Origin of the sequence: uncultured Bacteroides sp., assembly GCF_905207245.1 — a bacterium.
Taxonomy (GTDB): Bacteria; Bacteroidota; Bacteroidia; order Bacteroidales; family Bacteroidaceae; genus Bacteroides.
In genome coordinates this window covers 1-57,671 of sequence record NZ_CAJLKP010000003.1, presented here as the reverse complement: position 1 = coordinate 57,671, position 57,671 = coordinate 1, and the positions used below count along the sequence as shown (strand labels likewise).

Below are 57,671 nucleotides of genomic sequence, written 5' to 3'. Positions count from 1 at the left end.
CGGCAGCAATGCCTTGTAGGCGTTCTGCGGTTAATTTCAAACGGTCGTATTTCGGGTCTTTAGGGTCCATCCTTTCCAGGTCCTTCTTGTTTTCTGCAAGGATAAAGTCCGATTTAGCCAAGGCAGCATCTGCTACAGCCTGCAAAATCCGGTTGATTTCCTGGTCGCTCAGCGATAATAACTCTCGGCTGGCTTCCTGTACAGTGGCAAATACTTTGTTTAAGTTCATCTTTATTGTATTTTTTAGTGTTGATTACACTGCAAATGTACTAATTATATTGAGAATGCATGCTTTACTCTTTGAAAAAGGATTTGCAAGTGAGAAGGATGAGGGTGGGGAATTGCAGATGATACATTGCCAACTTCTTGCCACTTCGTTGGCAAACTTTTGCCACCGCCTTGGCAAGACATTGCCACACCATTGGCAAACTTTTGCCAAAGCTTTGGCAAGATGTTGGCAAAGTAATAATTACGGGAGCCGGCTTCTTATTCCGAAAACAAGTAAATGAGCATAAGTGATTCATACTTTCTTTCACAAGAGTATTATTTTCGCCAATCCTCCCCATTAATTTTATTTTAAGTAGATATTAAGGCTTTTTCGTTGACTTTATTAATGGGTCCCGCTTTTCTTTGCATTCGGAAAACATAAACTTAATAATCATGAAAAATCGTTTGATAGGTCTATTCTTTGTATGCGCTTGTTGCGTAATGGCCAAGGCTGATGATTTGAAGCTATGGTACAGCCAGCCGGCTAAGGTATGGACCGAAGCGTTACCTTTAGGAAATTCTCGTTTGGGCGCCATGCTCTATGGCGGAGTCGTTAATGAACAAATACAGTTGAATGAAGAGACTGTCTGGGGCGGTGGACCGCATCGGAATGACAGTCCGAAGGCACTCGGCGTGTTGCCCCAGGTCAGGGAACTGCTTTTCACCGGGCGTGAGAAGGAAGCTGAAAAGATGATTGCCGATAACTTCTTTACCGGACAGCATGGCATGCCCTTCCAGACTATCGGCAGCCTGATGCTGGAATTTGACGGACATGCCGATTACTCCGATTATCGCAGAGAACTGGATTTGGAAAAGGCGATAGCATCCGTACGATACAAAATAGGTGAAGTTAATTATACCCGCACCGTGTTTACTTCGCTGGTGGACAATGTCCTGATAGTGCGTATTGAAGCCGATAAGCCGGGCGCAGTCAGTTTCACCACCCGATACAGTACCCCGTATAAGGAATACGAGGTAAAGAAAAGCGGTAAGAGCCTGCTTTTGTCCGGTCACGGCTCTGCACACGAAGGCATTCCCGGAGCCATCCGTTTTGAAACCCGCACCCAGATAAAGGCTGAAAAGGGCAAGGTGAGTGTAACCAATGACTGCATCGAAGTGAAAGGAGCGGATGCCGCCGTGATTTATGTGACGGCTGCCACCAACTTCGTCAATTATAAAGACGTGAGTGCCAATGAAACCCGGCGTGCAACGGAGTTCCTTGCGAAAGCCATGAAACGCCCGTATGCCCAAGCACTATCCGCCCATGAGGAGGCCTATCAAAAGCTTTTCGGTCGCGTATCACTCAACGTGGGATCTTCCGCAGAAGAAGAAACATCCTATCGCATCAAGCATTTCAATGAAGGCAAAGACCTCGGTCTGGTAGCGTTAATGTTCCAGTTCGGCCGCTACCTGCTCATCTCTTCTTCACAGCCCGGCGGACAACCGGCAGGCTTGCAAGGCATCTGGAACCATGAACTCTTCGCTCCATGGGATGGAAAATATACCATCAATATCAATACCGAGATGAACTATTGGCCGGCAGAAGTGACCAACCTTACGGAGATGCACGAGCCTCTTTTCCGGATGGTGAAAGAACTCTCCGAATCGGCACAAGGCACAGCCCGCACTCTGTATGACTGCCGTGGCTGGACAGTGCATCATAATACGGACCTGTGGCGCATGGCCGGTCCTGTAGATGGTGCTTCGTATGTATGGCCGTTGGGCGGCGCTTGGTTGAGCCAGCACTTGTGGCAACACTATCTTTATACAGGCGACCAGGCATTCTTGCAAACCGCTTATCCGGCTCTGAAAGGAGCTGCCGACTTCTTCCTCGACTTCCTGGTGGAACATCCTGAATATGGCTGGATGGTTTGTGCACCCTCCATGTCGCCCGAACAAGGTCCTCCGGGAACAGGCACGATGCTCACTGCCGGATGCACCATGGACACACAGATTGTGCTGGATGCACTGACTTCCGTCCTGTCGGCTACGAAACTGCTCTATCCCGGTCATACATCCTATTGCGACAGTCTGCAAAGCATGATTAAACGTCTGCCTCCTATGCAGATAGGCAAGCACAATCAGTTGCAGGAATGGTTGGCCGATGTGGATGACCCGCACAACGACCACCGTCATGTCTCCCACTTGTATGGTCTTTATCCCAGTAATCAGATTTCTCCCTATGCACATCCGCAGCTTTTCCAGGCAGCTAAACGTTCGCTCCTGTATCGCGGTGACATGGCTACCGGGTGGTCCATCGGCTGGAAGATAAACCTGTGGGCACGTCTGCTCGATGGCGACCATGCCTATAAGATAATCAAGAATATGCTGAATCTGGTGGAAGATGGAAATCCCAATGGACGCACTTACCCGAATATGTTCGATGCACATCCGCCCTTTCAGATTGATGGTAACTTCGGTTTTACGGCCGGTGTGGCCGAGATGTTGCTTCAAAGTCATGATGAAGCATTGCACTTGTTGCCCGCCCTGCCCGGCGATTGGAGCAAAGGCAGCGTGAAAGGTCTGGTGGCACGCGGAGCTTTTGAGGTGGATATGGACTGGGATGGCGGTGAGCTGACTACGGCTACCTCCCGTAACTTCCCGCATCGGTGGTAACCTGCGCATCCGTTCGTACGTGCCACTGGAAGGTGCAGGGCTGAAAGAGGCCAAGGGTAGCAATCCCAACCCGTTGATGAAACGCGGAGATATTAAAGAGCCTCTGGTGGCTGCCGGACTGAGGGCACAGTATCCTCTTCTGTATAAGATTTATGAGTATGATATTCAAACTCAACCGGGAGAAAAGTACACTTTGCAAAGAGCGCTTTAGTGATTGGTATCAAGATAATATAGATATAAAATAGGTTATGGTAAGAAGACTAAATTGGTTTATTGTATACTTGTTGTTTTCAGTAGGTATTATGGCACAGACTGCCGGTAAGCAGTATAACTCGTACAAAGGATTGGTGATGGCCGGTTATCAGGGGTGGTTCAACGCCCCTGATGATGGCGCCGGCCGGGGATGGTATCATTATACGGGGCATGATGGCTTTCGCCCCGGTTCGTGTACGATTGACTTTTGGCCGGAAGTGTCGGAGTATAAGCAACTGTATAAGACGGAATTCAAATTTGCTGACGGCACGCCGGCTTATACCTTTTCTTCGCACGATGCTTCTACGGTGGATACCCATTTCAGATGGATGAAAGAGTATGGACTGGATGGTGTGTTTATGCAACGTTTTGTAGGGGAAATCAGCAATACAAGCGGACTGAACCACTTCAATAAGGTGCTGAACTCGGCTATGGAGGCTGCTAATAAGTATGAGCGGGCTATCTGTGTGATGTACGACCTGAGCGGTATGCGTCCCGGTGGTGAAGATGTGTTGTTGAAGGATATTGCTGATATAGCCAAGCGCCATTCCTTGAAAGACCACGCCAAGAATCCTTCCTATCTGTATCACAATGGAAAACCGTTGGTTACTGTTTGGGGCGTGGGATTTAATGACCGTCGTCGTTATGGCCTGAATGAAGCCGAGAAGATTATTAATGGTCTGAAAGCACAGGGGTTCAGTGTAATGCTGGGTGTGCCTACACATTGGCGCGAATTGAGTGGCGATACGGAGTCGGACCCTCGTCTGCATGAGCTGATTAGGAAATGTGATGTAGTGATGCCATGGTTCGTGGGACGTTATAATGAAGAAACATATCCCCGCTATCAGAAGCTGGTCAGAGAAGATGTGAAGTGGGCCAGGAAGAATAAAGTGGACTATGCTCCTTTGTGCTTTCCGGGGTTCTCGTGGCGTAATATGAAAGGACACGAAAATAGTGTACAGATACAGCGTAATAAAGGTTCGTTCCTTTGGAAACAACTGTCGGGTGCTATAAAGGAAGGTGCTGAAATGCTTTATGTGGCCATGTTCGATGAAATAGATGAAGGTACGGCAATCTTTAAATGTGCCAAGAAGGTTCCTGTAGGTGCCAGCACGTTTGTTCCTATTGAAGATGGGATTGAAAGCGACCATTACCTGTGGCTGGTAGGGCAGGCAGGCAAGATGCTGCGCAAAGAGAAGCCGTTGGAAATGAAGCAACCGAAACGGAAATGATTTAGCTACAAGCTACGGGCTACGAGCTACAAGTTCCTTTCGGCGTGATAGCCGGGCGAATAATTATTTGCCCATAGCGCAACTTGTAGCTTGTAGCCCGTAGCTCGTAGCTTATAGTGTAGCTCGTAGTTACTCGATAATCTCCATTAAAGAGTATTTATATTCTGTTCCTAATGAAGCTGCATATTCTTTGCAGAAAGTATCGTAAACAGTTTTGGCAAGTCCCTTTTTCCCTTGCTGGCAGAGGATGCGGCATTTCACACAAAGCGCTTCTTCATTGATATAATCATGCTGGAAGAGGGTATCCGCAATCTTCAACTTCAGTGTATCCGAAAGGTCTTCCTGCTTCAATAATCTGGAAAGCAAATCAATAGTATCATTGGAAAAATCATTCTTGAATGCATCAATCCAATCATTCTCTACATTAGGAAGCATCATACCACGCAATAATAATTCAAGCAGTTTCTCCAGGTCTTGTCCGTTATTTCCCCTGTACAAATGGAGGGCTTCCAGATAGTCGCAGATAGTGCCTTCTTCAAACTGTATACTCCAGAATCCATTCTGATTCAGTATCTTGATATCACCCACTTTATCCAGTAAACCACGCAACTTACTCATGTATACATTACGGTTGTTTTTAGCAGACTCTTCTGCTTTATCGTACCATAACAACTGGATGAGTTTGTGCCCGATGATTCCCTTTGGATCTTTGCCTGTATAGAGAATAAGCAGTATCAGTAAGGCTTTAAGGGTGGGAGTGAATAAGGCTGTACAGTCGTTCCCTTCTTTATCAACAATATGGAAGCCGCCAAAGAAACAGATACATTTCTTTGAGAAATCATAGTTGTGGAATGTCGGGTCGGGTGCACTGATCGGCATATCTATTTTTATCTCAGGCAACTCTTTTGTCAATAGGGTATTCACTCCTTCTGTCTGGGAGGTGTCTGTTGCCGGGCTTTTCTCTTCCTTGGCAGAAGATTTTACCCGGTTTATTCCTTCTTTTCGTTTCTTGTAATAAAGAGCTCCTACACCGCTAATGACTAATAATCCGCTTACGATGTACAACCATAGATAGGTGTGCTTACCCTGAGCTGTTTTGCCTTCAACTACATCCGGCTGTTTGAAAGACAGAATGGGGATTGGGGGGAAATTCAATTCATATATATCCAAATCAGCTTTTCCGCTTACTTCAGCTTGATGGATGGCCACATATAGTTTCTTTTGTTTAGGCGAATAATATAGGTTGCTATATAGGTATTGCGATTCTAATTTCAATCCCATAGGTAACGACATCAGTTCAAAATGTGGCGTTTGGGTATCGATTCTCATCAGAGTGCCACCTTGCTGTGTGCTGAAAAGGTAGAAGCAATCTTTTTCCGCATCATAAACCATGTTTTCACAGGGTTGGAAATCTCCATCTGCCGGAGTTTGCGGAGCCTCCCACAGCTTATTGACCTGCTGGGTGAGCAGGTTGACCGAATATAAGTCGTAATAGTTGCGGGGAGATAATTCCTGTCGTCCGGATGGGCAACCGCGACCGCCAAAGATGTAGAGCGTACTGTCGACAATAGCGGAACTGCAAGAATACCGGGGATGGATACTTGACAGACTGAGTTGACGTTGCGGTGTATCTTCATAAGGATAACTGATGACTAATTTATTGTTATAGTGATAATGTCCGTATCCGCCAAAACTGATTAAGGAGGAATTGGAAGGATTATATACAAGCGTATTGTTCCAGTAATCATGCTCTAATACGGGCGCTTGCGTTCCCTGCCAGCTTTGTGTTACGGGGTCGAAGGCCGAGAAAAGGTTCTCATTCAGATTATAGGATAGTAGCTGCTGGTGTTGCGGTATGTATATCAACTGGTTTGGATAGTTGGCAACAAACTCTCCACCTTTAACCCGGATGGTGTCCGTCACTCTTTCATCAGTATGAAAGACATATAGTTTCCTTTTATCCGTAGCCACATAGAAAGTGCCGACAAGAGGGTCGAATGCTACGGAAGGAGAAGAGGCAAAATGCTGTGAGTATATCTTCTTCCAGGTGATATATTGGTCGATAATCCAGCGGGTATTTTTACCGGTGGCCGGCATGTGGGACACTTCATCATAACAAATATCTCCGTTGTGGCGTGCCATCTTCCAATGGCGTATTTCTTTGCTTCCACGTTTTATACTGATATCTTTTATATTAACGGAAGCGACATCGGCCAGAGAGAAATTCTCAAATGGACAATAACCAAAGGCTATGCGTATACCTTGTACGCCTTTCAGGTCGGCATATTGCACATTGATTTCCGTACTATCATATGATACGGTAATATCACCTTCTTTGAAGTCAAGGGTAACATTGGCAGAAGTCCACATTTCACGTCTCACTTCCTTTTGAATGGGGTGTACGGCATCTCCGGTGACCAGAATCGGAAAACGTCTGTCGTTATCACTAACACTGTACATCAGGTCGATGTTTTTATTATTATCAGTGATGATACGGAATACAGTTCCGAATACATTATCAGGTCTGACCCGGAGATTGAAACTCAGGGTTATCTTTTCTCCTTTGGCTGCTATGTACTTTCCATCTTCTAATGCCATGCTGGTGAATTCGGAATTTTGAAGTGGATAAGACTGGATATGCAAACCATATTCAGGAAGCTGAGACATTGAATGCATACATATAAGCAGGAGGAAGATTATAGATAGTGTCTTTTTCATTTTGTATGTCCTTAATGAAGTATTAGCTTGGACAAAAGTAATGCTTTTTAGCGAAAAGCAATTACTAATTCATGCAATTCTTCTGGCAGGGCTCCTCTTTTTCAAGAAAAGATATCCATTAAGTGGATTTTAATGTTTCATTAATTATGGTGTTATCATTTTATTAAGCGGTTGCGGTTTATTTTGCATCATCAAATTAAAATCTGATAACATGAATTTAAAGAGACACTTGTTTTTATTTGCAGGCATATTCTCCTGCGCTTTTCTAATGGCTCAGCAGCCAAGTGATATTTTATCCGTTTCGGCATCGGCTAATATGGAAAAAGCTTCGTTAGCTTTTGATAAGGATCCGAAGACGATGTGGGAGGTTAGTGGTCAGGACTTGAAGACTGACCAATGGTTAATGTTCACCATCCAGACTCCCGGTGACGTATGTGAACTTAATCTTCAGATGCAAGGTGTGGCGAAAGATGACTTGAAACAACTGATGAATGTATTTGTCACCTACGATCCGATGAACCTCGGAGTACCTGTTGACTATCAGGTACAGGGTAATGCAAAAGAAATGAAAGTGAAGTTTTCACCCAAATATGGTGCACACGTCAGACTGGCTTTCAAAGGAAGTGACCGTGTGAAACCTTTTACCGTGAAAGAGGTTTCGGTTCTCTTGGCTGATAAAGAGTTGAAAGACCGGAAGGGGGAAAAGACTGCACTCCGCTATATGGACCCAACGCTTCCGGTGGAAGAACGTGTGGAAAGTCTGTTGTCTGTGATGACTCCGGAAGATAAAATGGAATTGATTCGTGAAGGGTGGGGCATTCCCGGCATTCCTCATTTATACGTACCGCCCATTACCAAAGTAGAGGCTGTGCATGGCTTCTCTTATGGTAGTGGAGCAACCATTTTCCCGCAAGCATTGGCGATGGGAGCAACCTGGAATAAGAAGTTGACAGAGGAAGTGGCAATGGTTGTTGGTGATGAAACTCTTGCAGCGGGTACTATGCAGGCATGGTCTCCGGTGCTGGATGTAGCACAAGATGCCCGTTGGGGACGTTGCGAAGAAACATTTGGCGAAGACCCGGTTCTGGTATCACAGATTGGTGGAGCATGGATCAAAGGGTATCAGTCTAAAGGCTTGTTCACTACTCCGAAACATTTCGGCGGTCACGGTGCTCCGTTGGGTGGCCGCGATTCTCATGATATAGGATTGTCCGAACGGGAAATGCGTGAGGTACATCTGGTTCCGTTCCGTCATGTTATTCGTAATTATGATTGCCAGTCGTTGATGATGGCTTACTCAGATTTTCTGGGAGTACCGGTTGCGAAAAGTAAAGAGTTGTTGCATAATATCTTGCGCGAAGAATGGGGTTTTGACGGTTTTATTGTTAGTGACTGCGGTGCTATCGGTAACTTAACGGCGCGCAAACACTATACGGCAAAAGATAAGATTGAAGCAGCTAACCAGGCATTGGCAGCAGGCATTGCTACAAACTGCGGCGATACTTATAATGATAAAGAAGTGATACAGGCAGCAAAGGACGGACGCCTCAATATGGAAAATCTGGATAACGTTTGCCGTACCATGCTGCGTATGATGTTCCGTAATGAACTGTTTGAAAAAACTCCCAATAAACCTTTGGATTGGAATAAAATATATCCGGGATGGAACTCGGACAGCCATAAAGAGATGGCGCGTCAGGCAGCCCGGGAGTCTATCGTAATGTTGGAGAATAAGGAAAATATATTGCCTTTGGATAAAGGTATCCGCTCGATTGCTGTATTAGGTCCCGGAGCAGACGATTTGCAACCGGGTGACTATACTCCGAAATTGCTGCCCGGTCAGTTGAAATCAGTATTGACAGGTGTCAAACAGGCTGTGGGCAAGCAGACGAAAGTAATTTATGAGCAAGGTTGCGACTTTACAAATTTGAGTGAGACGAATATCCCTAAAGCGGTCAAAGCAGCTTCTCAAGCAGATGTGGTAGTTATGGTTCTGGGAGATTGCTCGACCAGTGAAGCTACGACGGATGTTTACAAAACATCCGGTGAAAACCATGACTATGCAACCTTGATTCTGCCGGGCAAACAACAAGAACTGCTGGAAGCGGTTTGCGCAACTGGGAAACCGGTCATATTGGTTCTTCAGGCCGGTCGTCCTTATAATCTGACAAAGGCTTCGGAATTGTGTAAAGCTATTCTTGTCAACTGGTTGCCGGGACAAGAGGGAGGTCCTGCTACGGCAGATGTGTTGTTCGGTGATTATAATCCTGCCGGTCGTTTGCCGATGACTTTCCCACAGCATGTAGGCCAGTTACCTCTTTATTATAACTTCAAAACTTCCGGTCGCCGTTATGAATACTCTGATCTGGAATATTATCCTCTCTACTATTTTGGATATGGTTTGAGTTATACCTCTTTTGAATATTCAGGCCTGAAGGTGCAGGAGAAAGACAATGGCAATATTGCCGTGCAGGTAACTGTGAAAAACGTAGGTCAGCGTGCAGGTGATGAGGTTGTCCAATTGTATGTCACTGATATGTATGCCAGTGTAAAGACACGTATTACGGAATTGAAGGACTTCACTCGTATCAATCTGAAGCCGGGTGAATCGAAGACGGTTTCTTTTGAATTGACGCCTTATGAATTATCATTGCTCAATGATCGCATGGATAGAGTGGTAGAGAAGGGGGCATTCAAGATATTAGTCGGCGGTGTTAGTCCTCAATATGTGGCTAAAGACCGCATTAAGGATAGTGTAGGCTATACAGATGCCGGAAAGGGTGTGTCCGGTATGTTTGAATATACCCATGAATTTGCTGCAGATTTCGGTTTGACTCTATTTAAAGTAGAAGAAAACCTGGTGAAGAATCAGAAGACAGTTTGGGTGTCTGTTAAGAACGATGGTACTTTAATGGATACCGGTAAGATTGATATGTATGTTGGTGGCAAGAAGACAGGAGATAATGTCCATTATGAACTGGCTCCGGGAGAAGAGAAATTGATACCTTTCCATGTGGATAAAGACAGTGATGCGCCTGTTGTATTTACCACTAAATATAAAGTGCTATCTCTTTAACCATTGTCACTGATATTATGAAAAAACTTTTAGCATTCTTATGTATTTGTATGCAGCTTGTCCCATTATGGGGGCAGGCTGTATCGCGTATCTCTAATGGAGTGAAAGTTGAGGCCGGAACAGTCAGTGTGGAACTGGAATGCTTTTCGTCTTCTATCATACGCGTGAAGAAATATCCTTCGGGGAAAATACCGGAGAAGCAGTCTCTTTCGGTTGTCAAGCGACCGGAAAATGTGAAATACAAATTGCAGGAGAAGGATAACCGGATGACACTAACTACTTCCGAATTGTCTGTTTCTCTGGATATTGCAAAGAATCAGATATGTTTTGCGGATAAGAACGGAAAAGTCTTGTTGGCGGAAAAACCTTCTTCTGTTGGTTTTACTCCATTCGATGATGCAGGAATGCCTACATATAAGGTTCGCCAGAGTTTCCGTCTGGATGCTGATGAGTCTATTTACGGGCTGGGACAGCACCAGCAGGGACGGATGAATCAGCGGAATCAGACAATGGTTATGCGGCAGGTCAATATGGAGATTTATATTCCGTTGATTCACTCCGTCAAAGGATACGCTTTGTTTTGGGATAACTATTCTGCCACTACCTTTACGGACAATGAGCAGGGAATGACTTTTGAGTCGGAAGTCGGTGATTTGTGTGATTATTACTTTGTATATGGCGGAGGTGCTGATGGAGTAGTGGCAGGATTGCGCGACCTCACCGGGCAGGCTCCCATGTTTCCGCTTTGGTCATTCGGTTTCAATCAGTCCAGAGAACGTTATGTCAGCCAAGATGAGTTAGTCGGGGTAGTGAAGAAGTACCGTGAGCTGCAAATTCCTCTGGATGGCATTGTGCAGGATTGGCGCTATTGGGGAGAAGACCATGCAGACTGGAATGCGATAGAGTTTCGCAACCCTCTGTTTCCCAATCCTAAAAAGATGCTGGATGAGGTGCATAGGCTGAATGCCCATGCAATGATTTCTGTTTGGCCTTCCTTTGGTCCGGCTACTAATCCGTATAAAGATTTCGAACGGCAGAACAAGCTGATGGCACATGAGACTTTTCCGCAGAACTCCGGCGTCAGGGTATATGACGCTTACGATCCTGTGGCAAGAGATATTTACTGGAAGCACTTGAACGAGCAGATGTTCAGCATCGGCATGGACAGTTGGTGGCTGGATGCTACTGAACCGGAGCATAATCCGATTAAAGAAGAGGATTACGATTATCAAACTTATCTGGGCTCTTTCCGCAAGGTGCGTAATGCTTTCCCATTAGTCAGTGTAGGTGGTGTCTACGATCATCAACGGGCAGTGACTTCTGATAAACGAGTTTTTATCCTGACGCGTTCCGCTTTTGCCGGACAGCAACGTTACGGCGCGCAGTCGTGGTCGGGGGATGTCGTTGCTGCCTGGGATGTGCTACATAACCAGATTTCTGCTGCTTTGAACTTCTCACTTTCGGGCATACCTTACTGGAACTCGGATATCGGCGGATTCTATACAGCCAATCATTTCCCTGGTGGTGTGGAGAATCCGGCTTATCAGGAATTGTATATACGCTGGATGCAATTTTCCGTTTTTACCGGTATGATGCGTTCACACGGTACGAATACTCCACGTGAGATTTTTCAGTTTGGGAATCGGGGTAATTGGGCTTTCGATGCACAAGAGAAGATGATTAATCTCCGCTATCGTTTACTACCTTACATTTATTCTGCATCATGGGATGTTACTTCCAATGGCGGAAGCCTGATGCGTGCCTTGTTTTCTGATTTTCCGACAGACCAAAAGGTGTTGGACTTAGGTGATGAATATATGTTTGGTAAGTCTATTTTGGTAGCTCCGGTTACAAGTACAAGCCGAAGCCGTTCTTTATATTTGCCTGAGGGAATCCGTTGGATTGATTTCTGGACAGGTGAAATGCAGGATGGCGGACGTGAGATTACCCGCAATGCTCCTATTGATATAATTCCGTTGTATGTGAAAGCCGGTTCCATCATTCCTGTAGGACCTTCTGTGCAGTATGCAACCGAGAAACCATGGGATAATCTGCAAATCCGTATCTATCCTGGTGCTGACGGGGAGTTTATCTTATATGAGGATGAAGGTGATAATTATAATTATGAAAAAGGAAAGTACACCACTATCCGCATGGCATGGAATGACAGAAAGAAACAGTTTACCATCTATCCTTGTGAAGGAGGTTATGATGGGATGCTGAAAGAACGTAATTTCCGCATTACCCTTGTGAACGGACAGGATGGGCTTGGTCTGGATAATGAATCGCATACTGTAAACATTGCATACAAAGGAAAGAAACTAAATGTGAAACTACCATGAAAAACATAGCCAAATTAATGAGCATAGCTTTGGTTTCAGGACTGATCGTAAGTTGTGCATCAACAGAACAGAAAACAGTTCATAATGAAAGGATTGTTACCAATCCTATAGATTTGAATTATCGTTTCCAACCGAACGAGGAGTCACGGCGTGAAGCAGCCGACCCGGTACTGGAATATTTCAAGGGATATTATTACATGTTTGCTTCCAAATCTGGTGGTTACTGGCGTTCCGAAGATCTGGCTAAATGGGAGTATATTCCCTGTACTACTATTCCGACCTTGGAAGATTATGCTCCTACCATTCTTGTTTATGATGATACGCTTTACTTTACTGCATCCAGCGGAAATACCCGGATTTTCAAGAATGCCCATCCCGAGACGGATACTTGGGAAGAAGTAGATACGAAGTTGACTTACCGTCAGCATGATCCGGCTTTCTTTAAAGACGATGATGGAAAGGTCTATCTATATTGGGGATGCTCTGATGTAGATCCGATTGTGGGTGTGGAAGTAGATCCGAAGAATGGTTTCTGTGCTATCGGAGAACCTAAACCTCTGATTGAACATAATGGTGATAAATATGGTTGGGAAGTTCCTGGAAAGAATAATGAAGAACCACGTCAAGGCTGGAATGAAGGTCCTTGTGTACTGAAACATAATGGGCGTTATTATTTGCAATATGCTGCTCCCGGTACCCAATATCGTATTTATGGTGATGGTAATTATGTAGGTGATAATCCGTTAGGCCCCTTTGAATACGTAGAAGACAATCCTTTTTCTTTCAAACCCGGTGGCTTTATCGGTGGTGCAGGACATGGTCATACATTCAAAGATAAGTATGGCAATTATTGGCATATAGCCTCTATGACAATTTCCGTGCGTCATTGGTTTGAACGCCGTTTAGGTATATTCCCGGTCGTTGTTTCCGATAAATACGGTATGTATGCGCTTACCACTTTTGCCGATTACCCATTCTGCGTTCCCGGCAGGAAAGTGGACTTTGAAAAAGAAGATATCAACATGGGTTGGAACTTACTTTCGTATAAGAAAAAGGTATTTGCATCTTCCTTTCTTGAAGGCTATGAACCGGAACTGGCAAATGATGAACAAGTTGAAACCTGGTGGTCTGCCCAAACTGGTAATAAAGGCGAATGGTTGCAAATGGATCTTGGCAAACTGATGGAGATAAATGCTATCCAAGTCAATTTTGCCGATCACAATTTCAATGTTCATGCTCCTCATGGACCGGTGGTTTACCAATATTATATTGAAGGTTCAACCGATGGAAAAAACTGGATTCGTCTGGTAGATGAAGAAAAGAATGAGGAAGATGCTCCTCATAAACTGCATACTTTGAATACTCCTACAAAAATGCAATACCTGAGAATTTACAATGCGAAAGATATGGAAGGCTGTTTCTCTTTATTCGGTTTACGCGTTTTCGGTCAGGGTGGTGGCAAAGTTCCTGCTGTAGTAACAGGCTTCCAGGCTTCACGTGATGAAAATGATAAACGTATCTACCGTTTTAGTTGGGAACCACAGGATAATGTGACTGGCTATATTTTACGTTGGGGAACGCGGAAAGAGAAACTTACCCACTCCATGGTAGTTTATGACAACCAATATGAAGCTCGTTATTTTAATAGAGATTCGGAATATTATTTTTCTGTCACTGCTTTCAATGAAAATGGTGTCGGGAAATAACCTGTAGGATAAGAATTAATTAATCGTGGCTTGCAGCTTTATGACCTGTTTGGGTTATAAAACTGCAAGCCTTATTTTTATGAGGTGCTTTCCTGCAGCTACGTACTAGTTTCTTATCTACCCATAAGTAGTTGCCTGGCTACTACGTAGTGAATGAATAACTACTTATGGGTAGTTAAACACCACTTGGATATCGTTTAAACTTCACCCGAAACTTTCCTTATTTCTTCAATTAATCTATTTATATATTCTTTTTTAAGGTGCATCTGTTAAAATGCGCCTAAGACTCTATTTTGCGGCAAAAAAAGTGCTCCGATTAATGTCTTTTTAAGGATAATATTAACGCCAACCCCATACTTTTGCCCTCATAGAATTTTAAAACTCTAATTTAATAAATATGAAAAATGCACAAGTATATGTAAAGTCTCCTCCCCTCTGAATTGTCTTCTTTAGGCAAGCTGAAAGGATAAAGTTTTTTAAGTGACTGAAATTATATATTTACCAACTTTTAATTTAATTATTATGAACAAACGATTTTTTAATGCGCTCCTGTTTGGAGCGGTGGTTCTTTCAACAGGAACCTTTACTTCATGTAATAATGATGATGTTGATGATTTGAAGTCAAGAGTATCAGTAATCGAAGTGGCAATTGACGACATCAAAACACAATTGGGTAAAGCGTTGATGACCGGTGCAAGTATTACGAAGGTAGATGAAAGTAATGGCACGTATACATTAACGTTGAGTGACGGGCAGAAAATTGTGATAAAGCCGGGAGGAGGAAGCATTTCTATAGTAGTTACTGATACGGAGGCTATCATTACAATAGAAGGTGAAAAGTATGTTCTTCCATTGGGATCTTTAGTAAACTCACTGATTTATAGTCCGGAGACGATAGATGGTGTTGTAGAGATAGGTAATGCTGGTGTTACTGTGAACTTCTTGGCAAGACCGGCTCTCAAAAGTTTGGATGGTGCCCAATTTACAATTGCTGAGTCTCATGTACTTACTCGTGCTACTGATGGTGAACAGTTTAAAGTGAGTGGAGATGCTACATTGGAAGGCGATTTTATTAAAGTTCCTATTAAAGCGCTTGGTGAAGCAGAAGCTGGAAAAACTTATGCTGTTTCTCTCCAAATGAATCTCAAGGGAACGATTATTGGTTCCAATTATTTCAATGTGAAAGTATCTGATGACTTCTCCTCCGTAGCTGAAGACTTGGGTGGCGTTACGATTAAGGCCGATTATGCTCCGAAAGACCTCGCTGACGGTTTCAAAGAGATGACTATCAATGGCCTTGATTTGCTGAAAGAATTCAATTTCAAAGATTTGTTCTCTGAACTTCCTGAAGGGGTTGAGTTTGCTGTTGCAGCAGCAAGTAAACAACCGGGGGGCAAGGCACAGGAAAAAAATGAAATGCTGAAGTCTAGTTTGAAAGCTGACGGTACGTGGAAATTTAGTGAAAGACCAGGAACGAGCTTCAATGAGAATGCAGATCGTTCAGGGTTCTTGATAAATGTGCTTGCACATGACATTGTGAAGGCTAAAATTTATGTAGTAGTAACAGATCCGTTGGCTGCTGTTGCAGATGACGTGTTTAAAGGCTCTTTGAAAGGCTTAGGTGAGCCACACGTAGAATATGGTGAGATGCCTGCAGAAGGTACGAACGAAGGTGCGCCTGTAGTTGTTGCTCCTGGAGTAAACAGTCTTAATTTATATGATGTGATAGCCAATGATAAATTATCTTTGAAACATGGTGAGGGTGGTGCCAAGATTGTAGAGGCTCTTCAGGGGTATGTCGCTGAGGTTGATGGTGATAATCTTGTTTATTCTGATGGTTCGTCTTTGGTTGTGGATGATTTAGGTAAGCAACTCCAAGGTAATATTGTCTATTATAACCGCCAGATTTCTATCGCTTCCTCTCAACGTCGTAGTTGGGTTATGAGTGATGATGAAAAGAAAGCGTTTGCCGGTGCTGAGTGCAATGGTGAAATTCTGAATGGATTTGATGGGCTTAATGGTTCTACTATGGTGGCTAATGGTCTTAAAATCACAAATGAGGGTAACTTAGAAACAACAGAGGCTTATGGCGGCTGGGCTCTTCGTGTAGGCTTTGGTGTTCGTTTTGAATATGCTTATGGCTCTAGAGACATTAGTGACGGCTGTTTGTGCTTCCTTTGGATCAATCGTCGTGATTGTGCTGAGGGTGTAGTGGATAACCCTACTAAGATAGAAGAGTAATTTAAAAATAATAATAAGAAAGTCTCTTGAGACAAATAGAGACTTTCTTATAGACCTTTTCTAAATAGATAGAGAATAACATGGAAAATATAAATCTGAATAATAATGATAGAAGTGCATTCTTTTCATGGAAATCGATGATGTTTGCGCTTTTATGTCTCCTGACGGCATTGCCTATGTCAGCACAGAACCGCATTGTTCGCGGTACTGTAGTTGACCAAACAGGCGAAACTGTCATAGGAGCCAATGTTCGGGTGAATGGTACCACTCGTGGTGTCATCACCGATATTAACGGTGAGTTTGAAATAGCTGCCGATGCAAAAGAGAAGCTGACAATTTCTTTTATCGGCTATATCGATGCTGTAGTTGCAGCCGACAAAACTAGCCTGAAAATTACATTGAAGGAAGATAGTCAAGCTTTGGAAGAAGTAGTTGTTGTTGGTTATGGTACACAGAAGAAAGCTACATTGACAGGTGCTGTTTCTGCCATCAATAATAAAGAAATAGCTGTTACCAAGAATGAAAATGTGGTGAACATGCTTTCTGGTAAAATTCCCGGTGTGCGTATTTCACAGAAGAGTTCACAACCTGGTGAATTTGACAATGCTATTGATATTCGTGGTATGGGTGAACCGTTGATTGTAGTTGATGGTATCCCTCGCGATAAGGCGTATTTCTCACGTATGGATGCCAATGAAATAGATAATGTATCTGTATTGAAAGATGCTTCTGCTGCTATCTATGGTGTGCGTGCTGCCAACGGTGTAATTTTGGTTACTACTAAGCATGGTGAAGCTTCTAATGGCAAGTTCGACATTACATTCTCTGCTAATTACGGTTGGCAGCAGTTCCTCTATGTGCCGCAAACAGCAAGTGCAGCAGACCATATGTTACTTATTAATGAGAAATATTATAATGCTTTTGGTGACAACACTTATCCGAATCGAACTCCTGCTAAATACACTTGGCAAGATATGATGGAGTACAGTACCGGAAGGAAAAAAAGTACGAACTGGACAAAAGAGTTGTTCGATGACAATGTTCCGCAGCAACAATATAATGTTAGCGTGAATGGTGGTTCCGAGAAAGTGAATTATTTCTTTAACCTCGCTTATTTGAAACAGGAAGGTTCTTATAAGAGCGGTTCCTTGAATTATGATCGTTGGAATTTCCGTAGCAATATCGACGCCAAGATTACTAACCGTTTAAAAGCTACTATACAAACCAGTGGTTATATGGATGAAAAGAATCAGCCGTTTACCGATATTTGGTCTGTGTATAAGAAGGCTTGGACTTACCGACCGACTTCGGAGGCTTATGTAGACGGTGACCATAATTACCCTGCTTGGGATAGCGAAATGGGTGAACCTGAAAATCCTGTAGCTGCCACCAATAGTGACCTTACCGGTTATCGCCGTGAGAAACGTGTCAACTTTAATGGTGCTTTGGCATTGACTTATGACATTCCGGGAGTAAAGGGCTTGAGCGCAAAGGCTTTTTATAGCTATGACTATTACACCACCAATAATACCAGCTATAAGCGTGCTTATAAATTGTATAATAAGAGGGAAGATGGTACAATGGAAAGTTTCGATCGTAATGCAGACAGTAATCTGAGACGCAATACCGATCCGAGCTATGGAACAGTGATGCAACTTTCTTTGAACTACGCCAATAAGTTTGGAGATCACAATGTTGGTGCTATGGTGTTGTTTGAAGAACAGTACAACAATTGGGATAACTTTTATGCACAACGCGTCATGCAGTTGGATGGTGAATATCTGATTTATGGTGAAGAGAAGGATCAGATAGGCTCGATGGGAGGTGCCGGTGACAAAACCCGCCAGTCTGTTGTAGGTAAAGTAAACTACGATTATAAAGGACGTTATATGGTGGATTTTGCTTTCCGTTACGATGGTTCTTCCAGTTTCCCGAAAGGGGCGCGTTGGGGATTCTTCCCATCCGTATCTGCTGGTTGGCGCATAAGTGAAGAAGCATTTATGAAAGAATTGGTTCCTTTTCTTACCAATTTGAAACTTCGGGGATCTTACGGTAAGATGGGTGATGATGGAGGTGCGAACACGTATCCTCAGAATGTAGTAGCGTATAATATCGAAAAAGATAAAATCGGCTGGTTCTATAATGGTGCACTAATGGCTGGTGTTGCTGCAACTTCTATTCCTAATCCTGATTTGACCTGGTATACTGCTGAAACCTATAACCTTGGTTTGGATTTCGACCTTTGGAACCAAAAGTTGAGCGGTACATTTGAAGTGTTCAAGCGTAAGCGTAGTGGCTTACTTGATACTTCTTCAACTATCATTCCGGGTACGGTAGGTGCTTCTCTGCCGAAAGAGAATCTGAATAGCGACCAAACCTTTGGTTGGGAGATCAGCTTGAATCACCGCAATAGAGTAGCTGGGGTGAATTATTGGGTTGGCGGACAAATTTCTGCTACCAAGAATCGTTGGGATTATCGTCAGGACAGTCAGGCCAGCAACTCTATGGATGCTTGGCGTCGTAGGGACGTATCAGGACGTAACAAAGATATCTGGTTCTCTTATGAGGAAGGTGGACGATTCAGTAGCTATGAGCAAATTCGTTATCACAATGTTACCGGTGGCGGATATGGTCAGGGAACATTGCCGGGTGACTATTACTATCAAGACTGGAATGGTGATGGTATAATTAATGGTGAAGATAATCATCCGATGGCAACTTATAACCTGCCGGTGTTCAATTATGGTTTTGTAATGGGTGCCGAATGGAAAGGTATTGATCTTTCTCTGAACTGGCAGGGCGCAGCAGGCGTATACAATTCTTATACTGAAGTGTTTACAGAAGTAGGACCATTCAATGGCGGTGCCGTGTTGGATATTTATCTTGATCGTTGGCATACGGCTAATCCGAGTGACGATCCTTTCAATCCGAATACCCAATGGATCTCAGGATTATATCCGGCCACCGGTCACAGTTTCAGTAATGCAGGAACAGGTATTAAGAATACCTCTTATTTGCGTCTGAAAACTTTGGAAATAGGTTACACACTGCCAAAAACATGGTTGGCTAAGGCGGGCATTAAAGATCTTCGTGTTTATTTCAATGCTTACAATCTCTTAACTTTTACTGGTTTGGATAATATAGATCCGGAACGTCCCGGAGCAAGAGGTGGTGTAAATGATGATCCTAACAAAGATAGTGTCTTGTTCTACAATTACCCTGTGAACCGTTCGTTTAATATTGGTGCAACTATTAAATTCTAAAGATAATAGAATATGAAAACATTAAAATATATATTTGTAGCAGCTGCATTAGGACTTACGGCGACTTCCTGCTATGACCTGGATCTGGAGCCAAAAGGACTTATCTACGAAAATGTACTGTTTCAATCGGACAATGGTATCAAGAAATATCTTGCTCTGATGTATCAGGACCTTCCTATTGAAGATTTTAATTATTGCCAGAATGGTGATGATAAGGGATATGCTACAGTAAATGCCAGTGGTTGGCATAGTGGTAATAGGTGGCAGGCCCAGAAGGGTAGCCCGGCATCTTGTGCTGCTGAGGCAACAGGCCGCGGAACTTCTTATGGCGATGGTTGGGGATACTGGCCTTATGATCGCATTCGCGACATCAACAATATGTTGGAGCAATTGCCTAATTATCGCGATAATTATAAAGAAAACGATTATAATGCCTATTTGGGCGAGGCTCGTTTCTTGCGTGCATTCTACTATTTCGGAATCGTGAAACGCTATGGTGGTATACCTATCGTAGACAAGGTGCTCGATCCAAAAGCTCCACTGGAAGAATTACAGCAACCACGTAATACGGAATATGATTGCTGGAAGTTCATTTATGAAGATTTGAAGTTTGCTATGGAGAATGCAACTGCTTCTAAAGACGAAGTAGGACGTGCGAATCGTTATGCTGCTGCGGCATTGATGTCTCGCGCCATGTTGTATGCTGGTTCCATTGCCAAATATACTCAATACACTGCTGTTACCGGTCCGGCTGTTTCTGCTGGTCTGATGGGTATGCCCGAGGACAAAGCACAGGAATTTTTCCAATATGCTTATGATGCATGTGAGTTTTTACAAAAAGCCGGATTCAAACTCCATACTGGGGCAGATAAAGAAAAAGCTTATACGGAAGTGTTCCTGAATCCGAATACGGAAGAGGATATCATGGTTAAGCAATATGGACCTAATACCAGTACTCCGACCAATACCAGCTTATTCCACTGCTGGGATTGTATGGTGTTGCCGAAGGGCGAAGGGCTTTCAGGTGACGTAGGTGTTGCGCTTCAGCCTGCATGGGAACTAATGGGACTTTATGAGATGCCTGCCATCACCAATGAAGAAACCGGTGAACCGATACGTTTTGACAAAGTGACTGACCTCTGGGATACGGATAAAATGGAACCGAGATGCCGTGCCAATTTCTACTTTACCGGTATGACTGAATCCATGTCCGGTACAGTACTTGACTTCCAGGGTGGTGTATATAAAAGCTATCCGGGCACTGCTGCTGATGGTACTGCAGAGACGCAGGGAAGCGTTAACGACTATACCAACCAGTTCCGTATAAGAGCTTCTCAACCGGGTGAATACAAGGAGGTTAATGGTGTTAAGATGAAAATTAACGGTATACACGGTTTGGCAGAAGGTACAGGTGATGAAGGTTATTCGCGTATGGGTGCTTGCATTCGTAAATATGTACAGGCTGACGGAAGCAATGCCCGCGTATTCTTCACTAACTATCAACCTTGGAAAGTATTCCGTTATGGTGAAATCTTGTTGAACTGGGCAGAAGCTGCTTATGAATTAGGCTTGATTACCGGTAACGAAGATTTGAAAGCAGAAGCTTTCGAACATATCAATGAGATACGTGACCGTGCAGGTGCCAGCCGGCATGAGATGGTTGCTAATCCGGCAGATGTAGGTTCCGAGATTTATGGTTTTGTGATTGATGAAAACCTGCAATATATTCGTGATGAGCGTGCCCGTGAACTCTGTTTCGAAAATCATCGCTTGTTTGATATTCGTCGCTGGAGAATAGCTGATATCATGTTCCAGGATGGTGTATATACTCATACATTACTTCCGTATCTGGTTCTTGATGAAAACAAATGGATATTCTTGAACGAAGTGGAACGTGAAGGTCGTAGAGTGACATTTGACAAGCGTCATTATTATGAGCAGATTCCGGGCGGTGAAATCAATAAGAACCCGTTGCTGATTCGTAATGATGGTTATTAAATGGAATAATTCTTATAAAAAATATTGATATGAAAAAGTTAATATACAGTTTATTGTGTGGAACTGCAACATTGCTGATGGCATCTTGCATGGAAGTGGATAACTTTGATGCTCCCGATTGCCACTTTTATGGAAAGATTATAGATTCCACTACTGGAGAAGGCATCGTTTCCGACCGGGGAGATTGCCACATTCGTATATGGGAAGTGAGCTATAAAGTCAATCCCGGAAGTCAGGACCTTGCTATAAAGGAAGACGGTACGTTCAACAATACCAAGCTCTTTGCCGGTACGTATGATATGGTTCCTGAAGGTTCTTGGTGGCCGGCAGATACTATTCGTATGGGTATCGGTAGCAAGACTACTCAGAATTTTGAGGTGACACCTTATTTGAAACTCTTTGACTTCAAGACGAAACTCGAAGGAACTACACTTACCATGTCCTGCCGTTTGGATGCACCGGTTACTGAAGGACTTCCGCAGATTATGGATGTTTGTCCGTTTCTCAGTTTGAACCACTTCTGCGGTGCTTCCAATCATATTGGTTATTACGATAAGCCCGGCAAGATTAATGTCATGAAGACTTGGGACAAGATTCCTAAAGAGGAAGACGGTAAGAGTATAGCGTATGAAGTATCGTTGCAGGTAAAGCCCGGATACATTTACTTCGTCCGTATGGGTGCCAAGGTGAAGGATAAATTCGAAAAGTACAATTATACGGAAATTGTAAAGATAGAAGTTCCCAACGAATAGTTGGATTATAGGTAATAAGATTGTAATAATGGGCCGGAATGAAGACGTATGTTTGTTCTTCCGGCCTTTATTTTAACTATTAAAAATAGAAAAATGAGATTGAATAAAATATATTATTTGCTATTATGTACCTTTCTGGTATGTGCAACTTCTTGTGGCGGCAGCGATGATGACATCATTCCTCCTGCCATTGAACCCGAAAAGCCTGACAATCCGGAACCGACTGAAATATACAATGAACCCGACTTCACACCTCACAAGGATGGTGAGCCTTTCGATACTTACCGCGGATTGGTAATGACCGGCTATCAAGGTTGGTTTGGTGCACCGGGTGACGGATGTTCGCATAGCCAGCATTCAAATACCGCGTGGTACCATTACCGTGAAAACGATATGTTTGAACCGGGCGTATTGCGAAATTCTATCGACTTCTGGCCTGATATGCGTGAATATGAGAAACAGTATACACCTGGCAAATTCATTCTTCCTAATGGTGAGAAGGCTACGGTTTATAGTGCCTATGATAAATCCAGTGTCCTGCTTCATTTCAAGTGGATGAAGGATTATGGTATTGATGGTGCATTTATGCAGCGTTTCGTGGGCGAAGTAATTGATAACCCAGATGGTAAGGATCATTTTGATAAAGTCCTTGAATCGGCTATGGAAGGTTCAAATACTCATCAGCGTGCTATTTGTGTAATGTATGATTTAGGTGGTTTCATGTCCAATAACAAAAGAGGGACAGATGCTGTCTTGGCAGATGCACAAGCCATCATGGATAAATATATGTTGAAAGACCGTACTAAGCAGAAGTTTTATCTTTATCAGAATGCTAAACCAATGATTGTACTTTGGGGCGTAGGTTTCAATGACAACCGTCCTTATTCCCTTACGGATATAGAAAATTTGATGAATGGCTTGAAGGAGAAAGGTTTCAGCATTATGCTTGGTGTTCCCACTTATTGGCGTGAAAGACGTAATGATGCACTGCCGGATGCCAAGTTGCACGACTTGATAAAGGCTGCTGATGTCATTATGCCATGGTTTGTAGGGCGTTATGGCGATGATAATTATTCCAATTTCCATAGTCTGATAGAAAATGACATAAAATGGTGTAAGGATAATAAGGTAGAATATGCTCCGCTTTGTTTTCCCGGCTCTTGCGACCGCAATATGCATCCCAATAATGGTATAAATCCACGTCTGGGTGGCAAGTTCCTTTGGAATCAGATGTATCATTGCATTAAATCGGGTGCACAGTTGCTCTACATTGCTATGTTCGATGAGATAGACGAAGGTACGGCCATTTATAAATGCTTGAATCAGAGTGATGTTCCGAGTAACGAATCTGCCGTAGACTATTATGTCGTATATCAAAACGGAGGATACCGGATTAGCAGTAAAATGGTTGAGGGATTGACAGGTAATGACTGGTGTCAGCGTGCCAAGGATCTGAATATTACTTTTATGGGTATTGAAGACGGATTACCCACTGACCATTATTTATGGCTTGTAGGGCAGGGCAAGAAGATGCTTCGGGGAGAGATACCTTTAAAATCCACATGGCCTTCCAGATGACATAGCTAATTATATATCCGGATCGTACCCGAGACGTACTTGCTCCGTACCTTCTCCAGTGTTTCTCCACTCAGAGGTACTTCTGAGCGAAGAATGTACGGAGCAAGTACGTCTCGGGTACGATTCGGATAGGGTTCGGATATGCTTTTCATTACCCGTAAAAAACTTTGATTAATGAACCTTTCCCATGCAAAAAGCAGAAGATGAAAAAAATACTATGTTGCATTTTGTCACCGTTTTGCTCCGTACAGATAAAGAAGTACATAAAAAGAGCTTTGGAATAAATAATAACAACTGAAATATAAAATACCTATTAAAATGATTACTACCATGAAAAAATGCTTTTTACTATTACTCGTTTTCTTCTTGTTCGGGACTCTGAATGCAGCACCCAAACATTCTAAGAAAACTAAATATCCATCTTACAAAGGTTTGGTTATGGCTGGGTATCAAGGTTGGTTTCACCAACCGAGGAAAGGGGTAATGTACCCGGATGAGAACAGTGTCCGCATAGATATGTGGCCGGATGTGAGTGAGTATGAGAAAACATATCCGACGGGACAGAAATTGGCAGATGGCTCTACTGCCCGCTTTTTCTGTTCTACGGATGAGAGCACGGTAGATCTGCATTTCAAGTGGATGAAGGAGTATGGGTTGGATGGTGTATTCATGCAACGTTTCTTCGGGGCTGCCCGTCCGGAAGCACGCAGGCGGAGTACAGTGCTGGAGCATGCCATGAAGGCGGCTTCAAAATATGGACGTGCTATTGGAGTTATGTATGATTTGTCCGGCCTGGCAGCTAAAGGTGAAGATTGCTCCATGTTGATTGACGACTGGAAATATCTGGTTGATTCGCTGCGTGTAACTAATCAGACAGGTGAACAGACTTATGTCTTTTATAATGGCAAACCGTTGGTTACTATCTGGGGTGTCGGTTTTCCTGATCGTCCGTATGATATTCGTAATATCGGTTTGGAACGTTTTATCGATTTCCTCAAAAATGATCCGGAATACGGTGGTTGTAGCGTTATGTTGGGAGTACCTACTTTCTGGAGAGACCTGAATGCCGATTGCGTACATGATCCTTACTTGCACGAGCTTATCAGACAGGCGGATATTGTTCTGCCATGGATGGTGCAGCGCTTTACTCCGTTGCTCCACAATGATATGGATCGTTATCGGGATGTTATTCTTGGTGATATAGCTTGGTGTAAAGAGAATAATATCGGTTATGTGCCTTGTGTGACTCCTGGATTCAGTTGGCACAATCTAAGTCGCCATGCATTCAAGGATGATGTGAAACCTTCCGGTTCTATTCCCCGTCAGGGCGGACGCTTCTATTGGCAACAGATTTCTACGGCAATCAATGCAGGGGCTACGATGCTGTATGTAGCTATGTTCGATGAAGTGAATGAAGGTACTGCCATTTTCAAGTGTACAGATAATCCTCCGGTGGGAAAAGAAGTCAAGTTTGTGGGTATGGATGGGATGCCGTCCGATCATTACCTGTGGCTGACGGGTGAGGCGGCAAAGATGCTTCGTTGTGAGAAACCACTGAGCTTTGAGATGCCTCGGAGGGATACGAAATAGAAAATCGAAAAAACTGCGAATTATTAAGTTGAAATTAAGAGCTTTGTTAATCAGTCAACTCTAACTTTGCTCATATTAAATATTAAAACTATAAAAAAGCGTATGAAAAATTATTTGATTACCTTGGCTGCTTTGTCGTTGACATTGATGAGTTGCAACAACCAGAAGCAAGCTAAAACGGTTACTTTAGGTCCGAATCCTTTCATTACTCACATGTATACAGCTGATCCTTCCGCCCATGTATGGGAAGACGGACGTCTGTATGTTTATGCTTCCCATGATGTCGACCCTCCGCGTGGGTGCGATTTGATGGACCGCTATCATGTATTCTCTACGGATGACATGGTGAACTGGACGGATCATGGTGAAATATTAAACTCTTCGCAAGTGTCTTGGGGGCGTAAAGATGGTGGCTTCATGTGGGCACCCGATTGTGCATATAGGAATGGCACTTATTATTTTTACTTTCCGCATCCGAGTGGTGATGACTGGAACAATACCTGGAGAGTGGGCATAGCTACCAGTAAACATCCTGCCAAAGACTTCACTGTACAGGACAAGTATATTGACATGATAGGAATGGAAGACGATTGCTTTGCCATGATAGATCCCTGCGTCTTTGTGGATGATGATGATCAGGCTTACTTCTACTATGGCGGTGGAGGCCGTTGTGTGGGTGCCAAAATGAAGGATAATATGATGGAACTGGCAGAACCGCTGCGTGCTATGGAGGGTCTGAAAGATTTTCATGAGGCTGCCTGGGTACATAAAAAAGACGGTGTGTACTATTTGTCCTATGCTGATAACCATGCGGAGAATGGCAAGGGGGCTAACCGTTTAAATTATGCAACCAGTAATTCACCGTTAGGACCATGGACATATCAGGGTGTTTATCTGGAACCGACAGGTTGCGATACAAGTCATGGCTCTATAGCTGAATATAATGGTGAATGGTATGCTTTTTATCATAACTGTTCTATTTCAGGAAGGGGAAATCTTCGCTCTATTTGTGTAGACAAGCTATACTATAATCCGGATGGAACTATAAAAGTAGTAGAACAAACAAAATAAAATCGTATGCGTCTATTTATTCATCTGTTGAAGTTGGGTTTCTTTATTGCTGCACTTGCTCTTACAGCTTGCAGCGATAAAGATACGCCGGGAGAAATACCTCCAGAAGTTCCCCCTGAAGTGTCAGAGGTAGATCCTCCGGTTCCTGATGGGTCGTATGAGTACGATTATGATATGGACTATGATTCGGAAGAATATCTGAAAGCTTATAAAGGAACGACCTATAAAGGTCCGCATCGGGTACCCGGCACCTTAGAAGCGGAAGATTTTGATGAAGGAGCACAGAATGTGGCCTATTATGAGAGCGACTCTAAACTGGCTGATGTGGGGTACAGAGGTTCCCACGCCGTTGATGTTCGTGCGGAAAGTAAGGCTTCCGGAGGTTATTATATCGGTGATGTACAGCCAGGTGAATGGATGTGTTATACGATTGAGGTAGATGAGGATGGCGCCTATGCCATTGAAACATTCTGCGTGAAAGGGGACGGATCGGAGGGAAGTTTCTACTTTGAGGTAGATGGTAGGGGTGCAAGCCGTAGTATAGATATGCCTCTTGGGGGATGGACGGATTTTAGCCATAAAGTGAAAGCTAATGGAATCCAACTGACTAAAGGGAAACATGTACTGAAGTATTGCGCCAATACACCGGGAAACATCGATAAGTTCGTTTTAACGCGTACAGGTGAGTTGGAAGATATTTCTAATTCTTTCACTTACCCTGTTACGAAAGCAATGAGTAATCCCCTGTTTGTAGAGTGGGAGTCACCGATGTACAATAGTTGGATAAAGGGACCTCTTTACACAGCTGATGCTTCTGCACATGTATGGAACATTGATGGGAAAGAAGTACTTTATGTGTATGCTTCGCATGATATGGAGCCTGCACTCGGATGCGACCGCATGGATCGCTATCATGTTTTTTCTACGGAAGATATGGTGAATTGGACCGATCATGGGGAGATAATGAATGCAGCCACAGTGCGGAAACATAATGGTTGGGGGTGTGATGGCTTCATGTGGGCTCCCGATTGTGCTTATAATCCGGAGAATCAAACTTATTATTTCTACTTCCCGCACCCGGCCAATGCTGCTGATTGGAATAGTACCTGGCGGGTGGGAGTAGCTACCAGTAAGTATCCGAATAAGGAATTCCGTGTAAGAGGTTATATCGAGGGTATGCCTCCGGAAATTGACCCTTGCGTATTTATAGATGAGGATGGTCAACCTTACATTTATAATGGAGGTGGAGGTAAATGCTATGGTGGTAAGTTACGGAAAGATGACTGGACGAAACTGGATGGAGAGGTTAAACCGATGACCGGCTTGAATGATTTCCATGAAGCGACCTGGATACATAAATACAATGGTAAGTACTATCTATCGTATGCGGATAATAGCCCGGGTGCCAATCGTTTGAGGTATGCAACAAGCGATTCTCCGTTAGGCCCATGGAAGTATGAGGGGATTTATCTGGAACCGACCACTTGTGACACCAGTCATGGTTCTATTGTAAAGTATAAAGGTCAATGGTATGCCTTCTATCACACTTCTGATTTTTCAGGACAGGGAAATCTACGTTCGGTTTGTGTAGATAAGTTGTTCTATAATTCGGATGGAACCATACAGGTCGTAAAGCAGACCCGTGGACAGAAATAATCATTAAAAAGAGACTTATTTTACCACTTTATTCAAATTTAATTAGCGATTAAGTCTTTTTTAATTGAAAGGGAAAGTGCTGAGCCTTACATTTGCCTTCGAGAATAAATATAAACTAAAACTGTTATATTATGAAAATTACACATTGCCTGGCTTCTGTAGCTTTAGTTTCCATGTTGGGCGCTTGTAGTGGAGTACAAAACCAAGTAGCCGCCGTGAAAGGTCCGGTGGACTATGTGAATCCTTACATGGGAAATATCAGTCACTTGCTGGTGCCCACTTTCCCGACTATTCACCTGCCGAATAGTATGCTTCGTGTCTATCCCGAACGGGCGGATTATACAACAGATCAGTTGAACGGCCTTCCTTTGATTGTGACCAGTCATCGTGGTAGTTCTGCTTTCAATCTGAGTCCGTATCAGGGAGATAAACTTCGTCCGGTTATAGCTTATAGCTATGATGATGAGAAGTTGAAACCTTATTATTATGAGGTGGTTCTCGATGACGAGGAAATCAAAGTGAAGTATGCACCTTCTCATCAGTCGGCTCTTTATCAGATAGATTATAGTCAGCAGGATAAGCCTGTATACATGATGATCAATTCGCGTAACGGTGCTATCAAGGCAGGTGACGGTTTTGTGAGCGGTTACCAGCAACTGGAGAATAATACGCGGGTTTACCTGTATATAGAATCGGACGTTGCCCCTATAGAAACAGGTATTCTGGCTGATGGTAAAATAGATGCAGACAAGAAAGAAGCAGAAGGGCGTAATGCCTGTGCTGTAATGCACTTTGCAGACGGAACAAAAACAGTCAACTTGCGCTATGGAATTTCATTTATAAGCGAAGAACAAGCCAAGAAAAACCTGCAACGTGAATTGCCTGATTATAATCTGCAGGCTTTGGCAGAAAAGGGACGTCAGGTCTGGGATAAAGCATTGAGCGATATTCAGGTAGAGGGTGGTAGTGAGACGGATAAACAGGTTCTTTATACATCGCTTTACCGTGTATTCGAACGTCCGGTTTGTATCAGCGAAGACGGTCGTTATTTCAGTGCCTTTGATGGAAAGATACACGAAGATAATGGTGAGCCGTTCTACACAGACGATTGGATTTGGGATACTTACCGTGCTGCCCATCCTTTGCGCCTTTTGATTGATGAAGGAACAGAAAAGAATGTGATTGACTCTTATCTGCGTATGGCTGAACAAATGGGTAATATGTGGATGCCTACTTTCCCTGAAATTACAGGTGACTCCCGCCGTATGAATTCCAATCATGCCGTAGCAACTGTAGCTGATGCGGCTGCTAAAGGCTTGCAATTCGATTTGGCTAAAGCCTATGAAGCTTGCCGTAAAGGTATTGAAGAAAAAACACTGGCTCCATGGTCGGGTGCTGCTGCCGGTTGGATTGATGATTTCTATAAGAAGAACGGATATATCCCTGCACTTCAGGAAGGAGAAAAAGAAACAGACCCGAATGTACATCATTTCGAAAAGCGTCAGCCAATTGCAGTTACGTTGGGAACTTCCTATGACCAGTGGTGTCTGTCACGCATAGCCGATATGTTAGGAAAAAAAGAAGAGGCTGCTCATTATCTGCAATGTGCTCATAATTACCGTAATGTGTATAATGCTGAAACTGCTTTCTTCCATCCGAAGGATAAGAATGGTAAGTGGATCGAACCATTCGATTATCGTTTCTCCGGAGGTATGGGTGCTCGTGAATATTATGGTGAGAATAATGGTTGGGTTTATCGTTGGGATGTTCCTCACAATGTAGCCGATCTGATTGATTTGATGGGTGGTAACCAGCAGTTTATAGCAAACCTGGATCAAACTTTCCGTGAACCGTTGGGACGTGGCAAATATGCTTTCTATGCACAGATACCGGATCATACCGGAAATGTGGGACAATTCTCAATGGCTAATGAACCCTCTCTGCATATTCCTTATCTGTATAATTATGCGGGTCAGCCTTGGAAGACACAGAAACGTATTCGTCAGTTACTGAAGACTTGGTTCCGTAATGACTTGATGGGATTACCGGGTGATGAAGACGGTGGCGGTATGTCAGCATTTGTAGTTTTCTCTTCTTTAGGTTTCTATCCGGTAACTCCGGGTTCTCCGTCTTATAATATCGGCAGCCCTTTGTTTACTAAGGCTAAGGTAATGTTGAGCAATGGAAAGGTATTTGAGATAGAGGCACAAGGTGCATCGGATGAAAATAAATACGTTCAGTCTGCAACATTGAACGGAAAAGAATGGAATAAACCCTGGTTTAGTCATGACGACATAAAAGAAGGTGGAAAATTGGTATTGGTGATGGGTAGCAGACCCAATAAGGTATGGGGTAGCGCAGGTGATGCAGTACCTCCATCCGCAGAAAAACAATAAGGCATAAGTCAATAGGAAAAACATGAAAACACTTAAAAAGATTGTATTTACAGGATTATTAGCTCTAATTGCCTGTGCCATTCCGGCACAGGCTCAAGAGCTATATAAAGATGAGAAGGCACCGATGCATGAGCGCATCATGGATTTATTATCACGCTTGACGGTTGAAGAAAAAATCAGCCTGTTGCGTGCCACCTCTCCGGGAATTCCCCGTTTGGATATTCCTAAATATTACCACGGTAACGAAGCGCTTCACGGAGTGGTTCGTCCGGGACGCTTTACCGTTTTCCCGCAGGCTATCGGACTGGCGGCAACCTGGAACCCGGAATTGCAATTGCAGGTAGCTACGGTTATTTCTGATGAGGCCCGTGCCCGTTGGAATGAGCTGGAGCAAGGACGGGAACAAAAAAATCAGTTTAGTGACTTGTTGACCTTCTGGTCTCCTACAGTGAATATGGCGCGTGACCCACGCTGGGGACGTACTCCGGAAACTTACGGAGAAGACCCATATTTAAGTGGTGTCATGGGTACTGCTTTTGTGAAAGGCCTGCAAGGCGATGATGACTGTTATCTGAAGATTGTGTCGACTCCCAAGCATTTCGCAGCCAATAATGAAGAACATAATCGTTTTGTATGTAATCCGCAGATTTCAGAGAAACAGTTACGTGAATATTACCTTCCGGCTTTTGAAGCGTGCGTGAAGGATGGTAAATCAGCTTCCATCATGTCAGCGTATAATGCGCTGAATGATGTGCCTTGTACCTTGAATGCTTGGTTATTGACGAAAGTACTTCGTGAGGACTGGGGATTCAAAGGATATGTGGTTTCCGATTGCGGTGGACCTTCCTTGTTGGTGAATGCACATAAATATGTGAAGACTAAAGAGGCTGCGGCTACCCTTTCCATAAAAGCAGGCTTAGACTTGGAATGTGGTGATGATGTATTTGATGAGCCTTTGTTGAGTGCCTACCGTCAATACATGGTTACGAATGCTGATATAGATTCGGCTGCCTATCGTGTGTTACGGGCACGTATGCAGTTGGGGTTGTTCGATAGTGGAGAAAAGAATCCTTATACGAAAATATCTCCGGCTGTGATAGGGTCGGCAAAGCATCAGGAAGTAGCTTTGAATGCAGCACGTGAATGTATTGTATTGCTTAAGAATCAGAAAAGGATGTTGCCGCTTAATGCCAAAAAGGTGAAATCAATAGCTGTGGTAGGCATCAATGCTGGTAATTGTGAGTTTGGAGATTATAGTGGTTCGCCAGTGATTGCTCCAATCTCAGTGTTGCAGGGTATCAAAGATAGAGTAGGCGATGGTGTGAAAGTGGTATATGCTCCTTGGAAATCAGCTGTAGACGGTATGGAACTCATACAGGGAGTCAATTTCCCGGAAGGATTGAAAGCCGAATATTTTGATAATACAAAATTACAGGGGACTCCGAAAGTGCGCAAAGAAGAATGGATTAACTTTGAGCCTGCCAACCAGGCACCCGATCCTTTCTTACCTAAATCTCCTTTGTCAGTTCGCTGGACAGGAAAATTACGTCCTACGGTTACCGGACAATACACATTCAGTTTTACATCAGATGATGGTTGTCGCTTGAGCATTGATGGAAAAATGCTGATTGATGCATGGCGAGGACATGCTGTCCGTACAGATACAGCTACTATTTATCTGGAAGCCGGAAAGGATTACCAGTTGAAGGCGGAATATTATGATAACCGCGACTATGCTATTGCTAAACTGCAATGGCGTGTCCCACAGGTAGGAAAGATGACACGTCTGGATTTGTACGGTGAAGCCGGAAAGGCAGTACGTGAGTGTGAGACAGTGGTTGCCGTATTGGGCATTAATAAGTCAATAGAACGTGAGGGGCAAGACAGATATGATATCCAACTTCCGGCGGACCAACAGGAGTTCTTGCAGGAAATCTACAAGGTAAATCCGAATATCGTAGTTGTATTGGTAGCAGGTAGCTCATTGGCTATCAACTGGATGGATGAACATATTCCGGCTATCGTGAATGCTTGGTATCCCGGTGAAAGCGGAGGTAAAGCTGTAGCGGAAGTTTTGTTTGGTGATTATAATCCGGGTGGCCGTCTGCCGTTGACCTATTACAGAAGTCTGGATGAACTCCCTCCGTTTGATGATTATGATATTACTAAGGGACGTACTTATAAATACTTCAAAGGGGATGTCCTGTATCCTTTCGGTTATGGTTTAAGTTATACCACATTCAAGTATTCCAACTTGCAAGTGGCAGATGGTGGAGAGGAGATAAATGTTTCTTTCCAACTGAAGAATGCAGGTAAATATACAGGTGATGAGGTTGCTCAAGTATACGTGAAGTTGCCTGAACGGGATGAAGTAATGCCTGTCAAAGAACTGAAAGGTTTTGAGCGTGTCGCATTGAAGAGTGGTGAAAACAAGAAAGTGACTTTGAAATTACGTAAAGATCTGTTACGTTATTGGGATGAAGCGAAAAGCAAGTTTGTCTATCCTTCCGGTGATTATACGATCATGGTAGGTGCTTCTTCTGCTGATATTCGTTTACAGAAGGTGGTTTCGGTATTACAGAAAGATAATTATCCAATGTCTCACCCGGAAAAATAAATAAGTATGGAACGGAATGCCAAATTTCAGTGGATATTTTGTCTCTTATTGGGTTGTGCTACTTCATTAGTAGCGCAGAATGTGGCAAATTGGGGATTGACTCATCCTCAGCCGAAAGAGACGTTACCGAAGTCGAAAGCGCAAATCATGATGCCCACCCCGAAAATGCAGACACCGGTGGAAGCGGTGGTAGAGAAGGTTGGGGAGAATGATTTCCTGTTGAACCGGGGCTGGAAACTGACGGATGGCAAAAATGGATGGTATAATGCAACCGTTCCGGGTACTGTATTGACTACTTTAGTGGATCAGGGGGTGTATCCCGATCCTTATTATGGACTGAATAATCTGGCAATTCCCGACACTCTGTGCAGGATGGATTGGTGGTATCGTTTGGAATTCAATTCACCTGTTCCAGAAGGCCGGGAAGCCTGGCTGGTTTTCAAAGGTATCAATTATCAAGCCGAGATATGGCTGAACGATGTATGCCTGGGTACAATGAAAGGTGCTTTTATCCGGGGTGAATTTAACGCAACGGATCATTTGGTGGATGGCAAGAATACGTTGGTTGTTCGTATTCTTCCACCGCCTAACCCGGGAATTCCTCACGAACAATCTCCATCCGCCGGAAACGGTATGAATGGCGGACAATTGTGTCTGGACGGGCCTACCTTTATTTCTTCAGAGGGATGGGACTGGGTGCCGGGCATCCGTGACCGGAATATAGGAATCTGGCAGGATGTACATTTACGTTTCACGAACGGTATCCGTCTGCATGATACGCAGGTAGTTACTCATCTGGCATTGCCGGATACTACGGTCGCTGAAGTTACCGTACGTACGGAAGTGGAGAACTTGCAACCGATAGCCAGACAAGTATCCGTTGACCTGAATCTTGAAGGTAAAAAGGTGACTCAGGAAGTAAACCTTGCACCGAAAGAGCGGAAAACGGTTGTCTTTACTCCGGATGCTTACAAGGTATTGGAACTGAAGTCTCCCCGTTTGTGGTGGCCGAATAATTACGGTCGTCAGGAACTTTATACGATGGATGTGGTTGTAGCGGAAAAAGGCGTACCCTCTGATTCTAAGAAAGTGCGTTTCGGAGTCCGTGAGCTTTCTTATGAATTGGAAGTCTGTTTTCCCGATGATTCTATCCGCCGGGTGGAATATCGTCCGACGGTTATGGAGCAGGGCGAACCTATCTTTGATAATATAAACCGCAAATATATAGAAGGCGGCATGTGTATGCCTCGTCTGAAAAAGAATGTTTCTTCTGATATTCTTGTGCCGGCACCTGATAAAGCCATGCAGCATTATATGGTGATAAAAGTCAACGGCAAGCGTATCTTCTGTAAAGGAGGTAACTGGGGAATGGATGATGCCATGAAGCGCGTTTCGCGTGAACATCTTGAACCTTATTTCCGGTTGCACAAGGAAGCGAACTTTAATATGATCCGCAACTGGACGGGCGAGAGTACGGAAGCGAGCTTCTATGAATTGTGTGATGAATATGGTATGCTGGTTTTCAATGACTTCTGGCTGAGTACGCAAGGCTACAATATGTCGGTAAATGATGATAACCTATTCTTGCGGAATGCAGAAGATGTAGTGGTACGTTTCCGTAATCATCCTTCCATTGCTGTTTGGAATCCCCGGAATGAGGGCTTTGCACCTGTTTATATCGAAGAACATCTGGCGAAGATGATTGCCGAGAAAGACGGTACCCGTTATTACAGTCCGAATTCTACTCATTGCAACCTGAGACCAAGCGGACCATGGAACTATCATAAGAATCCGGTGGATTACTATCGTGATCGGGCACATGGGTTCAATACTGAACAAGGTTCAACTTCCATTCCTACGGAAGAATCCATTCTGGCTATGATGGATGTGAAAGATGCCTGGCCCATCAGTGATGTGTGGTATTACCATGATTTACATGGTGGGCAAAGAGAATTTATGGAGGCGATAGACCAGAAATATGGAAAGCCGACGGACCTGAAAGATTTTAGCCGGAAAGCACAGATTGTCAATTACGACAGTCACCGTGCCATGATGGAAGCTTGGAACAGTAAAATGTGGAATAGTACAAGTGGGCTGTTGTTGTGGATGAGTCATCCGGCTTGGCCCAGTATGGTTTGGCAGATTTATTCCTGGGATTATGAAACTTTCGGTTCTTTCTATGGATGCCGTAAAGCGTGTGAGCCGATTCATATCCAGAAGAATCTGGATGATCAGAAAGTAGTGGTTGTCAATACTTCTTTGAAAGAGATAAAGGGGGCTAAAGTAATATATGAAGCTTATTCTCTTGAAGGTAAGTCATTGTTTAAACGCACTTCCAAGTTGAATGTATTGGCTAATGGATTGACTGAGTGCTTCGTACAAGATAAACCAATTTCTGTATCCGGAGTATATATGGAACGCTTGATACTTCAGGATAAGCGTGGCAAGGTTATTTCGATCAATGATTATTGGCAAGATAACGGTGAGGGTAATTTCCAGGGATTCAATGCTTTGGAAGAAGCCTCCATAAACTGTAAACTAATCCGGCAAAAGGAGAGTCAGATACAAATAGAATTACAGAACACCGGAGCAATGCCTGCCCTCGCTCTGAAACTCAATGTCCGTGAGGCGGATACAGATAAGCGTATTTTGCCGGCTTATGCTTCCGACGGCTATTTTAACCTGTTACCGGGAGAGAAGAGAACGGTAACGGTGGAATATGTATCCCGGGAGGAAGTCGCCATTTCTGCTGAAGGGTATAATTTAAAGCGTAGCAGATTACTCACACTGAAATAAATAAGGCCATTATGTGGAACAAAAAGATACTATACTCCATATTTATCGGTATAGCATCGCTGGGAGTATGCGCTCAGCCGGCTGTACGTCAAGGATATTCCATTCATTTTCCTGAAACTTATGCGAAGTGGCAGGAAGCTCTGCTGGCAGGTAACGGTAAGATGGGAATCATGGTTTTTGGAAATCCTTTGCATGAAACGGTGGTATTCAATGATCGCTCTTTCAACTTTCCACGGCAGAACCCGCGCACGTTTGCGGAGGTTCCCCGTGATACGCTCGATTTGATAAAGAAATACTGCGCAACCGGGAAGTTTAAAGAAGCGAATGATTTGGCTGTCCGTACCTCGCATTGGCAAGACGGGGGAGAGGGTGGAAGACATCCGGGCTTTGCACTTAAAATAGATATGGATGCTTCCGGAGCGGTAAGAGATTATCGCCGTATTTGTAATTATGAAACCGGTGAAATTACTGTCCGGTGGAGTGATGAACGTGGAGCATGGAAGCGTCGGGCGTTTGTTTCAAGAGATGCCGATGTTGCAGTCTTCGAACTACAGGCACCTTCTGCTGGTAAACTGAATTGTGCCATCAGTTTGCAAATGCCCGCAGAGATGAATTTCCCGAAAGGACTGAAAACAAAATGTCTGCATACGAAAGATTATCTGAATATCCGTGTGAACTATGCCGCACCTATGGATACTATAGGCTATGAGGGAGGTATCCGCGTGAAACAGAAAGGGGGCTCTTCTTTTTTGCATAACGATACCTTATACATAAAGGATGCCTCGGAAATCCTTTTGCTGTCCCGAACTCAAAAGTATCCGGAGAATTGCGGGGCTGAATGGAGTAAAGGATTTCTGAAAAAAGGGCTTGATGCGGTTCGTGCCAATTATAATGGATTATTGAAAGCTCATAAAGCTCTCCACACCTCTATCTATAACCGGGTGCGGATTGATTTGGGCGCGACTCCTCAGGAACGCTCACTATCTAACGAAGAGCTGTTGGAGAAGCAAAAGAATACCGACCAGCCTGTACTGGCTTTGTGGGAGCGTATCTTTGATGCCGGAAGGTATCATTTCCTATCTTCCGGAAACGAACTGACTCCTCCTGATTTGTTAGGAATCTGGACCGGCGACTGTAATGCCGGATGGGGTGGTTACTATCATTTGGATGCCAATTTGAATCTGCAAGTCAGTGGTGGCAATACGGGTGCTATGCCTGAAGTGATGGAAGGCTATTTCCATCTGAATGAGATTTGGCGGAAAGATTTTGAAACCAATGCTGCCAAACTATTGGGTTGTCGGGGTATGTTGGCCTGTGGAAACACACCCGGACTTTCTTCAGGACTGATGGCCTCTATCAATGATTTCTACCCTTACCATTATGCGACAGGTGAAGAAGCCTGGTTACTTTATCCTTTCTGGGAACACTATCTGATAACGGAAGATCAAGGTTTCCTGAAAAATCGTTTGTTCCCTTTGCTGAAGTGTATGGGAGATTTCTATGAAGATTTCCTGAAGTACAAGGATGATGAAGGACACTACATTATTGCAGGATCTGTTTCACCGGAAAACCAGCCGTCCAATTTGCGGGTATCTTTGCTTAATAATTCCGCTTTTGATCTTTCCGGAGCCCGTTTCCTGCTGTCTACATTAGTTAAGGTATGCGATTTACTGGGTGAAGAACAGGGCGTAAATGGTGGTAAAGTCCGTTGGCAACGCTTATTGAATGAATTGCCTCCCTACCGGATTAATAAGGATGGAGCCATCAAAGAATGGGGCTGGCCGGGACTTGAAGAGAGTTATAATCATCGCCATTCCAGCCACTTGATGATGGTATGGCCTTATCGGGAATTCTCGGAAGATAAGACACCGGAACTTTATAAGGCTGCTCATAGGGCGCTGCAAATGCGTGATCAATACAACTACGAGAATGCCGGTCACGGCTATCTTCACGCTGCCTTGATTGCTGCCGGACTGCATGATGCCTCTTCGCTAAAGAAGAAAATGATGACGCTTACTCAGAAGGATTTCTATTATAACAGTTTGTCTACTGCACATTATCCGAACCATGGTACTTTCTGTACTGATGTTTGTCATTCCGTACCCGAGGTACTGATAGAAATGCTGGTTGGCTCCAATGAAGAAGGTATTGACTTATTACCAGCTTTGGTGGATGGTATCCGGCAAGGTAGCATTGGTGGAATAAAGACTCGTTGCGGAGTTACCATCGAACATCTTTCATGGAATCTTTCACAAAATAAGGTGTCTGTAACCTTGTATTCAGCGAAAGACCGGAAAATAAGAATGAAAGCCGGTCAGACGTATGATCGTACTATTCAGTTGAAGAAAGGGAAAACTTATAAAGCTACAATCGATTATCAATAGCAACGGTTGCTATTAATTACTAATATAAAACGCATTACTTATGAAAAAACATTTTTATTCTATTTTTGCATTATTTCTGGTAGGAGCTATGTTCTCTTGTCAGTCCCCTAAAAGCAATTCGGCTAAAGAAGAAACAGCCGGTATTGACAGTATGGCTCCCAATCCATTTATCACGCATATGTACACAGCCGATCCTTCGGCACATGTATGGGCGGATGGACGTTTGTATGTATATGCTTCTCATGATATCGATCCTCCGCGTGGTTGCGATTTGATGGACCGTTACCATGTATTCTCTACAGATGATATGGTGAATTGGACAGATCATGGTGAAATTTTGAATTCATCACAAGTTCCCTGGGGGCGCAAAGAAGGCGGATTTATGTGGGCTCCCGACTGTGCTTACAAAGATGGTACGTACTATTTCTATTTCCCGCATCCCAGTGACACGAAATGGAATAATAGTTGGAAGATCGGTGTAGCTACCAGCAAGGAACCGGCTGCTAACTTTACTGTGCAGGGATATATCGAAGGAATGGACCCGTTGATCGACCCTTGTGTATTTGTGGATGATGACGGTCAGGCTTATATCTATAACGGTGGCGGCCAGATTTGTAAAGGCGGCAAGCTGAAAGATAATATGGTGGAACTGGATGGAGAAATGAAGGAAATGGAAGGTCTGGAAGACTTCCACGAAGCTACATGGGTTCATAAATATAATGGAAAATACTATCTCTCTTATTCCGATAACCACGATGAAAACTGGAACGACGGCGTGAAAGGCGACAACCGTATGCGTTATGCTATCAGTGATAACCCGCTCGGTCCCTGGAAATCTATGGGTATCTATATGGAGCCTACGGATAGCTATACCAATCATGGCTCTATCGTAGAATATAAAGGCCAGTGGTTTGCATTTTACCACAACAGTGCTTTATCCAATCATGATTGGCTACGTTCTATTTGTGTGGATAAACTTTATTACAATGAAGATGGAACTATCCAGATGGTGAAACAAAGAAAATAAGATAGATTATGAGGTTAATAAGTCTGATTTTATTGTTCCTGTTGAGTGGAACTGTTTCAGCGCAGAAAGTCGAGTGGTATACTACCACTCAGACTTCTCCGTGGGTGAAACAGAAGGTAAAGCCGGAACGTGCAACTACCGGAGCAGAGATCGTGCTTGACCCGACTCAACGCTTACAGTTGATTACGGGTATAGGTGGCTGCTTCAATGAAATGGGGTGGGATGCGCTGAACGCTTTGTCGGCTGAAGATCGTGAAGCTGTTCTTCAAGCAATCTTTGGCAAAGATGGAGCTTGCTTCGACTATTGCCGTCTTCCGATGGGGGCCAATGACTTTGCCATGAGTTTCTACTCTTCTGCGGATGTTGCAGGAGATTTTAACCTGGTGAATTTCAATATCGACCGTGACAGGTATATTCTGATTCCTTATATTAAAGCTGCCCGCCAGATAAATCCTGACTTGCGCGTTTGGGCGTCTCCCTGGTGTCCTCCGGCTTGGATGAAGACGAATAATCATTATGCTTCTGCGGTTCGTCCGTCCGGAGAGAAAGATGTGAATGGATTACTTCCGCGCGAGGCTATAGCAGAGTTCAGTACAGGCTTCCGGATGGAGGAAGGATATCTGAAAACGTATGCCGATTACTTTGCACGTTTTATCAAAGCCTATGAAGCCGAAGGATTGCCACTGGAATGTATTCATGTCCAGAATGAGCCTTGTTCCAACCAGGTCTTTCCCAGTTGCAAATGGCGCACGGAAGATCTGACTTTTTTCTTGGGGCATTATCTGGGACCGACTTTCGAGCGGGAAAATATCAAAACTGATATTTATTTTGGAACTATCAATACATCCAATCCGGATTATGTGCGCACTGCTTTGCGGGATGAACAGGCAGCTAAGTACATTAAAGGCGTTGGCTTCCAGTGGGATGGTAAGAAGGCTATTCCGACTATCCATCGTGAATATCCTGATCTGAACTTGATGCAAACTGAGACTGAATGTGGCAACGGAGCAAACTCATGGGATTATGCTGAATATACATGGAACCTGATGAAGCACTATTTCAGTAATGGCATCAATTCTTATCACTATTGGAATATGATTCTTCCTACTCCGGGCATCAGTCCTTGGGGATGGAATCAGAATTCGATGGTGTCCATTGACAAGAAGCAACAAACCGTGAAGTATAATCCGGAATTTTATCTGATGAAGCATTTAGGGCATTTGGTGCAGACAGGTGCTTATAGACTGGAAACACCGTCAGATAAAAATATGCTGGCTTTCGTAAATCCGGATGGTACGGTCAGTGTGATTGTTGCCAATGTGACTGATACGGAAGAAATGATGAGCATTGAAATAGGGGGACAGAAAATTACGTTGACTCTGCCACCTCACTCTTTCCATACGGTAAGCTGGAAGAAATAATTTTTTGTTTGACAGAAAGTATGCGCATATATTGAATTAATTTTGAATCACTACTTATCGTTTTAATTCCATTAGTGTGGTATGAATACAAAAAAACATCTTCAAGACATTTTTCTTATGCTTGTCTGTTATTAGTCTGTCTTTTACACTGAATGCTCAAGAATTGACACCACTCCGTTTGGGTGTAGCGGGAGTGTCACACGGACATCTCCATGAAGTTGATTGTTGTAGAAATATTAGAATCTGCAATCAAAAGTGCTAAAAGCGGTAAACCCGTCAGATTTTAAGCCGAATTATGAGACTTTGGGGCTTGCATGATAGATGCTCAATCTGCAAGGTCATATGAAATATTAACTGAATAATAACATTTTAATCATGAAAAAAGTATTCCTTTTCATCCTGTTCTGTGGATGCCTGGCTCTATCGGGCACGCTCAAGGCTGCCGAAGGACAGCTAATGGCCGGAACGGCTAAAATAAACATTACTCCCAAACAAAACATCCCCCCACACGACTCTGTGTATGCACGTGCTTTGGTGATGGAGGTAGGCGATATGCGTGTAGCACAGGTGTCTGTCGACTTGGTTAATTTTTATAGCGACCGCGTGGCTAATGTCTGCAAAGAAAAATACGGCATCACGCAGTTGCTGATCTGTGCTTCGCATACTCACGAAGATCCCAACATGGCTGATGCCAGACCTCGTGAAAAGAAACCTGACCACACTCCGTTCTTTGAAGAGTGCATCGTTAAGGTAGTGGGCGAAGCAATCGGCAATATGTTCCCCGCACGTATCTCGGCCGGCACGCGTACGTTTCCGCAATTGGGTTTCAATCGTCTCATTATCCGTAAAGACGGTAAGGCTCGCGAATCGTGGATAGGCGATGAACACTACAATGTAGAAAACCCCGAACGGATACCTTTCGGTCCGGTTGACCCCGAAGTAGGCGTAATTAAGGTAGAAGATATGCAAGGCAATGCCCGTGCCATCGTTATGAGTTATGCCATGCATGCAGACCTTGGTTGTTTCAGCTATGAAATTTCGGCCGACTATCCCGGATATGCTTGTAGGAAGGTGGAAGAAGCGTTCGATAACAAAGCTATCTGCCTTTTTGTAGCCGGTGGTGGCGGTAATGTGGAAGGATTGATGATTAGCCGGCGACGCTCAGGGCCCAATGATCCTATCAAAACAGACTACAAGCCCATTCAGCGCACAGGAGAATTGCTTGGCATCGAAGTGATTAAACTGGCCAACGCACTACATGCCTCCGGTGACAACACCTCTTTCAAGATGCGTACGGACTCGTTGCAATTCTCTACTCGCGAGGATAAAAACCGTAAGGTAAATGTCCATATCGCTACATTCCTCATTAATGACTTTGCAATAGCCGTTTGCCCTGGTGAAATGTTCGTACAACTTCAATTGGAATGGAAGGCAAAAGCCAGACTGGCCGATGTGACTCCTCTCTTCTTTGGCTATACGTATGTGAAGGGACGCTCACCCGGCTATGTAGCCGATGTACGCTCGGCGGCATTGGGAGGTTTTGGTGCCGAAGGTGGCAATCGTATACAAGTAGGAGGTGGCGAAGCCATCATCAACAAGCATTTAGAGAGTTTGTATATACTCAATGACCAGCGTGCGAGCATACACCTTAGATAAAATAGACATAATAAAATAAAGAAAATGGATGAGGCTGTGTTCTAATTTTTATTGGACACAGCCTCTTTCTTCTATTCTATATATAGATAATCGTAATGTACTACCGGTTTCTTGCCATGCTTTCCCATCGCTTCTCTGGCCTGTGTGGAGTCGCAGTTTGCTTTGCCCACACCAATGGGTTTACCTCCGAAGTCAACAATCCGCACAATATCATCCTTCTCAAATTCGCCGATGACGTCGGTAATGCCTACAGGCAGAATGCTGACTGCCTTATCCGAAAAAAGCAGTTCCGTAGCACAATAATTGATGTGCAACTCGCCTTTGGCAAAACCCTCGCTGTGGGCAATCCATTTCTTGACACTTGATACAGGCTCGGCCGAAGGTATAAAGCGAGTGCAGAGAGTACTTTCAGGGTGTTGAATCAAATCGACAAGAATATTATCCCGTTTACCGTTGGCGATGATAACAGTAATCCCTTCGTCGGCTACTTTACGGGCGATATTGGTTTTGGTAAGCATTCCGCCACGGCCGAAGCTGGATTTGGAAGTCTGTATATAAGAAGAAAGATCTTTTCCCTGGCCGATTTCCCGGATGACTTCAGAAGCGGGATCGGCAGGAGAACCGTTATAAATACCGTCGATGTTACTGAGAATAATCAATGCCTGCGCATCCATCATGGATGCTATCAAGCCGGACAACTCATCATTGTCCGTAAACATCAGTTCACTTACAGAAATTGTATCGTTTTCGTTGACAATAGGTATAACCCCATTTTCCAGCATTACCGTCATACAGTTCTTTTGATTGAGATAATGTCTGCGCGTAGCAAAATTCTCTTTCATAGTCAGCACTTGTCCTACAGCAATGCCATGCTCCCGAAAGAGTTCGTAGTAACGGTTAATAAGTTTAGCTTGCCCGACGGCAGAGAAAAGCTGACGCTGATCTACACTGTCCAATTTCTTGGCAGAATGCACTTCACTACGTCCGGAAGCTACGGCCCCGGATGACACAAGTATAATTTCTACTCCTGTTTTATGCAGTTCGGCTATCTGATCGACTAAGGCAGACATACGTGTTACGTCCAGAGTACCGTCACGGCGTGTCAGGACATTGCTGCCTACTTTTACAGCTATTCTCGAAAATTGTTGTACCATGTGTTGTATATCGTTCTTATGTGGTTTTGGGTAGGAGGGTGAAAGGGTTATTCTTCATCTTTTCCTTTGTCGCGCTCACGGATTATCTCCATGGCATCTTCGTATCTTTCCTCACTGACGAGAATGGTTACATCCGGTGCTATATAAGGAGCGATGGTGCTCATAAGCCCGTCCTTGATAATAGTTGCTATACCATTGTTTTCGAGTAGACCTTTTACAAGTTCTGCTTCCCACGGTGATCCTTTGAACACTTCAACTGTGCGGCTATAGTCTGTTGATTTCATAATGGTAAGTATTAATAGGTTTAATATTACAAAGATAATGCAAATCGAATGCATAACTTCCATGTTTACATGAAAAAGTTATGCTGAGATACAGCTTATCTTCTTCAAATATAACAAGTATTTCGGAGAAAAGGTTTGTTTTTCGGTAAATATTGATGATTATAGTTCTATTCGTTGTACGGTTACCACCTCTTTTAGGAAGGTGGATGCCGATTCAATGAACTTCTCTTCTGCTTCTGTGGTGTAGTAAGTGCAGTTTCCACCTTTTGTACATTTGGCGTCCATTTCCGGATGTCGACGGAAGTAGTCTTTCAAGCTGTCGGCTACCAGTTCGCCTTGTGCCACGGTGGTAATTCCGTTCGGCATGTATTTCTTAATTTTAGGTAGAAGTAAGGGGTAATGAGTACAACCAAGAATCACAGTATCAATTTGTGCGTCTTTCGCCAGAAGTTCGTTGATATATTTACGAACAAAATAATCTGTCCCGTCTCCTTCCGCTTCGTTGTTCTCTACGAGAGATACCCATAGTGGACAGGCTTCACCTGCTACCCGAATATCCGGAAAAAGCTTATGGATTTCTAATGGGTAGGATTCTGATTTAATGGTTCCTGCTGTGGCAAGAACACCGACATGGCGGCTCTGTGTAATATTACCTATACACTCAACGGTAGGACGGATGACACCCAATACACGACGTGCCGGATCCATTTGAGGCAAATCATTTATCTGTATGCTGCGTAATGCTTTGGCAGATGCCGTATTGCAAGCCAGAATAACAAGATGACATCCCATCTCAAACAGTTTAGTGACTGCCTGTAGGGTGAATTCATATACGATTTCGAAAGACCGTGTGCCATAGGGAGTACGTGCATTATCTCCTAAATAGATATAGTCATATTGGGGCAAGGCTTCACGTATCTTACTCAGAATGGTGAGTCCGCCGTATCCGGAATCGAATACACCGATAGGGCCGGGAATAGTCGGTAAATTTTGTTTCATACTGGAAAAGCTTTGTACACATTGCAAAGATAATGCAAATCGGATGCAGAACTTTCATGCTTGCATGAAAAAGTTCTGCATCCGATTTGCATTATCTTCTTTAAAGATATAAAAAAAGATGTTTCTTTTTTATTTGATGCCCAACTGAGCTTTCACTTTAGCAGTAACATCCACGCTTGTAGCACTTATATAAGGTATAGAAGTACGAGCCAAGTCGAAGATGTAGATAGCACCTTCTGCTTTACCTACAGCCTGGATAGCTTCGTCCAGTTTCTTATAGATAGGTACCAATGCTTCTTGCTGTGCTTTCTGCATGTTCTGGTAAGCTTCCTGTTGAAACTCTTCTTGTCTTTGAGCCATATCTTGCAATTCTTTTTGGCGTCTTTCTGCAATATTCTTCGGCAGAGAGTCAGCTTGTGCCTGAAATTCCTGTACTTTCTTGTTGAACTCAGTCTGAGAACGTTGCATCTCTTCTTGGTATTGTTTAGACATAGCATCCAAGTCAGCTTGTGCCTTTGTATATTCCGGCATGAGAACGATGACTTCCTGAGAGTTCATGTGAGCAAATTTTTGTGCCATTGCTCCTAACGGAAGAGCAAACACAATTACGAGTAGTGCGATTTTTTTAAGCATAATGTTTATTGTTTATTTAAATAATTGTTCATTGTATCAATGCAAATATAGTGCTTTAGCTTATATTCATTGGGCAAATTTATGAAATTAATTTGAATATCCTAACTTTGCAAGCACTTCATTGCTGATATCTATTTGTGGAGAGGCAAAAATGATGCTTGCTGCAGAAGCGCGATCAACAACTACGGAATAACCTTTCTGTTCTGATATTTCCTTAACAGCATTATATATTTCATCTTGAATCGGTTGCATCAGACTCTCACGTTTCTTAAACAATTCTCCTTCAGGACCAAAATAGGTACGACGCAGCTCCGCTGCTTCCCTCTCTTTAGCGACAATCGCTTCCTCTTTCTTTCCTTTTTGTTCTTCGGAAAGGAAGACGGCTTCCGATTGATAGTTCTTATACAACGTCTTAGCTTCTTCGGCAACTTTCTCTACTTCACTTTGCCATTTCTTGGAAGCTTGGTTCAACTGTTCGTTAGCACGTTCGTAAGCCGGAATGTTTTTCAGGATATACTCCATGTCAATCAGGGCGAACTTTTGTGCACTGGCTGTCATGCCTACGGCAAACAGCAAGAACATTAATAAAACAGACTTTCTCATAACGTTTGGTTTTTGTGATACAATTAGAATTCTTGTCCTAAGATAAAGTGGAATTGACTGCCACCGTACTCTGTAGAACCACGTACTTTATCGAAACCATAAGCCCAGTCAATACCCATCATACCGATCATCGGCAGGAAGATACGGACACCGACACCTGCAGAACGTTTCAACTCAAACGGGTTGAAGTTCTTCACATCTTGCCAGGCATTACCGGCTTCTACAAAACCTAACGCATAAATACTGGTACTTGTTTCCAGCATCAGCGGATATCTTAACTCAAGACCGAGGCGGGTATAAGCGTAACCTTCATATCCGTAAGGAGTCAATGAGCTATTTTCATAACCACGGAGAGCAATACTTTCCGTAGCGTAACTGGAGTAACCGGTCATACCGTCACCACCAACGTCGAATGTTTCGAACGGAGATTTCTTATACTTGTTATAGTGTCCCAGCAAACCAAATTCCACGCGGCCCATCAATACCGGAGTACGTTTCACTGCTACAGGGTCCATCAACGGGATGTATACTTTGGATTTGAATTTCCATTTGTGGTATTCAATCCATTTGTGCATCTTATTCATATCATCCTGATTGCTGGTGCTGTATTTGCTATAATCTTTGCCATCGAACAATGAATATGGCGGAGTCAACTGCACTGACAATGAGAACTCGGAACCTGAACGCGGATAAATCGGGTTGTCGATTGAACTGCGAGACAGGGTCAGGTTGATGCTGAGGTTGTTACATTTACCGTTTGTAACGGGGAAGTATTGCCAGTCGCTCAGGATATAACGTTGGTAAGACAACTCTGCAGTAAACTGGAAGTAGTCATCCGGCCATTTCAAACGCTTACCGAACATGGCAGCCACACCGAACATCTTGATAGACTTGTCGGGGTCGTAATAGTTTTCGTAACTATTGTAGTTACCGTAGTTGTACATACCATAACCATACATACCGCTATACATACTGTTATAGTAGCTGTTCATATACGCCGAGTTATAGTAACGGCTACTGATGTCTGTCTGCACGGAATAGAAAGCCGACAGAGAGAATGCATTAGGACGCTTACCACCGAACCACGGATCGTAGAATGAAATACTATAGGATTGGTAATACTTGGCATTGGTTTGTCCGCTGACAGTCAGTGTTTGACCATCACCCTGCGGCAAGATACCACGATAGTTTTCACCCGGATGCAGCAGGTTGGCAAGTGAGAAGTTGGTGAACTTTAAACTCAGTTTACCGATGATACCTGTCTGTCCCCAACCGGCGGAGAATTCCACCTGGTCATTGGCTTTGGATACCAGGTCATAGCCTATATCCACTGTTCCGTCTTCTGGTCTCGGCTGGATGTCCGGCTTGATCTGTTCCGGGTCGAAGTGTCCCATCTGTTGAATTTCACGCATGGAACGCATCAGGTCTTCACGACTGAACAAGTCGCCCGGGCGGGTACGAAGCTCGCGACGTACTACGTTTTCATACAAACGGTCGTTACCATTGATGCTGATCTTATTGATGGTAGCCTGACGACCTTCGAAAATACGCATTTCCAGGTCGATGGAGTCTCCCACAATGTTTACTTCCACGGGCTCGAGACTGTAGAACAAGTAACCGTTGTTGTAGTAAAGGTTACCGATAGCGTCTTCGTCCGACATAGTGCGTTCTTCCAGCAACTTCTGGTTGTAAACATCGCCTTTCTTCATACGAAGCATGAAGTTCAACTGTTCCGAAGGATACAATGTATTACCTACCCATGTTACATTACGAAGATAATATTTGTCTCCTTCTTCAATTTTCATGAAGATGTCTACCGTACGGTCATCATAGGGCTTGATGCTGTCTTCTACAATCATGGCATCACGATAACCCAGCTCGTTATACTTGTCGAGAATCAATTGCTTGTCCGCTTCAAAGTTCTCTTCTACGAACTTCTTGGTACGGAACAGGTTGATCAGTTTATTCTTCTCGTTGGTCTTCTTCATGATGCGCTTCAACTTCTTGGTTGTTATAGCCTCATTGCCAACGATGGTGATTTCGTGCACTTTCACCTTCTCCTTCTTGTCGATGTCGATATCTACGATAACCTGGTTCTCGTTGGATACATCATCTTTTTGCGAGATGGTAACTTCTGCATTCTTGAAACCTTTATCATCAAAGTAGCGCTTAATCAAAGTCTTGGCACGGTCTATGACGTTAGGGGTCACCTGACCGCCTTTTATCATACCGACTCTGCTCTCGATATCCTCACGTTCGGACTTTTTCACGCCGTGATAGCGGATGTCGGATACACGCGGCCGCTGAGTCAGATGAATGGTCAACCATATTTTGTCGCCTTCTATCTTGTCAGCCGTGATTTGAACATTGGAGAACAAACCATGACGCCAGTAACGCCTACAAGCCTGAGTGACTTCTTCACCCGGGATAGTAATCGTTTGACCTACGGACAGACCAGATAATCCGATCAGTACATAGTCCTCATAGTTCTTAACTCCTTCTACTTTAATTTCTGCAATCTCATACTTCTTGGGGGTTCCCGAGTAGAGAATTACTGGTTTTTCCGCATCATCGGTGCCATTGGCATCTTGAGCGGCGCTTGTCAATACACAACCAAAGAGGCAGATAAACGCTGTGAGTATAGAGAAAATACGATAGTGCATTTATGTTTTGGATTAAATATGTTTGGGTTTAACTGATTTGTTCACTGATTTTTCCGAATCTGCGTTCCCGTTTCTGGTAGTCGCAAATGGCTTTGCAAAGTTCCTCTTCCCGAAAGTCGGGCCAATAGGTTTCGCAAAAATAAAGTTCCGAATACGCACATTGCCAAAGCAGGTAATTGCTCAGGCGGATTTCTCCGCCGGTACGTATCAGCAGATCGGGGTCGGGCATGAAGTTGGTCGTCAGGTGTTTTGACATTAAATCGCAATTGATTTCTTCGAGTGCCAATGCTCCTTTTTGTACCAATGCGGCTATTTGCCGGCTGGCTTCTGTTATCTCCCAACGTGAAGAGTAGCTGAGGGCAAGTACCAGGCACATGCCTGTATTCTTAGAAGTATTTTCCACGCAATTGTATAAGCGGTCTTGTACATTTGCGGGTAACTTTTCAATATCTCCAATAATCCGGAAACTGATATTGTTCTTCATGAACGTATCTTCTTCGATAGAGTCGAAAAGAAGGCTCATTAAGGCTGCCACTTCATCCGATGGACGGTTCCAGTTTTCGGTTGAGAACGTATATAGGGTCAGATATCTGATTCCCAGCCTGGCGGCTTCTTCGGCAATGACGTGCACGGTTTCAGCACCGACTTGATGTCCGTAGCTGCGTTCGTGTCCACGCTGCTTCGCCCATCGTCCGTTGCCGTCCATGATAATCGCCACATGCTGGGGTATCCGGCTCAAATCAATTTGTTCTTTATATTGCATCTTTTTTAGTTGTTACAATCCTTGCATCTTGGGAACAGGTCGTAGGTGATGAAAAAGACGGTGAATGCATAACTGTCTTTGTTCTTCCAACCTTTTCCTTTTATCTGGTACGGATCTTCCAGTTGTAAGCCTTCCCGTTGGGTAACGTCCAACTGATCGCTAAGGCTGAATCGCATCGTGAACTCGCATCCTATGTTGATGCGCGGCGTTGCTTTGTATTTCACACCCACCCCTATAGGGATGTTCATTGTGAAAATCGTCTTAGCGGGTTTTGGTGCGAACGTAAATCCTAATCCACCTAATATATAAGGTGTGAATCGGCGGTCGCCCCGGTACGTATTACCGATACCATATCCCAAAAAGTTATATTCAAACTGTGCTCCTAAATCGAAAACCGTCCGCTTGAAAGCGGCATACTCTCCATTCGGATACACATTCTTGAAATCTCTCGTGTCACCGGAAATCCTGCCGGCTGTCAGGTTGCCTTTTATTGCCATATGCGGATTTAGTAAATACCGGGCAATGAAACCTCCCGCTATCCCTGTGTCCTTAAACGGGGTACTGCTATTGGCATCTCCCATATAAAAACTTCCTCCAATGGCGCCTCCTAATTCCCATGTGTATTCTTCCTGTGCTGTAACACAGCAGAAAGGGAACGTAAGCAGACAAAACACTATCTTTATAATTCTTGTAATAGTCATACCGTTTTCTTGTTACTCCTTATTTATATAAGGAAACGGAAAATAGACTATTTTATTATTGTATTGCGAAACCCAGTTTGTTCAGACGACCACGCCAAACAGAACCGTCGCTGTTCCATACAATCCAAATATAATGATTTTCGTCAATAGCAAGAGAATAATCTCCCTTACCTTCGAATAAGCTTTTGTATTCGATTGTCTCTTTGTCATCCTCGTCTTCTCCCGGAATGACTACTTTTTCTGATGGATAACGGAATTTGGTTGCAGCTTCCTCCCAAGCTATTCCTACACGGGAAGAGCGGATAATATCGAATTTTCCGCCCATCATGTGGAACAGGCCTCCATAATACATAATTGATGGATTCTTCATAACCGGACAGAAGAAATCTGATGGCGTACTCATGTCGGCCCAAGTGAGTCCGTCCATAGTAAACCAAGGCACTGTTGCCTTAACTTCTGCTTCTGTATTACCCACTATTACTGTTTGTTTGATGCCACTTGCATTAGTGAAAACAGAGGAATATATATCTTCCAGAGGGAAGTCAGCAGGAATCGCTTCTTTTCCTTCACTCATTTTCCAATTTGCCTCTCCATCACTTTTTGCACAGAAGATATTCTTACCCTCAAAGAAACAGATACCGGTAAGTGTGTTTTTACTTCCTGTAACATCATCTGCCGGAATACCTGCAATGAATGTCACCATCTTCATTCCTTGCATATCCATATCACTCCAACTGATACCGTCGTCTGAATAGAGCGCTTCTCCGTTCTCTGTAGTTATATACAATTGGTCATTGAAGCTAACGATAGAATTCATTTTCGCATCATCAGGAAGTCCGCTAACTGTAATTGGGCTCCATTGAAGAACGCCGGGATTGGATATGGAACTGCGATAGCCGGTTGTAGAAGAAGTGTAAACGAATAAATCCTTTTTCAGAATGGCGGACTTTTTCTTGCCGGTGACAGGTGAAGCAGGGAGTGCTGCCATTTCTCTCCAAATCAGAGAGTCCGGATCTTGCTTATGAACGTTTACCTTAATTTTATATTCACGAGTAGTTACCATATCAGCTGCATGTACTTTCAGTGTGATAGGTTCTCTCAAATCGACAGAATCGCTCATGATGAATACAGTATCGGCAAGACCGGAAGTTACCCAGCCTGTAACGCTCAGTGTATCAATCAATATTCGGTCTATGATAGTGTCAGCCCAAACAGGGAGGGAATCAACGTTGTAAATTTCTCTTTTTAGTTGGTCAATCGTAAACTTATAATATATGCCTTTTCCTATAGTGTCAATACCAAAAGCGCGTATGGTAGCGTCGGAACTTAATTCATAATTATCATCTGAGTCAAGACATGAACTTATGGCTATTGACATAAGAAGAAAACTCAGGATTACGGATAAAAACTTTATTCTCATTTTCTAAAGATAGTGTTTATTTACAAGTTGCAAAAATAGGAACATTTTTTTCTATAATCAGCATTGCAGGGAAGATTTATATAAAATTATAGATAATAAGCCCGTTTTTCTCGATAAAAAAGCATCAAAATGAGGCGTTTCGGACTATTTTGTCATTGTGTAATGCCGTATACTTCTGCCGAAAGTTTGTTCACGGGCATAACTGATTTTATCCTTCATTTTAGGAGCTTTAACACCCGATGACAACTGTATTGGGCTTTCTTCAACGAATGCTTCGTCCCAGAGTCCACTATCGATGAAAGATTGCAGCAGGATACTGCCCCCTTCTACCAGGAGAGATTGTAGTTCACGCTCATACAGGGTTTGCATCATTTGCGGCAATATGTCTTGTTGAAAATCTATCGGAAGATATTCTACGTTGCGAAGGTCGGCATGAGGCTGTTCTGTGAAGACGAATGTCGGCGTGCTTCCGTCAAATAGGTGAAGGGCAGGTGATAGACGCTGTTCTCTATCCAGAACGAGGCGTACGGGGGAACGCCCGTGCCAATTACGTACGGTTAACGAGGGATTGTCCAGTTCAGCAGTGCGGGTTCCTACAAGAATGGCGGCATGCTCCGCCCGCTTTTTGTGTACCAGCATAGAGGTTAAGGGGGTGGAAAGAATAACAGCATTGCCGCTATCCCGGCGTACATCAATAAAACCGTCTGCCGACTCAGCCCATTTTAAGGTGATATATGGGCGATGTAAGCTGTGGAAGGTGATGAAACGCCTGATTAAATGTCGGCATTCATCTTCCAGCATTCCGACAATGACTTCCCGCCCGGCATCTTTCAACTTCTGTATGCCTCGTCCTGCAACTTTAGCGAAAGGGTCCTGGCAGCCGATAACGATACGGGGAATTTGTTTCTCGATAATCAGATCAGCGCAGGGTGGCGTTTTTCCATGGTGTGAACATGGTTCCAAGCTCACATAAATTGTAGAACGCTTTAATAAGGAGGTGTCTTTTACGGAACGGATGGCATTTACCTCAGCATGTGCTTCTCCACAGCGTACGTGATAGCCTTCGCCGATAATTTTTCCGTCACATACGATAACTGCTCCTACCATTGGATTGGGAGCTGCATTGCAAAGCCCGTTCTGAGCCAGTTGAATACAGCGGCGCATATATTTTTCTTCTTCCATCTGTGCTTCTTTTCTCGGATAATTCTTACTTTTGCACTCCAAAATATCCATATATGAATATTACTGCTTCTTATATTCGCCAGAGATTGCAAGAGGATTATACTTTGCAAGAATCCGGCAATCTGTCCAGGCTTATCTGTTGCGAGATATTAGGGCAGAGGGCAGTGGATTATTATTTGGGCAAAGATATAACTTTATCTGTAAAAGCGGAACAGGAATTAGAAAGCATTCTCACTCGTTTGCATCATTTTGAACCAATACAATATATTTTAGGTGAAGCCCGTTTCTTGGGAAGAACATTTTATGTGGCGCCTGGTGTGCTTATACCTCGTCCGGAAACGGAGGAATTGGTAGAGTTGATGCTGAAAGAACTTTCTCCCGTTTCTCGTATTCTGGATATCGGGACCGGTAGTGGCTGCATTGCTGTTTCTTTAGCAAAAGAATTGCCGGAATCCCAGGTCACGGCTTGGGATGTGTCCGAAGAAGCTTTGTCTATAGCTGTCTCTAATAGTGAAGCTTTGCAGGCGTCAGTCCGGTTCGAACAGCGTGATGTGCTGACTTATTCCCCTGGCGCAACAGAATGTTATGATGTGATTGTAAGTAATCCGCCTTATGTTATTGAAGCGGAAAAGCAGGAGATGGAGCAGAATGTACTGGATTGGGAGCCTTCGCTGGCATTGTTTGTGCCCGACGCGGATCCTTTACGCTTTTATCGTCGTATTGCCATGTTGGGACTTGAAATGCTTGTACCCGGCGGAAAACTTTATTTTGAAATTAACCGTGCTTTTGGAGCAGACACCGTATCTATGTTGCGTGAATCAGGATATCGTGCTGTTTGTCTTCAGAAGGACATTTCCCATAATGATAGATTTGTAATAGCCGAAAAATGACAAATATTACTGAAACGGAAGCGCTGAACAAAGTTGCTGCCTATTGTTCCACTGCGGAACACTGTCGTGCCGAAATTGCCGAGAAGCTACAACGGTGGGGATTGCCGTATGATGCTATTGACCGCATCCTCAAACGTTTGGAAGATGAAAATTATATTGATGAAGAACGCTTTTGCCGTGCTTTTGTCAATGACAAATATCGTTTTGCCAAGTGGGGGAAGGTAAAAATAGCTCAGGCGCTCCAATTGAAGAAGGTCTCCTATAATGTATGCCGGCGTTTTTTGAATGAAATAGATGAAGAAGAATATCTGTCTATTTTAGACGGTCTGTTGGTGGCGAAGCGGAAAAGCGTTCATGCTGAGAACGAATTTGAACTGAATGGAAAATTGATGCGTTTTGCTCTGAGTCGTGGTTTCGAAATGAAGGATATTCGTCATTGTATACAACTTTCTGACGAAAATGACGCTTTTGAGTGAAAAATCTCTTTAATCTTTTTTTTATTCTCGTTCTGTTTCCGTATTTTTGTGCCATATTTACTATAAATAGCTAATTTAGTTATGAGAACTTTAGAAAAACTATTCGCAGAGAAGTTGCTGAAGATAAAAGCGATTAAACTACAACCGGCAAATCCCTTTACATGGGCTTCCGGGTGGAAGTCTCCTTTTTACTGTGATAACCGCAAAACACTTTCTTATCCTTCTTTGCGTAATTTTGTAAAGATTGAAATTACCCGTTTGATATTGGAGCGTTTCGGGCAGGTGGATGCAATTGCCGGTGTAGCAACAGGCGCTATCCCTCAGGGAGCTTTGGTTGCCGATGCGCTGAATTTGCCGTTTGTGTATGTACGTTCTACCCCGAAAGACCACGGATTGGAAAACTTGATCGAAGGCGAGCTTCGTCCGGGTATGAAAGTCGTGGTTGTTGAAGATTTGATTTCCACTGGTGGAAGTAGCTTGAAAGCCGTTGAAGCTATCCGTCGCGACGGGTGCGAAGTAATCGGTATGGTAGCTGCGTATACCTATGGTTTTCCTGTTGCGGAAAAAGCATTTAAAGATGCCAAAGTTCCTTTGGTGACGCTGACTAATTATGAGGCAGTTCTGGATGTTGCACTTCGCACGGGTTACATCGAAGAAGAAGATATCGAGACGCTGAACGAATGGCGTAAGGACCCTGCACATTGGGATGCTGGAAAATAACAGCGGTTATACTATAAATAATTATATGACAAAAGGGCCATTCGGATAAATTCTGTCCGGATAGTTCTTTTTTGTCTTTTAAAGAGAATCGGAATATGACAAAATTTGAAAGTGGTGTAAAGACAATACCTGCCTCACAGGAACTTGTTTATGAAAAACTATCCGACCTGAATAATTTGGAGAAGTTTAAGGACAGTCTGCCGGAGGATAAAGTAAAGAACTTGAGTTTTGATTCGGAGAGCATGGTGATAGAAGTGGCTCCGGTAGGTAAAATAGCATTGAGTATCGTAGAAAAAGAACCGTGTAAATGCATCAAGTTTGCTACAACCACTTCACCGCTACCATTCAACTTGTGGATACAAATAGTACCTGTCTCGGAGGCTGAATGTAAGATGAAGCTGACCATCGGCATGGAACTGAATCCTTTTATGAAAGGTATGGTTCAAAAACCTTTGCAGGAAGGATTGGAAAAGATGGCCGATATGCTGTCGATAATACCGTATTAATATAAGTGATTAGTGTTTAGTGATTAAGTAAGGTCACTGCCACTACACACTAATCACTAATCGCTAATCATTAATCATTGAATAAATGGCTCAGAAACTTTGGGAGAAATCCGTTCAGGTAAATAAAGATATAGAGCGCTTCACGGTAGGACGTGATCGCGAGATGGATCTTTATCTGGCAAAGCATGATGTATTGGGTTCAATGGCTCACATCACCATGCTCGAAAGCATCGGTTTGCTGACAAAAGAAGAATTGCTTCTTTTACTTGATGAACTGAAGAGTATCTATGCAACTGCCGAAAAAGGTGAGTTTGTGATAGAAGACGGAGTAGAAGATGTGCATTCGCAGGTGGAACTGATGCTGACCCGTAAACTGGGTGATGTAGGTAAGAAGATACACAGTGGCCGTTCCCGCAACGACCAGGTGCTGCTCGACCTGAAACTCTTCACGCGCACACAGATAAAAGATATTGCTGAGGCGGTGGAACAGTTGTTTCATGTTTTGATATGTCAGAGCGAGCGTTTCAAAAATATATTGATGCCGGGCTATACTCATTTGCAGATAGCCATGCCGTCTTCTTTTGGTTTGTGGTTTGGAGCTTATGCAGAGAGTCTGGTAGATGATATGCTTTTCTTGCAGGCGGCATTTAAGATGTGTAACCGCAATCCATTAGGTTCGGCTGCCGGATATGGTTCTTCGTTTCCGCTGAATCGCACGATGACAACTCGTCTGTTAGGATTCGACTCTTTAAACTATAACGTGGTTTATGCGCAGATGGGACGTGGAAAGATGGAGCGTAACGTTGCATTTGCTTTGGCAAGCATTGCCGGTACTATCTCTAAACTGGCTTTTGATGCCTGTATGTTCAACAGTCAGAACTTTAATTTCGTAAAACTACCCGACGATTGCACAACAGGTTCCAGCATCATGCCTCATAAGAAAAATCCTGATGTATTCGAACTGACGCGTGCCAAATGTAACAAGCTGCAATCATTGCCGCAACAGATTATGATGATTGCCAATAATCTGCCATCCGGTTATTTCCGTGATTTGCAGATTATCAAAGAAGTCTTTCTGCCTGCCTTCCAGGAATTGAAGGACTGCCTGCAGATGACGACTTATATCATGAATGAAATCAAGGTGAACGAACATATTCTCGATGATGATAAGTATTTGCTTATTTTCAGTGTGGAAGAAGTGAACCGGTTGGCACGTGAAGGCATGCCTTTCCGCGATGCCTATAAGAAAGTCGGACTGGATATTGAAGCCGGAAAGTTCTCTCATAGCAAACAAGTGCACCATACGCATGAGGGTAGCATCGGTAATCTCTGTAATGATGAAATCTCTGCACTGATGCAAGAAGTGGTAGATGGTTTCAACTTTCATGGAATGGAAGTGGCTGAAAAATCCTTGCTTGGACGATAAATACAATATGTATGCGGAAATTCTGTATAGTAATAGGAATGCTTTGGTTGTGTGTCGCCAGTTGTGGTGATTCCTACGAGTCGAGCATTCCTTCCGTTACCTTTAATTTCTCATGCAGTCTTTCACAATCTCCTTATTATAAGATTACGACTCCCGGTCAGTTTCTGAAGATCGAAAAGAATGTAAATGGATTACCCGTAGGGTATGCTGGATTGATTATCGGGCAAAGTGTTTTCTCGGATGGGGATACTTATGTTGCATATGACGCAGCTTGTCCGGTAGAAGCTAATCGCAGTGTTTCGGTAGAGTTGGTGGAAGACGGACTGGGGACGGCAAAATGTCCTAAGTGTCATACTGAGTATAATTTAAGTAGTGGTGGATTTCCTACAGGAGAAGGTACAGAGTATCTGAAACATTATAAAGTCTCCATGTCCGGCACTACTTTGCAAGTGCGCAACTGATAAAATAGCAACATTTTCCATGTGAAAAATTTGGCTGTAACAGGGAAACTCCTTATCTTTGCACCCGTTCCTCAAAAAAGACCTGCGGAAATAGCTCAGTTGGTAGAGCATAACCTTGCCAAGGTTAGGGTCGCG

Annotated in this window: 37 protein-coding genes and 1 pseudogene (1 of these 38 running past the window's edge); 26 read left to right on the top strand and 12 right to left on the bottom strand. The window is 43.6% G+C overall.

The window, feature by feature from the left end:
• Positions 1 to 229, bottom strand: the start of a protein-coding gene (locus QZ135_RS01760; RefSeq protein ID WP_294605395.1) for a glutamate-5-semialdehyde dehydrogenase. The gene continues 1,019 nt to the left of window position 1, outside the view; the window shows 229 of its 1,248 coding nt (coding positions 1–229); it begins with the start codon at positions 227 to 229; its stop codon lies off the left edge, out of view.
• Between the two features lie 431 nt (positions 230 to 660).
• On the opposite strand from QZ135_RS01760, the pseudogene QZ135_RS01755 reads away from it, so the two are divergent.
• Both QZ135_RS01755 and QZ135_RS01750 read left to right on the top strand, forming a co-directional pair.
• Positions 661 to 3,094, top strand: a pseudogene (locus QZ135_RS01755) (glycoside hydrolase family 95 protein).
• A gap of 37 nt (positions 3,095 to 3,131) precedes the next feature.
• Positions 3,132 to 4,367: a glycoside hydrolase family 71/99-like protein gene (locus QZ135_RS01750; RefSeq protein WP_294605393.1), complete on the top strand. Its 1,236-nt coding sequence runs from the start codon at positions 3,132 to 3,134 to the stop codon at positions 4,365 to 4,367.
• A gap of 129 nt (positions 4,368 to 4,496) precedes the next feature.
• On the opposite strand, the gene QZ135_RS01745 is transcribed toward QZ135_RS01750, so the two are convergent.
• Complete coding sequence (locus QZ135_RS01745; RefSeq protein ID WP_294605391.1) at positions 4,497 to 7,085, bottom strand: hypothetical protein; 2,589 nt, start codon at positions 7,083 to 7,085, stop codon at positions 4,497 to 4,499.
• A gap of 211 nt (positions 7,086 to 7,296) precedes the next feature.
• Between QZ135_RS01745 and QZ135_RS01740 the strand changes: the two genes are divergently transcribed.
• The 18 genes from QZ135_RS01740 (at position 7,297) to QZ135_RS01655 (ending at position 42,655) form a co-directional block, all read left to right on the top strand.
• Positions 7,297 to 10,161 carry a glycoside hydrolase family 3 N-terminal domain-containing protein gene (locus QZ135_RS01740; protein ID WP_294605389.1) on the top strand — a complete coding sequence of 955 codons (2,865 nt, stop codon included), beginning with the start codon at positions 7,297 to 7,299 and terminating at the stop codon, positions 10,159 to 10,161.
• Between the two features lie 17 nt (positions 10,162 to 10,178).
• Positions 10,179 to 12,503, top strand: a complete 2,325-nt coding sequence (locus QZ135_RS01735) for a TIM-barrel domain-containing protein (RefSeq protein WP_294605387.1) — start codon at positions 10,179 to 10,181, stop codon at positions 12,501 to 12,503.
• Entirely contained in the window at positions 12,500 to 14,209 is a 1,710-nt protein-coding gene (locus tag QZ135_RS01730) for a family 43 glycosylhydrolase (RefSeq protein ID WP_294605385.1), read from the top strand. The genes QZ135_RS01735 and QZ135_RS01730 overlap by 4 nt, the downstream gene beginning before the upstream one ends.
• A 522-nt stretch (positions 14,210 to 14,731) precedes the next feature.
• On the top strand, positions 14,732 to 16,450 hold the full coding sequence (locus QZ135_RS01725; RefSeq protein ID WP_294605382.1) for a PL29 family lyase N-terminal domain-containing protein: 1,719 nt from the start codon (positions 14,732 to 14,734) through the stop codon (positions 16,448 to 16,450).
• 80 nt (positions 16,451 to 16,530) lie between these two features.
• A complete protein-coding gene (locus tag QZ135_RS01720; RefSeq protein ID WP_294605380.1) occupies positions 16,531 to 19,713 on the top strand; it encodes a TonB-dependent receptor in 3,183 nt (1,060 codons plus the stop codon).
• A 12-nt stretch (positions 19,714 to 19,725) separates the two neighbouring features.
• On the top strand, positions 19,726 to 21,711 hold the full coding sequence (locus QZ135_RS01715) for a RagB/SusD family nutrient uptake outer membrane protein (RefSeq protein WP_294605378.1): 1,986 nt from the start codon (positions 19,726 to 19,728) through the stop codon (positions 21,709 to 21,711).
• Between the two features lie 29 nt (positions 21,712 to 21,740).
• Positions 21,741 to 22,463 carry a DUF3823 domain-containing protein gene (locus QZ135_RS01710; protein ID WP_294605376.1) on the top strand — a complete coding sequence of 241 codons (723 nt, stop codon included), beginning with the start codon at positions 21,741 to 21,743 and terminating at the stop codon, positions 22,461 to 22,463.
• Positions 22,464 to 22,556: 93 nt separating this feature from the next.
• Entirely contained in the window at positions 22,557 to 24,041 is a 1,485-nt protein-coding gene (locus QZ135_RS01705; protein WP_294605372.1) for a glycoside hydrolase family 71/99-like protein, read from the top strand.
• A 330-nt stretch (positions 24,042 to 24,371) separates the two neighbouring features.
• Positions 24,372 to 25,631 (top strand): glycoside hydrolase family 71/99-like protein, encoded by a 1,260-nt coding sequence (locus QZ135_RS01700; RefSeq protein WP_294605370.1) that lies wholly within the window; start codon positions 24,372 to 24,374, stop codon positions 25,629 to 25,631.
• 102 nt (positions 25,632 to 25,733) lie between these two features.
• The gene (locus QZ135_RS01695) at positions 25,734 to 26,702 is read left to right on the top strand and encodes a family 43 glycosylhydrolase (RefSeq protein WP_294605368.1); all 969 of its coding nucleotides are present in this window, start codon (positions 25,734 to 25,736) and stop codon (positions 26,700 to 26,702) included.
• 6 nt (positions 26,703 to 26,708) lie between these two features.
• Complete coding sequence (locus tag QZ135_RS01690) at positions 26,709 to 28,358, top strand: family 43 glycosylhydrolase (RefSeq protein WP_294605367.1); 1,650 nt, start codon at positions 26,709 to 26,711, stop codon at positions 28,356 to 28,358.
• Between the two features lie 131 nt (positions 28,359 to 28,489).
• On the top strand, positions 28,490 to 30,754 hold the full coding sequence (locus QZ135_RS01685) for a GH92 family glycosyl hydrolase (RefSeq protein WP_294605365.1): 2,265 nt from the start codon (positions 28,490 to 28,492) through the stop codon (positions 30,752 to 30,754).
• 22 nt (positions 30,755 to 30,776) lie between these two features.
• Positions 30,777 to 33,371 (top strand): beta-glucosidase, encoded by a 2,595-nt coding sequence (locus QZ135_RS01680; RefSeq protein ID WP_294605363.1) that lies wholly within the window; start codon positions 30,777 to 30,779, stop codon positions 33,369 to 33,371.
• A gap of 6 nt (positions 33,372 to 33,377) precedes the next feature.
• Complete coding sequence (locus QZ135_RS01675; protein WP_294605361.1) at positions 33,378 to 36,167, top strand: glycoside hydrolase family 2 TIM barrel-domain containing protein; 2,790 nt, start codon at positions 33,378 to 33,380, stop codon at positions 36,165 to 36,167.
• An 11-nt stretch (positions 36,168 to 36,178) separates the two neighbouring features.
• On the top strand, positions 36,179 to 38,551 hold the full coding sequence (locus QZ135_RS01670; RefSeq protein ID WP_294605358.1) for a glycoside hydrolase N-terminal domain-containing protein: 2,373 nt from the start codon (positions 36,179 to 36,181) through the stop codon (positions 38,549 to 38,551).
• 40 nt (positions 38,552 to 38,591) lie between these two features.
• On the top strand, positions 38,592 to 39,578 hold the full coding sequence (locus QZ135_RS01665) for a family 43 glycosylhydrolase (RefSeq protein WP_044533804.1): 987 nt from the start codon (positions 38,592 to 38,594) through the stop codon (positions 39,576 to 39,578).
• A gap of 8 nt (positions 39,579 to 39,586) precedes the next feature.
• Positions 39,587 to 40,999, top strand: a complete 1,413-nt coding sequence (locus QZ135_RS01660; protein WP_294605353.1) for a glycoside hydrolase family 30 protein — start codon at positions 39,587 to 39,589, stop codon at positions 40,997 to 40,999.
• A gap of 375 nt (positions 41,000 to 41,374) precedes the next feature.
• Positions 41,375 to 42,655, top strand: coding sequence for a hypothetical protein (locus QZ135_RS01655; RefSeq protein ID WP_294605351.1), 1,281 nt, complete (start codon positions 41,375 to 41,377; stop codon positions 42,653 to 42,655).
• A gap of 71 nt (positions 42,656 to 42,726) precedes the next feature.
• Here the strand turns inward: QZ135_RS01655 and proB are convergent, their stop codons facing one another.
• From proB to ribD, 10 genes are all read right to left on the bottom strand, one after another.
• Positions 42,727 to 43,809, bottom strand: a complete 1,083-nt coding sequence (proB, locus tag QZ135_RS01650; RefSeq protein ID WP_138291006.1) for a glutamate 5-kinase — start codon at positions 43,807 to 43,809, stop codon at positions 42,727 to 42,729.
• Between the two features lie 47 nt (positions 43,810 to 43,856).
• Entirely contained in the window at positions 43,857 to 44,093 is a 237-nt protein-coding gene (locus tag QZ135_RS01645) for a DUF2007-related protein (RefSeq protein ID WP_021968041.1), read from the bottom strand.
• Positions 44,094 to 44,252: 159 nt separating this feature from the next.
• The gene (gene murI, locus QZ135_RS01640; protein ID WP_294605344.1) at positions 44,253 to 45,092 is read right to left on the bottom strand and encodes a glutamate racemase; all 840 of its coding nucleotides are present in this window, start codon (positions 45,090 to 45,092) and stop codon (positions 44,253 to 44,255) included.
• Positions 45,093 to 45,221: 129 nt separating this feature from the next.
• Complete coding sequence (locus QZ135_RS01635; protein ID WP_294605343.1) at positions 45,222 to 45,725, bottom strand: OmpH family outer membrane protein; 504 nt, start codon at positions 45,723 to 45,725, stop codon at positions 45,222 to 45,224.
• Between the two features lie 87 nt (positions 45,726 to 45,812).
• On the bottom strand, positions 45,813 to 46,328 hold the full coding sequence (locus QZ135_RS01630; protein WP_294605341.1) for an OmpH family outer membrane protein: 516 nt from the start codon (positions 46,326 to 46,328) through the stop codon (positions 45,813 to 45,815).
• Between the two features lie 23 nt (positions 46,329 to 46,351).
• Complete coding sequence (gene bamA, locus QZ135_RS01625) at positions 46,352 to 48,991, bottom strand: outer membrane protein assembly factor BamA (protein WP_294605340.1); 2,640 nt, start codon at positions 48,989 to 48,991, stop codon at positions 46,352 to 46,354.
• Between the two features lie 28 nt (positions 48,992 to 49,019).
• Positions 49,020 to 49,754, bottom strand: a complete 735-nt coding sequence (locus QZ135_RS01620; RefSeq protein WP_294605339.1) for an isoprenyl transferase — start codon at positions 49,752 to 49,754, stop codon at positions 49,020 to 49,022.
• Between the two features lie 5 nt (positions 49,755 to 49,759).
• A complete protein-coding gene (locus tag QZ135_RS01615) occupies positions 49,760 to 50,455 on the bottom strand; it encodes a DUF6089 family protein (RefSeq protein WP_294605337.1) in 696 nt (231 codons plus the stop codon).
• A 55-nt stretch (positions 50,456 to 50,510) separates the two neighbouring features.
• Positions 50,511 to 51,875 (bottom strand): DUF6242 domain-containing protein, encoded by a 1,365-nt coding sequence (locus QZ135_RS01610; RefSeq protein WP_294605335.1) that lies wholly within the window; start codon positions 51,873 to 51,875, stop codon positions 50,511 to 50,513.
• Between the two features lie 144 nt (positions 51,876 to 52,019).
• Positions 52,020 to 53,057 (bottom strand): bifunctional diaminohydroxyphosphoribosylaminopyrimidine deaminase/5-amino-6-(5-phosphoribosylamino)uracil reductase RibD, encoded by a 1,038-nt coding sequence (gene ribD / locus QZ135_RS01605; protein WP_294605333.1) that lies wholly within the window; start codon positions 53,055 to 53,057, stop codon positions 52,020 to 52,022.
• Between the two features lie 53 nt (positions 53,058 to 53,110).
• Here ribD and prmC point away from each other — a divergent pair, with 53 nt between their 5' ends.
• From prmC to QZ135_RS01575, 6 genes are all read left to right on the top strand, one after another.
• Complete coding sequence (gene prmC, locus QZ135_RS01600; protein ID WP_294605331.1) at positions 53,111 to 53,947, top strand: peptide chain release factor N(5)-glutamine methyltransferase; 837 nt, start codon at positions 53,111 to 53,113, stop codon at positions 53,945 to 53,947.
• On the top strand, positions 53,944 to 54,423 hold the full coding sequence (locus tag QZ135_RS01595) for a regulatory protein RecX (protein ID WP_294605329.1): 480 nt from the start codon (positions 53,944 to 53,946) through the stop codon (positions 54,421 to 54,423). The genes prmC and QZ135_RS01595 overlap by 4 nt, the downstream gene beginning before the upstream one ends.
• An 81-nt stretch (positions 54,424 to 54,504) precedes the next feature.
• Positions 54,505 to 55,143, top strand: a complete 639-nt coding sequence (pyrE, locus tag QZ135_RS01590) for an orotate phosphoribosyltransferase (protein ID WP_009129455.1) — start codon at positions 54,505 to 54,507, stop codon at positions 55,141 to 55,143.
• Positions 55,144 to 55,238: 95 nt separating this feature from the next.
• Positions 55,239 to 55,649 (top strand): SRPBCC family protein, encoded by a 411-nt coding sequence (locus QZ135_RS01585; protein WP_294605326.1) that lies wholly within the window; start codon positions 55,239 to 55,241, stop codon positions 55,647 to 55,649.
• An 85-nt stretch (positions 55,650 to 55,734) separates the two neighbouring features.
• Positions 55,735 to 57,075 (top strand): argininosuccinate lyase, encoded by a 1,341-nt coding sequence (argH, locus tag QZ135_RS01580; RefSeq protein ID WP_294605324.1) that lies wholly within the window; start codon positions 55,735 to 55,737, stop codon positions 57,073 to 57,075.
• 11 nt (positions 57,076 to 57,086) lie between these two features.
• Positions 57,087 to 57,536, top strand: a complete 450-nt coding sequence (locus tag QZ135_RS01575; protein WP_294605322.1) for a hypothetical protein — start codon at positions 57,087 to 57,089, stop codon at positions 57,534 to 57,536.
• Positions 57,537 to 57,671 lie beyond the last annotated feature (135 nt).

Bases quoted from the DNA above. Each gene is read 5' to 3' on its own strand.
- QZ135_RS01575 (WP_294605322.1), top strand. From the start codon at position 57,087: ATGCGGAAATTCTGTATAGTAATAGGAATGCTTTGGTTGTGTGTCGCC.
- QZ135_RS01735 (WP_294605387.1), top strand. From the start codon at position 10,179: ATGAAAAAACTTTTAGCATTCTTATGTATTTGTATGCAGCTTGTCCCA.
- QZ135_RS01725 (WP_294605382.1), top strand. From the start codon at position 14,732: ATGAACAAACGATTTTTTAATGCGCTCCTGTTTGGAGCGGTGGTTCTT.
- proB (WP_138291006.1), bottom strand. From the start codon at position 43,809: ATGGTACAACAATTTTCGAGAATAGCTGTAAAAGTAGGCAGCAATGTC.
- QZ135_RS01660 (WP_294605353.1), top strand. From the start codon at position 39,587: ATGAGGTTAATAAGTCTGATTTTATTGTTCCTGTTGAGTGGAACTGTT.
- QZ135_RS01700 (WP_294605370.1), top strand. From the start codon at position 24,372: ATGAAAAAATGCTTTTTACTATTACTCGTTTTCTTCTTGTTCGGGACT.
- QZ135_RS01630 (WP_294605341.1), bottom strand. From the start codon at position 46,328: ATGAGAAAGTCTGTTTTATTAATGTTCTTGCTGTTTGCCGTAGGCATG.
- QZ135_RS01745 (WP_294605391.1), bottom strand. From the start codon at position 7,085: ATGAAAAAGACACTATCTATAATCTTCCTCCTGCTTATATGTATGCAT.
- QZ135_RS01615 (WP_294605337.1), bottom strand. From the start codon at position 50,455: ATGACTATTACAAGAATTATAAAGATAGTGTTTTGTCTGCTTACGTTC.
- QZ135_RS01730 (WP_294605385.1), top strand. From the start codon at position 12,500: ATGAAAAACATAGCCAAATTAATGAGCATAGCTTTGGTTTCAGGACTG.
- QZ135_RS01705 (WP_294605372.1), top strand. From the start codon at position 22,557: ATGAGATTGAATAAAATATATTATTTGCTATTATGTACCTTTCTGGTA.
- QZ135_RS01620 (WP_294605339.1), bottom strand. From the start codon at position 49,754: ATGCAATATAAAGAACAAATTGATTTGAGCCGGATACCCCAGCATGTG.
- QZ135_RS01715 (WP_294605378.1), top strand. From the start codon at position 19,726: ATGAAAACATTAAAATATATATTTGTAGCAGCTGCATTAGGACTTACG.
- QZ135_RS01740 (WP_294605389.1), top strand. From the start codon at position 7,297: ATGAATTTAAAGAGACACTTGTTTTTATTTGCAGGCATATTCTCCTGC.
- QZ135_RS01685 (WP_294605365.1), top strand. From the start codon at position 28,490: ATGAAAATTACACATTGCCTGGCTTCTGTAGCTTTAGTTTCCATGTTG.
- QZ135_RS01680 (WP_294605363.1), top strand. From the start codon at position 30,777: ATGAAAACACTTAAAAAGATTGTATTTACAGGATTATTAGCTCTAATT.
- prmC (WP_294605331.1), top strand. From the start codon at position 53,111: ATGAATATTACTGCTTCTTATATTCGCCAGAGATTGCAAGAGGATTAT.
- bamA (WP_294605340.1), bottom strand. From the start codon at position 48,991: ATGCACTATCGTATTTTCTCTATACTCACAGCGTTTATCTGCCTCTTT.
- QZ135_RS01675 (WP_294605361.1), top strand. From the start codon at position 33,378: ATGGAACGGAATGCCAAATTTCAGTGGATATTTTGTCTCTTATTGGGT.
- QZ135_RS01585 (WP_294605326.1), top strand. From the start codon at position 55,239: ATGACAAAATTTGAAAGTGGTGTAAAGACAATACCTGCCTCACAGGAA.
- QZ135_RS01645 (WP_021968041.1), bottom strand. From the start codon at position 44,093: ATGAAATCAACAGACTATAGCCGCACAGTTGAAGTGTTCAAAGGATCA.
- QZ135_RS01655 (WP_294605351.1), top strand. From the start codon at position 41,375: ATGAAAAAAGTATTCCTTTTCATCCTGTTCTGTGGATGCCTGGCTCTA.
- murI (WP_294605344.1), bottom strand. From the start codon at position 45,092: ATGAAACAAAATTTACCGACTATTCCCGGCCCTATCGGTGTATTCGAT.
- QZ135_RS01695 (WP_294605368.1), top strand. From the start codon at position 25,734: ATGAAAAATTATTTGATTACCTTGGCTGCTTTGTCGTTGACATTGATG.
- QZ135_RS01690 (WP_294605367.1), top strand. From the start codon at position 26,709: ATGCGTCTATTTATTCATCTGTTGAAGTTGGGTTTCTTTATTGCTGCA.
- QZ135_RS01710 (WP_294605376.1), top strand. From the start codon at position 21,741: ATGAAAAAGTTAATATACAGTTTATTGTGTGGAACTGCAACATTGCTG.
- QZ135_RS01635 (WP_294605343.1), bottom strand. From the start codon at position 45,725: ATGCTTAAAAAAATCGCACTACTCGTAATTGTGTTTGCTCTTCCGTTA.
- QZ135_RS01595 (WP_294605329.1), top strand. From the start codon at position 53,944: ATGACAAATATTACTGAAACGGAAGCGCTGAACAAAGTTGCTGCCTAT.
- argH (WP_294605324.1), top strand. From the start codon at position 55,735: ATGGCTCAGAAACTTTGGGAGAAATCCGTTCAGGTAAATAAAGATATA.
- ribD (WP_294605333.1), bottom strand. From the start codon at position 53,057: ATGGAAGAAGAAAAATATATGCGCCGCTGTATTCAACTGGCTCAGAAC.
- QZ135_RS01720 (WP_294605380.1), top strand. From the start codon at position 16,531: ATGGAAAATATAAATCTGAATAATAATGATAGAAGTGCATTCTTTTCA.
- QZ135_RS01665 (WP_044533804.1), top strand. From the start codon at position 38,592: ATGAAAAAACATTTTTATTCTATTTTTGCATTATTTCTGGTAGGAGCT.
- QZ135_RS01750 (WP_294605393.1), top strand. From the start codon at position 3,132: ATGGTAAGAAGACTAAATTGGTTTATTGTATACTTGTTGTTTTCAGTA.
- QZ135_RS01670 (WP_294605358.1), top strand. From the start codon at position 36,179: ATGTGGAACAAAAAGATACTATACTCCATATTTATCGGTATAGCATCG.
- pyrE (WP_009129455.1), top strand. From the start codon at position 54,505: ATGAGAACTTTAGAAAAACTATTCGCAGAGAAGTTGCTGAAGATAAAA.
- QZ135_RS01610 (WP_294605335.1), bottom strand. From the start codon at position 51,875: ATGAGAATAAAGTTTTTATCCGTAATCCTGAGTTTTCTTCTTATGTCA.